General features: G+C 58.8%; 47 protein-coding genes (2 of these 47 running past the window's edge). 13 read left to right on the forward strand and 34 right to left on the reverse strand.

The features are described from left to right. Both KF841_12535 and KF841_12540 read left to right on the forward strand, forming a co-directional pair. Positions 1-706, forward strand: the 3' portion of a protein-coding gene (locus KF841_12535) for a prolyl oligopeptidase family serine peptidase (GenBank protein ID MBX3396182.1). The gene continues 443 nt to the left of window position 1, outside the view; only the last 706 of its 1149 coding nucleotides appear in the window; its start codon lies beyond the left edge, outside the window; its stop codon occupies positions 704-706. Between the two features lie 118 nt (positions 707-824). Continuing rightward, positions 825-1958, forward strand: coding sequence for a PilT/PilU family type 4a pilus ATPase (locus tag KF841_12540; GenBank protein MBX3396183.1), 1134 nt, complete (start codon positions 825-827; stop codon positions 1956-1958). 126 nt (positions 1959-2084) lie between these two features. On the opposite strand, the gene KF841_12545 is transcribed toward KF841_12540, so the two are convergent. The 3 genes from KF841_12545 to KF841_12555 all read right to left on the reverse strand — a co-directional run bounded on the left by KF841_12545 (position 2085) and on the right by KF841_12555 (position 5926). Continuing rightward, positions 2085-2960: a trypsin-like peptidase domain-containing protein gene (locus KF841_12545; GenBank protein ID MBX3396184.1), complete on the reverse strand. Its 876-nt coding sequence runs from the start codon at positions 2958-2960 to the stop codon at positions 2085-2087. 14 nt (positions 2961-2974) lie between these two features. After that, a complete protein-coding gene (locus KF841_12550; GenBank protein ID MBX3396185.1) occupies positions 2975-5182 on the reverse strand; it encodes a PDZ domain-containing protein in 2208 nt (735 codons plus the stop codon). A gap of 123 nt (positions 5183-5305) precedes the next feature. Further along, on the reverse strand, positions 5306-5926 hold the full coding sequence (locus tag KF841_12555) for a protein-L-isoaspartate(D-aspartate) O-methyltransferase (protein MBX3396186.1): 621 nt from the start codon (positions 5924-5926) through the stop codon (positions 5306-5308). Positions 5927-6405: 479 nt separating this feature from the next. Between KF841_12555 and KF841_12560 the strand changes: the two genes are divergently transcribed. Continuing rightward, complete coding sequence (locus tag KF841_12560; protein ID MBX3396187.1) at positions 6406-7101, forward strand: CAP domain-containing protein; 696 nt, start codon at positions 6406-6408, stop codon at positions 7099-7101. A 209-nt stretch (positions 7102-7310) separates the two neighbouring features. Beyond that, positions 7311-8900, forward strand: coding sequence for an L-glutamate gamma-semialdehyde dehydrogenase (gene pruA, locus KF841_12565; protein ID MBX3396188.1), 1590 nt, complete (start codon positions 7311-7313; stop codon positions 8898-8900). Between the two features lie 20 nt (positions 8901-8920). On the opposite strand, the gene yidC is transcribed toward pruA, so the two are convergent. The 4 genes from yidC to KF841_12585 all read right to left on the reverse strand — a co-directional run bounded on the left by yidC (position 8921) and on the right by KF841_12585 (position 13347). Further along, positions 8921-11092 carry a membrane protein insertase YidC gene (yidC, locus tag KF841_12570; GenBank protein MBX3396189.1) on the reverse strand — a complete coding sequence of 724 codons (2172 nt, stop codon included), beginning with the start codon at positions 11090-11092 and terminating at the stop codon, positions 8921-8923. Positions 11093-11198: 106 nt separating this feature from the next. Further along, positions 11199-11957, reverse strand: a complete 759-nt coding sequence (locus KF841_12575) for a metallophosphoesterase family protein (protein MBX3396190.1) — start codon at positions 11955-11957, stop codon at positions 11199-11201. 72 nt (positions 11958-12029) lie between these two features. Further along, the gene (locus KF841_12580) at positions 12030-12215 is read right to left on the reverse strand and encodes a Trm112 family protein (GenBank protein ID MBX3396191.1); all 186 of its coding nucleotides are present in this window, start codon (positions 12213-12215) and stop codon (positions 12030-12032) included. A gap of 157 nt (positions 12216-12372) precedes the next feature. Then, positions 12373-13347, reverse strand: a complete 975-nt coding sequence (locus KF841_12585) for a hypothetical protein (GenBank protein MBX3396192.1) — start codon at positions 13345-13347, stop codon at positions 12373-12375. Positions 13348-13924: 577 nt separating this feature from the next. Here KF841_12585 and KF841_12590 point away from each other — a divergent pair. Both KF841_12590 and KF841_12595 read left to right on the forward strand, forming a co-directional pair. Next, positions 13925-16333, forward strand: coding sequence for a S8 family serine peptidase (locus KF841_12590; GenBank protein MBX3396193.1), 2409 nt, complete (start codon positions 13925-13927; stop codon positions 16331-16333). A gap of 498 nt (positions 16334-16831) precedes the next feature. After that, positions 16832-17293 carry a DUF2203 domain-containing protein gene (locus KF841_12595; protein ID MBX3396194.1) on the forward strand — a complete coding sequence of 154 codons (462 nt, stop codon included), beginning with the start codon at positions 16832-16834 and terminating at the stop codon, positions 17291-17293. A gap of 97 nt (positions 17294-17390) precedes the next feature. On the opposite strand, the gene KF841_12600 is transcribed toward KF841_12595, so the two are convergent. The 3 genes from KF841_12600 to KF841_12610 all read right to left on the reverse strand — a co-directional run bounded on the left by KF841_12600 (position 17391) and on the right by KF841_12610 (position 19185). Beyond that, positions 17391-17780, reverse strand: a complete 390-nt coding sequence (locus KF841_12600) for a thioesterase (protein ID MBX3396195.1) — start codon at positions 17778-17780, stop codon at positions 17391-17393. A 59-nt stretch (positions 17781-17839) separates the two neighbouring features. Further along, positions 17840-18469, reverse strand: a complete 630-nt coding sequence (locus KF841_12605; GenBank protein ID MBX3396196.1) for a hypothetical protein — start codon at positions 18467-18469, stop codon at positions 17840-17842. 86 nt (positions 18470-18555) lie between these two features. Beyond that, positions 18556-19185 (reverse strand): sigma-70 family RNA polymerase sigma factor, encoded by a 630-nt coding sequence (locus KF841_12610; protein MBX3396197.1) that lies wholly within the window; start codon positions 19183-19185, stop codon positions 18556-18558. Positions 19186-19595: 410 nt separating this feature from the next. On the opposite strand from KF841_12610, the gene KF841_12615 reads away from it, so the two are divergent. Beyond that, on the forward strand, positions 19596-21392 hold the full coding sequence (locus KF841_12615; GenBank protein ID MBX3396198.1) for a protein kinase: 1797 nt from the start codon (positions 19596-19598) through the stop codon (positions 21390-21392). A 4-nt stretch (positions 21393-21396) separates the two neighbouring features. Here KF841_12615 and KF841_12620 read toward each other — a convergent pair whose 3' ends face one another. After that, positions 21397-22374 carry a hypothetical protein gene (locus KF841_12620; protein MBX3396199.1) on the reverse strand — a complete coding sequence of 326 codons (978 nt, stop codon included), beginning with the start codon at positions 22372-22374 and terminating at the stop codon, positions 21397-21399. A 263-nt stretch (positions 22375-22637) separates the two neighbouring features. Here KF841_12620 and ndk point away from each other — a divergent pair, with 263 nt between their 5' ends. Further along, positions 22638-23108 carry a nucleoside-diphosphate kinase gene (ndk, locus tag KF841_12625; GenBank protein ID MBX3396200.1) on the forward strand — a complete coding sequence of 157 codons (471 nt, stop codon included), beginning with the start codon at positions 22638-22640 and terminating at the stop codon, positions 23106-23108. Between the two features lie 135 nt (positions 23109-23243). Here ndk and KF841_12630 read toward each other — a convergent pair whose 3' ends face one another. The 13 genes from KF841_12630 to KF841_12690 all read right to left on the reverse strand — a co-directional run bounded on the left by KF841_12630 (position 23244) and on the right by KF841_12690 (position 38564). Next, positions 23244-23681 carry a hypothetical protein gene (locus tag KF841_12630; protein MBX3396201.1) on the reverse strand — a complete coding sequence of 146 codons (438 nt, stop codon included), beginning with the start codon at positions 23679-23681 and terminating at the stop codon, positions 23244-23246. An 8-nt stretch (positions 23682-23689) separates the two neighbouring features. Continuing rightward, a complete protein-coding gene (locus tag KF841_12635) occupies positions 23690-25372 on the reverse strand; it encodes an NADH-quinone oxidoreductase subunit N (GenBank protein MBX3396202.1) in 1683 nt (560 codons plus the stop codon). Positions 25373-25379: 7 nt separating this feature from the next. Next, positions 25380-26963 (reverse strand): NADH-quinone oxidoreductase subunit M, encoded by a 1584-nt coding sequence (locus KF841_12640; GenBank protein MBX3396203.1) that lies wholly within the window; start codon positions 26961-26963, stop codon positions 25380-25382. A 96-nt stretch (positions 26964-27059) separates the two neighbouring features. Continuing rightward, complete coding sequence (locus tag KF841_12645) at positions 27060-29564, reverse strand: NADH-quinone oxidoreductase subunit L (protein MBX3396204.1); 2505 nt, start codon at positions 29562-29564, stop codon at positions 27060-27062. Between the two features lie 55 nt (positions 29565-29619). Further along, positions 29620-29931, reverse strand: a complete 312-nt coding sequence (gene nuoK / locus KF841_12650; protein ID MBX3396205.1) for an NADH-quinone oxidoreductase subunit NuoK — start codon at positions 29929-29931, stop codon at positions 29620-29622. A gap of 7 nt (positions 29932-29938) precedes the next feature. After that, positions 29939-30433: an NADH-quinone oxidoreductase subunit J gene (locus tag KF841_12655; protein MBX3396206.1), complete on the reverse strand. Its 495-nt coding sequence runs from the start codon at positions 30431-30433 to the stop codon at positions 29939-29941. 251 nt (positions 30434-30684) lie between these two features. Continuing rightward, positions 30685-32481 carry an NADH-quinone oxidoreductase subunit NuoH gene (gene nuoH, locus KF841_12660; GenBank protein ID MBX3396207.1) on the reverse strand — a complete coding sequence of 599 codons (1797 nt, stop codon included), beginning with the start codon at positions 32479-32481 and terminating at the stop codon, positions 30685-30687. Between the two features lie 393 nt (positions 32482-32874). Next, positions 32875-33042, reverse strand: coding sequence for a hypothetical protein (locus tag KF841_12665; GenBank protein ID MBX3396208.1), 168 nt, complete (start codon positions 33040-33042; stop codon positions 32875-32877). 96 nt (positions 33043-33138) lie between these two features. Continuing rightward, positions 33139-33600, reverse strand: a complete 462-nt coding sequence (locus KF841_12670) for a hypothetical protein (GenBank protein ID MBX3396209.1) — start codon at positions 33598-33600, stop codon at positions 33139-33141. Beyond that, the gene (locus KF841_12675; GenBank protein ID MBX3396210.1) at positions 33578-34624 is read right to left on the reverse strand and encodes a ThiF family adenylyltransferase; all 1047 of its coding nucleotides are present in this window, start codon (positions 34622-34624) and stop codon (positions 33578-33580) included. Before KF841_12675 ends, KF841_12670 begins: the two co-directional genes overlap by 23 nt. 15 nt (positions 34625-34639) lie before the next feature. Beyond that, complete coding sequence (locus KF841_12680; protein MBX3396211.1) at positions 34640-35224, reverse strand: hypothetical protein; 585 nt, start codon at positions 35222-35224, stop codon at positions 34640-34642. Between the two features lie 60 nt (positions 35225-35284). Then, positions 35285-36499 (reverse strand): rhomboid family intramembrane serine protease, encoded by a 1215-nt coding sequence (locus KF841_12685; protein ID MBX3396212.1) that lies wholly within the window; start codon positions 36497-36499, stop codon positions 35285-35287. Positions 36500-36707: 208 nt separating this feature from the next. Then, positions 36708-38564 (reverse strand): DNA topoisomerase VI subunit B, encoded by a 1857-nt coding sequence (locus tag KF841_12690; GenBank protein MBX3396213.1) that lies wholly within the window; start codon positions 38562-38564, stop codon positions 36708-36710. A gap of 358 nt (positions 38565-38922) precedes the next feature. Between KF841_12690 and KF841_12695 the strand changes: the two genes are divergently transcribed. Further along, the gene (locus tag KF841_12695; GenBank protein ID MBX3396214.1) at positions 38923-40200 is read left to right on the forward strand and encodes a tetratricopeptide repeat protein; all 1278 of its coding nucleotides are present in this window, start codon (positions 38923-38925) and stop codon (positions 40198-40200) included. A gap of 16 nt (positions 40201-40216) precedes the next feature. Next, complete coding sequence (locus KF841_12700; protein MBX3396215.1) at positions 40217-41920, forward strand: tetratricopeptide repeat protein; 1704 nt, start codon at positions 40217-40219, stop codon at positions 41918-41920. A 109-nt stretch (positions 41921-42029) separates the two neighbouring features. Here the strand turns inward: KF841_12700 and KF841_12705 are convergent, their stop codons facing one another. The 8 genes from KF841_12705 to rpmF all read right to left on the reverse strand — a co-directional run bounded on the left by KF841_12705 (position 42030) and on the right by rpmF (position 48531). Continuing rightward, positions 42030-42512, reverse strand: a complete 483-nt coding sequence (locus tag KF841_12705) for a FliM/FliN family flagellar motor switch protein (GenBank protein ID MBX3396216.1) — start codon at positions 42510-42512, stop codon at positions 42030-42032. Positions 42513-42705: 193 nt separating this feature from the next. Beyond that, on the reverse strand, positions 42706-43959 hold the full coding sequence (gene fabF, locus KF841_12710; protein MBX3396217.1) for a beta-ketoacyl-ACP synthase II: 1254 nt from the start codon (positions 43957-43959) through the stop codon (positions 42706-42708). A 61-nt stretch (positions 43960-44020) separates the two neighbouring features. Next, entirely contained in the window at positions 44021-44284 is a 264-nt protein-coding gene (acpP, locus tag KF841_12715; protein MBX3396218.1) for an acyl carrier protein, read from the reverse strand. Between the two features lie 147 nt (positions 44285-44431). Further along, a complete protein-coding gene (fabG, locus tag KF841_12720; protein ID MBX3396219.1) occupies positions 44432-45181 on the reverse strand; it encodes a 3-oxoacyl-[acyl-carrier-protein] reductase in 750 nt (249 codons plus the stop codon). A 124-nt stretch (positions 45182-45305) separates the two neighbouring features. After that, a complete protein-coding gene (fabD, locus tag KF841_12725; GenBank protein ID MBX3396220.1) occupies positions 45306-46184 on the reverse strand; it encodes an ACP S-malonyltransferase in 879 nt (292 codons plus the stop codon). Between the two features lie 156 nt (positions 46185-46340). Then, a complete protein-coding gene (locus KF841_12730; GenBank protein MBX3396221.1) occupies positions 46341-47342 on the reverse strand; it encodes a ketoacyl-ACP synthase III in 1002 nt (333 codons plus the stop codon). Further along, positions 47335-48339, reverse strand: coding sequence for a phosphate acyltransferase PlsX (plsX, locus tag KF841_12735; GenBank protein ID MBX3396222.1), 1005 nt, complete (start codon positions 48337-48339; stop codon positions 47335-47337). Before plsX ends, KF841_12730 begins: the two co-directional genes overlap by 8 nt. 6 nt (positions 48340-48345) lie before the next feature. Then, positions 48346-48531 (reverse strand): 50S ribosomal protein L32, encoded by a 186-nt coding sequence (rpmF, locus tag KF841_12740; GenBank protein MBX3396223.1) that lies wholly within the window; start codon positions 48529-48531, stop codon positions 48346-48348. 434 nt (positions 48532-48965) lie between these two features. On the opposite strand from rpmF, the gene KF841_12745 reads away from it, so the two are divergent. Next, positions 48966-50483, forward strand: coding sequence for an alpha/beta hydrolase (locus tag KF841_12745; protein MBX3396224.1), 1518 nt, complete (start codon positions 48966-48968; stop codon positions 50481-50483). A 234-nt stretch (positions 50484-50717) separates the two neighbouring features. On the opposite strand, the gene KF841_12750 is transcribed toward KF841_12745, so the two are convergent. Beyond that, complete coding sequence (locus KF841_12750; protein MBX3396225.1) at positions 50718-51365, reverse strand: GNAT family N-acetyltransferase; 648 nt, start codon at positions 51363-51365, stop codon at positions 50718-50720. 35 nt (positions 51366-51400) lie between these two features. Further along, positions 51401-53782 carry an oligopeptide transporter, OPT family gene (locus KF841_12755; GenBank protein ID MBX3396226.1) on the reverse strand — a complete coding sequence of 794 codons (2382 nt, stop codon included), beginning with the start codon at positions 53780-53782 and terminating at the stop codon, positions 51401-51403. A 206-nt stretch (positions 53783-53988) separates the two neighbouring features. Between KF841_12755 and KF841_12760 the strand changes: the two genes are divergently transcribed. Together KF841_12760 and KF841_12765 are read left to right on the forward strand one after the other, a co-directional pair. Beyond that, positions 53989-55563 (forward strand): hypothetical protein, encoded by a 1575-nt coding sequence (locus tag KF841_12760; protein ID MBX3396227.1) that lies wholly within the window; start codon positions 53989-53991, stop codon positions 55561-55563. 470 nt (positions 55564-56033) lie between these two features. Next, a protein-coding gene (locus KF841_12765; GenBank protein MBX3396228.1) for a PDZ domain-containing protein crosses the window boundary here: on the forward strand, positions 56034-57671 show its 5' portion. It continues 810 nt past the right edge of the window; 1638 of the gene's 2448 nt are visible here — the first part of the coding sequence; its start codon is at positions 56034-56036; its stop codon lies off the right edge, out of view.

Raw genomic sequence — 57671 nt, forward strand, 5'->3', positions numbered from 1 at the left:
CGATCGCGTGACCCTGACCGGCCTCTCGATGGGTGGATTCGGCACGTGGGAACTCGCCACGCTCCAACCGGATGCGTTCGCCGCGATCATACCGGTTTGCGGCGTCGCGCCGGTGGAATATCTGTCCAACATCCGGGAACTGCCCGTTTGGGCGTTTCACGGTTCACAGGACCAGAATGTGCCGGTTTCCGCCACACGCGAGGCCGTTGCCCGGCTGCGCGAATTGGGCGCGGAACCCAAATACACGGAGTACGCTGGTCAGGGGCATAAGATCTGGGACAACGTCTACTCCAGCAAGGAAGTCTGGAAGTGGGTGCTCAGGCAAAAGCGGAAACCGGCGCCTCGCGCGATCAACTACCGTCTGATCGGCGCGAATGCGCGCGTCTGGTGGCTCATCGCCAATGCCGAGCCGGATCACGTCGGAAAGGCCCGGATACACGCCGAGATCGACGAGGAAAATCGCATCACGATTTCAACCGAGGGCGTTCATTCGTGGGCTATCATCTCACAGGATCAACCGATTAAACCCGGTGACATCGTCTCGCTCACTCATAATAACGAGAAGCTCTTTCGAGGCAGATTCAACGGAATGATCGGATACAACATCTCACCCGCATCTCAGCCATCCGACAGTCCGGCGGATCGGCGAGGCGCCAGACCGCCGCACAGAAATTCCACAACGCCTTCGACGCCGGAAATACCCTGAATCACGACAAGGCCCGCTCCGATTCCGTGCCGTTAGTCACGCGCATATAATAACTGCACGATCGTTGCGGCCATTGCCGTGCCGAGGGGCGGACTCGAATCCGCGATGCGAGTTGTCCATGCATGAACAACATTCACTCGATGAGCCCCTTTACGAACTCGGCGACGGCGCCAGCGTCTCCATGATGGATCTTCTCGACTACTTCGCGCAGGTCGGCTCAATGCGCGTGAGCGACCTGCATATCAAGGTCGGGAGTCCGCCGATCTACCGCGTCGACGGCTCGCTTCAGAAAATGAAAGGCCCCCCGCTCCTGGCCGACACAGTTCGCGCCTTCGCCCTGTCGCTGCTTAGCGAGCCAGAGTGGGATCTACTGCAACGTAATCATTCGGTCGATAGTTCATGCTTCACCGAGCGAATGCAATTCCGGTTAAACTGCTTCAAAGATGACGACGGCCTCGCGCTGGCGATTCGCGCGCTGGAAACCAGCCCGCCCGCGGTCGAGTCCATCGGATTTCCCAACGATGTCTGGAGAGACATCGTCAATAAGCAGCACGGCCTCATTCTTGTTACGGGCGTCACGGGAGCCGGCAAGTCCACCACAATCGCCTCGCTCCTCTCCCGGATCGCGATGTCCCAGGCGTGCAGAATCATTACCCTCGAAGACCCCGTGGAATATCGCCTTCGCGGCAGCATGGCGCTGATTTCTCAACGAGAAGTCGGACGCGATGTGCCAAGCTATGAACGCGGACTTCGAGACTGTTTGCGTGAGGACCCGGACGTCATCTTCGTCGGCGAAATGAGAGACCGCGATTCCGCGGCGTGGACACTTACGGCCGCGGAAACCGGCCACTTGGTCTTCTCAACACTGCATACGCGTGACTGTCGCGGAACCATCACGCGAATTCTTGATATGTTCCCATCGAATCAACAGGAAGAAGTCGCCAGTCAGCTTTCACTGGGCCTCAGCCACATCATCTCGCAAAAACTCCTGCCCCGCGCAGACGGCGCCGGCCGGGTCGTCGCGATGGAAGTGCTGAACAACACTTATTCCGTGGCCAACCTGATCCGCCACGGCAAAATCGAACAACTCTATTCACAATTACAGACTCGGACGAAGGATATCCCCGATGAGCGGATGATCACGCTGGAGCGATCCCTCGCCCGGCTCGCTCGAAGCGGAATTGTCAGTCCGCTGGAAGCCGAACGCTGGGCCAACCATCCCCAGGCATTCCACGAAGAAATGCAGCAGTAGCTGAACGAAATCAAACTCCTGCGAGGCTTCATGCCGTCAAAAAAAGCGGCATCGTCACTACGTCGAGAGATTTGACGTGGTAACGATGCCGCGGTTCATGGCTGGAAAATCGAATTCAGCCGCAGCCTATTCATCGCTCTCTTCATGAGAGCTTTTCGACTTATCGTTCGTATCCGGCTTCGTGGCGGACTTGTCGCTGTCGCCTGACGCCTCGTCCTCCTCTTCCTCCGCGGCCGGCGCGGTCGTCTTCGCCTTCTCCGTCGCCTTCACCACCTCGGCCACCGGCAGGATCAGCACGTCAGCGCTGCCGCGCGAGCTGGCATCCATGTCCTCCGGATCGGGCGATTGCAACACCGACACACCCACGACTGAGCCGTCTTCAGCGAAAACCGGCATCCCGATATTGGTCTGGCCAAACTCCAATGAAGCGGTCGGGATCAGCAATTCACGAGGCTTTTTCGTGATGCCACCGAGGAGCCCTTCGTTCAACACGATGGCCCGATCAAAGAACTTATCCATACGCCGAGCCGACAGCAGCCGGTCGCCCAAGGTCACGACTTTCGACTTGCTCAGATCCAGAAACTTGTAGCCCTGTTCATCCGGTTTCTTGATCTGCACCCACGACAGATCAAGTTCCGGATCGTTCGTCAGCAATCGGGCCGGCACGCCCTCGGTATCGTCGCCGATGAGAACTTTGATGTCTGTCGGCGTGACCTGTCCGCCGCGCGCACGGAAAATCCGCGACGTTCCAAGTTGAACACTGGAACAGAGCACCAACCCATTCTTTTCAATCATCAACGCGGTGAACTCACGCTCGATTTCCTGAGGGCCCGACGGACCCTGAACTTTCAACACGAACTTGACCGTCACCAGCGCATGGGACAATTGGTCCGCCAATTGCTTATAAAGTCCCTTGGTATCGGCGGCTGCCGACGCGCCACCCAGTGCCATTACAGTCAAACCGGCCAGCGCGAAGAAACGAATACGCCTTGATTGAATCATCCGAATTAAACTCCTTACTCCGACTCGTTGTCGTTCGCGCTGGATCCTCCCGCCTCACCGACCGCGCTTCCTGAATCGGCTGCGTCCTTGACATCGATCGCCGGTTTCCACTCCGGCTCGACGAATTGAAATCGGGTCTGCACGCCCCGCAAAACCAGAAACACGACGCGCTCCGGCTGCTCTTTCGCGATGGCCTCCATCGCCCGCCGAAAACTCGTGCGACTCTTCACGGGGTACTCGTTGATCTGCTGAATCAGATCGTTCGGCTGGACACCGCCCATGCTGGCCCAGCCGCCGCTCTCCACCTGCTCCACGATCACACCCTGCACGTCCTTGTCCCATTGATTCTCATCCCGGTCAAAGAATGTGATGTTGCGGATTGTGATTTCGAAGTCCTTGTTCGTCAGCCGCAGCGCTTCACTCGGTCCATACTTGGTCGGCTCCAGCTTCACCTCGACATCCAGCGTCTCGTCGCCCCGAACGACCTTGAGAGTCACTTTGCCGTCAGGATCCAGCCGCTTGATGAGCCGTGCAAGCAATCCCGCGTCCTGCATCCCCTTGATCTTAAGCTTCTCGCCATTCAGTGCCACTATGATATCACCGACGCGCAGGTCGGATTCGGCCGCTTTCGTCAGAGGATAAACCCGGGTCACCCGGAAGCCGGGCTGATCCGGATGCCCCAGCTTTTTCGCCAGTTTCTCGATGATCGGCTGCGTTGCGATGCCGATCCACGCCTTGCGAATGTCTCGCGGAGGATCATCCGGCTCTTCCGGCTTCGGCTTGATTACGGTCAGATGGTTCTTCCCGCCGCGATCAAACTCGATCAGCACATACTCCGGCGTCGATTCCATCTTCATGATTTTCTCGTAGGCCTTGACCATGCCCTCAAGATTGTCGATTTCGTCATTCTCAACGCGAATCACCACGTCGCCGAAGCGCAGCGATGGCTCCGCCAGATCCGCGGGTCCGCCCGAACGCGTCCCATTGACCATGACGCCCTTCGTATTCGGCCGCCGAAGCGAGAGCGCCATACGCGGCGTAATCTCTGAAACCGTGATCCCGAACGAACGCAGCGACGTCTGTTGTCCACGATCCTTCAGCAGCTTCTCGGTCGTCAGGGTCACCTCGTGAACTTCGTCCTTCCGCAAGAACGACACCTTCATCTGCGATCCGATCGGCACATCCGCCAATCGCTTCAAGAGCGGCGGAACTTCTTCCGCGAAACGGATCGTGAGTGCTTCGCCATCGATGCGAAGTATCACGTCACCCGGTTCGATTCCGGCCTTGGCGGCCGGGCCGCTCTCAAACACCGAGTTGACGAGGACGCCGCGGTCATACCCGGTTTTCGCGATCGGCTTGAAACTCACGCCGATCCAGCTTCGTGGCACTTCGCCATACTTAATCAGGGAGTCCGCCACCTGGCGTGCGAGGTTGCTCGGAATCGCGAATCCCATTCCGCTGCCGCCCAGTTCATTCACGCCGATGATCTCGCCCTTGAGATTAACGAGCGGACCGCCGCTGTTGCCGGGATGAATCAACGCATCGTGTTGAATCCAGCGCGTGAACAATCCGGTCCGCTGCCCCGAATCGAGTTCCATTTCCTCGACTTCCTCGCCCGATCCGCGTCCGGTGAACACACGCGTATTGTTCGACACGATGCCAAGTGTCACCGACCGGGACAACGAAAATGGCGATCCCATCGCCATGACATAATCACCGACCGCCAACTCGTCCGAGTTCCCGAACCGCGCAACGGGCAGCGGCGTTGAAGGGCTCTTGAGTTCCGACAAATCCAGCTTGATGACGGCAAGATCGGTCAGTGGATCCTCACCGACCATCGTAGCGGTGACCTCCTGCTTGTCCGCGAGTGTGCATTTGAACTTCTTGCCAGTATCCGTGACATGCTGATTCGTCAGCACATACCCTTCGGTTGAAATGATCGTGCCACTGCCCGTCGCCGCGCCCTTATGTTTCTTACCACCCCAGTAATCAACCGTCGAAACCCGGATGTTCACGAGTGCCGGAAATACCTGATCGCGCGCCAGCTCGATCATTCGACGCAGATCTTCCCGAAGGTCTTCGGCCTTCTTCAAATCATCCGGGCTCATTTCCGGATTGGCCTGAGCGCGAACCTGTCCAGTCGCAAGCAGCGACAACACCGCCAACAGGTACATCGCGCACCGATTTCGCCGTAGGGACCCGGCGGCCAGTCTTTTGCTCATCAATCTTCCTTTCAGGTGGGAATCTATCTGACCCATACGGGCTTCTGAGGGGTGTTCTCATGGCCAATCAGAACGGTCATCGTCCGCGAATCCGCAGGATTCCGCAAGTTAGGAATTGTAGTCTCAGCCCGGTTCAGGGAATCCGAATTCGCCGATCAGTTTGACAAAACGTACCGCCAGCGAAGGGTGTTCAATAATCCGCCCCCCCACCTTGTGAATAACCGTTAGAATCTGTGCGTCCCCCTCACCAACCGGCACCACCAGGCGACCGCATTCCGACAATTCGTCAACCAGAATCGACGGAACACGCGGAGCGGCTGCCGTCACCATGATGCGGTCAAAAGGCGCCGCCTCCGGCCAGCCGGCACTGCCGTCGCCCACGCACAGTTCCACATTTTCGACACCCATTTCTGCGAGGCGGCGTTCCGCCGCATCCGACAATGCCCTCAGACGCTCGATCGAATACACACGACAAGCGATCCGAGCCAGAACTGCGGTCTGGTAGCCCGTTCCGGTGCCGATTTCCAGGACCCGGTGATGAGGCCTGACCGCCAGAAGCTCAGTCATCAATGCGACAATGTATGGCTGAGAGATCGTCTGTCCCAATTCCGTGCCGACTGCCCGATCTTCGTAGGCATGATCCACCTGCGAAATCGGAACAAAACACTCGCGCGGAATCGCCTTCATTGCGGCGATCACATTCGGATCGGAGATGCCTCGCCCGACGATCTGAGTCTCGACCATCCGGAATCGGAGCCCGGCGAAAGTCTGGCCATCGCTGTTGCGGCAGTTCGTCAATCCGCGCCTCGTGAATTCCAATCATTCACTGCCATGTCTGCTCCCCGCAGTTACGGAACGATTGTAACTCCAGTCAATCTCGGGACTAGCGTTCCGCAGCCGCGTGATTTTGCCGACCACGAGTTCGATCAGTGTTACGCGGTGGCCCAGCGGCAGCCTACCGAAAATTCCATGCACGCAGAATGCCAATTCCATTCCCCTGATATTTCAGTGAACTCATTCCGACTTTTCACCGTTTCAAGAGTAAGAGAGCGGCCTGATCGGCTGGCCACGGCAACGGGCCTATAATTCAAGGCTGCTGCCGGATTGCCCGACCTAAATTGGAAGAGTAGACTTAAGATCGTCGTCACTAGATCTTTGACCGAACGAGTTACCCCGCTGGCGGGAGGATCCGAGGCTTGCGCCGAGTCCGATATCAAAATCCAATGCGTTTGGTCGGACTGCCGAGTGTTCTTGCGGCCGCGCTCGCCGCCGGATGCTATGAGCCCAACGACGCTGCGCGCTCCGCCAATACCAATGATCCGGCCTCAGGCTTCACAACGTCACTGATTGCCGGCCAGGCGTGCGCCAATCCATCCGAACCCGAATCCCTCACCCGCGACATGATTGACGCGATCAATTCCGAGCGCGCCAAGCGCGAATTGAAGCCGCTTCGCCAGAATGGCACATTGATGCAAATCGCCGACTTCTACGCCTGTCGCCTCGTCGATGGCCACTTCTTCGACCATTACGATCCATACGACGGCTCTACAGTGGTCGAACGCGCGATTGATTTCGGGTATCCCTTCTTCCAGATTGGCGAAAACCTCGCGGCGCGTCAGGCAACGGTCAAGGAAGCTATGATCGCGCTGATGAACTCGCCCAAACACCGGGCCAACATCCTCGATCCGGTTTTCACGGAAATCGGTGTTGCCGTGAAAATTGGCGGCGATCATGGCGTCTATTGGGTGCAGGAGTTCGGTCGTCCGCTCTCTGAAGAATCGACTTCCAGTCCCGATTCGCAGACCGCCGGATACTCTGAGACATCGACGGCACACGCGACTGACACCCCGGCCACACCGAAAACTCCCGCACTCGGGACTGACCCGACCGCCGCCCCCACCAGCCAGTCGGTAGAATAGTCCTCTACACGCCGCTCACGACGACCGGCCACGCTTCGCAGCCTTTCCGGCTTCGGCTATACTCCCGTCGAAAAGATAAATCGATCGCGGCGTCGAATGGAGCCGACGCTCGAAGGCCGACTCCGGAAAGCAATCGCCATCGATCACTGTGCTTCCGCACCCCGGAAAGGCCCAGCCGCCGCTGCGCGACACCAGTGAGGGATTCGAAGATGCTCACCACCTATCGACCAGAGCCCTACGTCAACTTTGCCGAACCGGAGCCGCGTCAGAAGATGCTCGACGCACTCAAGATGGTCGAATCGCAGCTTGGGCGCTCGTACCCGCTTCGGATCGGATCGCAGCGGATCGATACCCACTCGAAGATCGAATCCTACAACCCCGCCAGAACCGACCAGGTCATCGGATATGTCGCCAAAGCCGATGCGGAGCACGCGCGGCAGGCAGTTGCCGCGGCCGAAAGTGCATTCAAAAGCTGGTCACGTGTCGATCCCGATGTGCGGGCGAGATATCTGCTTCGCGCTGCGGCCATCCTGCGCCGTCGCGTCTATGAATTCTCCGCATGGATGGTGTACGAAGAGTCGAAGAGCTGGATCGAAGCCTACGCCGATGCCTGCGAATGCATCGATTTCCTCGAATTCTACGGCCGCGAGATGATGCGGCTTGGAGGTGCCCAACCAGTCACTCCCTTCGACGGCGAGGAAAACGAATTGCGATACATCCCTCTCGGTGTCGGCGCGATTATCCCTCCGTGGAACTTTCCGCTCGCAATCATGGCTGGCATGACGACGGCCGCCATCGTGACAGGCAACACCGTCGTGCTCAAACCCGCGAGCACCGCGCCGGTGATCGCCGCGAAGTTCCTGGAGATTCTTTGCGACGAATGCATGCTGCCGCCGGGCGTTGTCAATTTCTGCCCGGGATCAGGTTCCGAGATTGGCGACACGATCGTTGATCATCCGCGAACCCGGTTCATCGCATTCACCGGTTCGCGCGAAGTCGGCCTGCGCATTTTCGAACGCGCGGCTAAGGTCCAGCCCGGCCAGGTCTGGCTCAAGCGGACCATTCTTGAAATGGGTGGGAAGGACTGCATCGTCGTGACCGATCGCGCCGACCTTGATGCCGCCGCCGAAGGCGTCGTCGCTGCGGCATTCGGGTTCCAGGGGCAGAAATGCTCCGCGTGTAGCCGGCTCATCGTTGATGAATCCGTTCACGATGCCCTTCTCTCGAAGGTCACGGAACGCACGAAGAAATTGACGGTCGGAAATCCGACGACTGCCGAGAATTTCAGTATGGGCGCCGTTATCGACACGGCCGCCTACGAAAAAATCATCAGCTACATTGAAATCGGCGAAAAAGAAGGCACGCTCGTCGCCGGCCGGCGCGCCGCCGAATACGCAAAGCCCAAAGGCGCCGGCGCCAAGTCCGGCATCAGCGGGCTTTTCATTCAGCCGACAATTGTGACCGGCATCAAACCGGATGCACGTCTGGCCCAGGAGGAGATTTTCGGCCCCGTGCTGGCCGTGATCAAAGGTCGCGGGATCGACGAGTTGCTGGAGATCGCCAACGGAACGGAATATGGACTGACCGGCGCAATCTACTCGAACGACCGAGTGCACCTCGAACGAGCGCGGCATGAATTCCACGTGGGCAATCTATACTTCAATCGCAAATGCACTGGCGCGCTGGTGGACGTGCAGCCGTTCGGCGGGTTCAACATGTCCGGCACGGACAGCAAGGCCGGCGGCCGTGACTACCTGCAACTCTTCATGCAGGGCAAGAGCGTGACCGAGCGTTTGTGATTCGCACCGGCCGCGTCTGCCTAGAATCGGCTCTTCTTGCGCTTGCCGTTCGGGGTCTGCCCTTTCGCCTGAGCCAGGCGCTGTTGCTCGGCAAGCTTCTGCATCTCCGCCAGCTTTCTCGCCAACCAGCCCCCCCCGGGCTTCGGCGCTGCGCCGGCCGGACTCGCCGCCGGTTCGAACTCACCGCGCACTTCCTTTTCCTTGATGTGCTTGCGGATGTACCACTGTTCGATCATGCCGAACAGACTGCTGCAAAGAATGTAAAGACACAGTCCGCTCGGCATATTGTAGAAAATGAACCCCATGAAAATCATCATGAAGTTCATCATCTTCTGCTGCTGCGCCATCGTATCCGGCAGCGGCCGACCGTCCTTGTCGAGCTTGGGCGCAGGCGGCTTGTCCGGCTTCGTCAGCTTCTGAGTCAGCTTCTGCTGGCCGTACATCAGCAGCGTCATGATGATCGGCAGCAGATTGAACGATGAAATCGCACCGCCCATGAGCGTGGATATCAGCGGGATGTGGTACTCGCCGCCAAAGGAAATCAGCGCGTCCGGCGCCGACAAATCGCGTATGTAGCCGAAGAAAGGCGCATGGCGGAGGTCGACCGTCGTATTCAGCGTCGTGTACAGCGCGACCCAGATCGGCATCTGGAGGAACATCGGAAGGCAACCCATCATCGACGCCGCAGGATTGACACCTTCCTCGCGATAGAGCTTCATCGTCTCTTCGCTCAGCTTCTGCTTATCGTTCTTGAACTGTTCCTGAATCACGTCGAGCTTGGGCTTGATGCGCGCCATGTTCTTCTGCATGCGCATCATGTTGATCTGCCCCCGCTTGCTGATCGGATGCAGAATCGCCCGGACAATGATAACCAGAAGGATGATCGCTATACCGTAGTTGCCGATCAGATCGTGAATGTGGGTCAGCAGCCACAACATTGCCACGTTCAGCACATCGAATGTGCACATGGATCGATCCGGCGACATCGTCAGACCAAAGTTCAGCGTCTTGGCCAGCGGCAGTTGACTAAATGCGCGATCACTCTTCGGACCGCAGTACGCATCGGCGACAATGGTCACCTTCCCGCCGGGAGCAATCGCCTCTTGGGGAGCGAAGACCTGCTTGACCGTCAGATCGCGGTCATACTTCGGTTCGCCAACCCGCGTCACGGCATAGAGCTGATCAAGATATCCTGCCCGCCTGGTTTCCGAAGACTCCACCGGGCGCGGTGCGACGATACAAGTGTAATACTTGTTGCTGACCGAAGCCCAGAGAAACTGGCTGCCTTCGGTCGGAACAAAGTCGCGCCGGTGCTCCGCAAGACCATACACTTCGTCACGCGTGACGATCGTACCTTTGCGCGACCGGCCATCGACATCAACGATCGCGAACATCGCGCGGACCATGTCGTAACGCTGATCCTCTCGCATCAACCCCGTCGGCCCGGTTTGCGTCAGCCGAACGCTCGACGCCTTCGGACCAAGGTTCTCGATTTCATGCGTTACGATGACCAGCGGCGATTCCTTCTCGACCCGGAAAGTCTTCGTCAATCGAAGGACCGGCTGGCTGCCTAACTTCACGATGGTCGTCAGGGTCGCGGTCTCGCCCTTCTCGTCGCGGCTCTTTGCAGCCGTCCAGACCGCTGATCCGAGCGAAACATCCTTCTTGTCTTCGACGAGGCGCAAGGATTCCGTCACGAAAGATCGATAGACATCGCCTGTGATCGGATCCTTCACGGGCTGCAGGAGCACATACGGAGCGTGGTCCGGATTTTTCCGGTTCCGCGCGACATGGGAACGATGCTCCGAAAGCCGCACTTCCTCGACCGATGCCCCCACCGGCGATATCACGACGCTGAGGCGATAAGGATTGACAAACTGTGCGCGCTTGTTGTCCTGCCGATCGTCGCCGAGAACGATGGGCTCGGTTGACGTTCCGCCCTCGAGGACATACTCCAAACCGCCGCTCACCGTCGGCGTGGGCGGCGTCGTTCCAATCGAAGGTGCCGTGCTTGCTGCGGCGGAACCGTCTGGATTGAAAGCGCTAGCCGGCGGTTCTTCAGTCGACGCGCTGGTCGGCGCAGGCTTGCTGGGAGCGGGAGGATTGTAAATCTGCTGAATCTTGATCCAGCCGAAGAGGAGCAACAAGCAAAGCGCTGTCGCCGCCATCGTCCTCTTGGTTTGTGCATCCATAATCAGTTGGGTCCGTATGGGAAAATGTCGCGTGTCGTCCGCCGGGCATGAGTGGCAATCGTCCTGCGGTGTCTTTTAAGTGTCGTTCGCCAAACTTCCGATCGGCCTATTTTCCTTCGTACAAGCGCTGGCCGAGAAAGTCGTCCAGAAAGGGGTTATCACGAATTCGTTTCGCCGTCACGTCGATGTTGTAATCGACTCGGACAAACTCCACCTCGTTGCCATCAACGACGACGTAGGCCGCTCGCGGATCACGATCTCGAGGCTGGCCCACCGATCCGACGTTGATAATGACCCGTTCCTCGCCGATCGTATACTTGTGCTCATCACCCATCTCGTCGGGAGTCTCAAAATACGGATCATCCACGAATACTCCCGGCACATGGGTATGTCCACAAAAGCACGTCAGCTTCTCCATCCGGTCGAAATTTGCGAGCAGCTTCTGAGGCGCCGTGTAAACATCATCAGGAAAAAGATACTCGTTGATCGGTTTCCGCGGAGAGCCATGTACAAACAAAAAGCCGTTTAGCTCCTCGCGAGGATTCAAGCCGCCCAGGAATCGCCATCGCCGGTTGCGCCGTTCGGCTTCCGGCTCATCCTCCAGGCTGGCCCGGGTCCAGAACGCCGCTCGCTCTGCACTGACATTGAAATTCGTCGGCTCATAGTAAACCGCGTGATCGTGATTGCCGCACAGGCTTAGCGTGGCGTGCTCCGCCACCAGATCAAGACATGGCCCCGGATCAGGGCCGTAACCCACGATGTCGCCAAGACAGTAAATCGTCTTGATACTGCGGCGCTCAATGTCCGCAAGCACTGTGCGCAGTGCCTCCAGATTCGAGTGGATATCGGAGATGATCGCGAACATTCCCGCTGAAAACACCTTTACGCAGGCCGACAGTGCTCGGGCCGCCACCTGCTATTCGACCGGCCGGAGCAACTATTTCGACGGCGCCGCCTCATCAATCAACATGATCGGAATGTCATCGCGTACGGGAAACCGCAAGCCGCAGCCCGTGCACACCAGCCGTCCCTGAACGTCATCCCCCGGTTCGGGTTCGCGCCACTCCACCGGCTTCTTGCAAGCCGGACATACCAGGATGTCCAACAGGTCTTTGCTAAGCACCGCTCGATTGCCTCCCAATCCGCATGACTGACAGAAAATAGATGCTAGGGGTAACAGAATGAGACGTCAAACCACCATTGATTCTGCGCACCCGAGCAGACAAACGCTCGCCGCAGCAATTCGACCTGCCAGCCGTGCCCGGATTCCTGATTGGGAATCACCCTGCGGCCCCAATCGGGCTTGCCTCGCCACTGCCGTACAACGATGATCCCGCGCCGCGATGCCTCCGGGCATCTTCCATAGCCGCCATCCCCCACAGATACTGTTCAGGGGCCAGCATCATTCCCTTCTCAAGCTCGCCAAGGACCCGCAACATGAACGAGTCGTCGGAATCGCTCGGCGCAATCGTGATTAGCTTGTGCACTCGCAAATGAAACTCGAACGCACCCGGGCCGCGCGGACACGTCACGACGGCTGCCGGCACGTCGAACCACCGGCACAGCCGCTCGATCGTCGGACGCGCCGCGAAGTGTCGGCCCATGAACCGAACTCGATGACCCCGACCGCCCGGCCGCTCGTTCTCCGCGACAATCATGACCGACTTTCGCTGCGCAAGCACATCCGGAAGAACTCGGGCGGCATCGCTCCGATCAATCAAACGTACGTGCGACAGTGACCGAATCTCCCGTTCCCAGATTCGAATTTCGGGACGGCCACTCAAATCGGAAACCACTTCCAATCCGCCGAGCAGGTTCCCCAGCGCGCACGCCGCGGCGGCGATGTTCCCGTGATAGCCCACCACGACGACACAACCGCGAGCGGAAACCGCTCGAAGGCGTTCCTCATCGCTCGACTCAATCCGGACAAACTCGCGCCAGCCTTGAGCGTCCAGCCGCTTCGCGACAAATAGGCACTCGGCCCAGAATCTCGCGAAGTGTTCGTAGCTTTCTCGACTGATCCGAAGCGCTAGCTGGTTTGGATCGATGGCATTCGACCTTTCCTGACATGCAACGGAAAACGCTTCGCCAAACGCCGAAAGGACTCGCTTCATGGCGCGCTCGCGTCCGGGAGGGTTCAGGTCGAATAAGCCTGTCCCAAGTCGTGCTGCGAACTTCGTAGCGACACGCGGACCCGCCAACCGAACCAACGGCGCGACCAGCCATCGAAGATACGCCATTCTGAGATCTCTCAAGCTCAATGTATCGCCCCGCAGAACTGGCGGCCAACTGGTTGCCCGGCTGCGCAAGCCGTGTCCGTGTGTGCACGCGCACCCATTAATTATCGGCATCATCGCGCCAGATTCCCGTGATTCGGATCGGTGGATTTACCCCCGCTCACAGCCGTTTGCCGGGCGTAGCTCGGCCAATCCTTTTCCACGGCCCGCCGCTCCCGATTACGGCCGGCCGAAAGGTGCTCACCCACCCAGCCGACGAATATCGCCTGCCTCGGACGCGAATTATCGGGTCCCGTAACATATACTTACTGGAGCGCGCATTGCTAAAATATCAGGATAAACCGGACTTTCCCCGAAGCCCGCACGCGAGCGACACGGAAATCCCCGTCCCGACCGACCGGGTCCGAACGCACACTCATGGGAAATCCGCTGATTGGCTCGAACACTCCGCCCGATTGAGTGATATCTATCGAGATGAAGACCAGAGCGGCTCAAAATTCGATTGAGATCCTTACCCCAATGTACCGACCCAGATCCCCGCGGCGAACGGCGGCCGAAAAAAACATGCGGATCAGTTGACGGAGGCAACAAAACGATGATCACTGTCGGCATCGCCATCGCGATGCTTCTTTCATTCAGCGCACAGGTGGTGCCGCCGGCCATTTCGTCTGAAACCGTTCGCGATGAAACGCTCGGTTCAAACCCTCACGCGCTCTATCTCGCGGCCGGAAACGTGGATCTCGCCACCGCCCCGTCGCTTCTCGACAATCTCAATACCCGATTCGACCCGAATAAGTACTACGTCTTGCAGCTTGATGGCCCCATGACGCGCGACCGTCGGGCCGCGCTCGCGGAAACCGGCCTTGAACTCCTCGACTACGTTCCGATGAACGCATACATCGTCCGCGGCGTCACCATCAACGCCGCGGCACTCCGTGGGCTTTCGTTCGTTCGATGGCTCGGCGAATACGAGCGGCAGTGGCGAATCTCGCCGGAAATTCCAAAGGCAAAAGCTTATCAGGACGCAGACAGGCGTGCGATGAACGATCGCGGCGAAAAGCGGCTTTCGGTCAGCCTCATGCGCGGCGCCGATCTGACTCAGGCGGCCAGAATCATCGAAACCCAGGCCCTCGCGATCAACGAAGTGCTTCCCACACCGGATCGCTGCAAGCTCGAATTCGACATCGCATCGGACAGAATTGATGGCCTGGCCGATATTCCCGACGTGCTCTTTATCGCCGAGACGCCCGAAGGCGAACCCAGAAACTCGATGACCACATGGGTCATTCAGAGCGATATCCCCGGCTCGACACCCCTCTGGAACGCCGGACTGCATGGAGAAGATCAGATCATCGGCCTCATCGATTGGGGGCTCGACGAATCCCACTGTGCGTTTGACGATCTCGTAGCGCCAGGACCGGCGCATCGCAAGCTGCTGGCCTACGTCGTGGCGAATGGCCAGGTCATTCCCGGTGGATTCGGATACCACGGCACCCATGCCGGCTGCACACTCGCCGGTGACGATCTATCCGGAACCTCCGCCAATTTCAGAGGCATGGCGTACAAATCCAGAATCGTCATGCAGCACTATGCCGGACTCGTCACGTCGACCAATGTCGATGAGCGCCTCCAGTTCGCATACGACCTTGGCGCGCGCATTCATTCCAACAGTTGGGGAAGTTCGACCGACACAACCTACAACGCGTGGTGCGCCGATATTGACCAGTTCGCGCACGATTATGAGGAGAATCTCGTCCTGGTGGCGATCATGAACGGCGGATCAGCAAGCCTGCCCGGCTCCATCCGCTCACCTGAAAACGCCAAAAACTGTCTCGCCGTCGCCGCCGCCAATGAACCGCCGAACCAGAATAACCACGGAAGCGGCGCACGTGGACCCACCACCGACGGCCGACAGAAACCGGAAGTCTGGGTCTCGGGCTGCCCCACCTCCGCAAACGTCAACACCGCATGCTCCGAGATAGACCGGACCTGCGCCACGTCCTGGGCGACACCCGCGATGTCCGGTTTTGCCTCGCTCACTCGACAGTACTTTATCGATGGGTTCTATCCCGGTGGCGCCGCGAATGTCCTCGATGCTTTCGAGCCGTCCGGCGCACTCATCAAGGCGGTCATTCTCAATTCGGCCGTCGACATGTCCGGATTTGCGGGATACCTGGGCACCCACGAAGGCTGGGGTCGCGCAATCATGGACCGAGCCCTCTATTTTGCCGGCGACGATCGGAAACTCATTGTGCACGATGTCCGCCATGCCGAGGGCCTTTCAACCGGCGAAACGCAGAGATTCTATGTCAACGTCATGTCATCATCCGAGCGGCTGAAGGTCACGCTCGTATGGTCCGACGCCCCCGCGTCTGTCGCGGCCGCTTTCACCCCTGTTAACAATCTGAATCTGGTCGTCATCGACCCGTCCGAGGTGTCGTACACGGGAAACAGCTTCGAGGGCATCGAATCCGTGCCCGGGGGACCAGCCGATTCATTGAATAACACGGAACAGGTCCACCTGTCGAATCCCACCACCGGCGTCTGGGCGATCGACGTCGTCGGAGCCGCCGTCAATCTCGGCACACAGGGCTTCGCGCTCGCCGTCACGGGCGATGTCCAGCAAAGCATCTGCACCAGGGGAGACGTCAACGGCGACGGGCTCGTGGACGGCGCTGATATTGCCGCATTCGTCTCGGTGCTGTTGAACGGCGGCTCCTTCGTTGAACGATGCGCCGCAGATATCGACGATTCCGGAGTTGTTGACCAACTTGATGTCGGTCCGTTCGCGGCGTTACTGCTCGGTGTCACCTATTGCCCGCGAATCAAGGGCGATATGAACAACGACGGACTCGTTAACGCAGGCGACGTCCAGGGCTTTACCGATGTGCTTACCAACGGCGGAACTCCCGACGAAATCTGCGCGGCCGATTTCGACTATTCAACCACCGCAGATCTCGACGACCTCAGTGCCTTCGTATCGCTATTGATTGAGATGGAATAAACACGAAACGTCGGCAGCCGTTCGCACGCATCTAGCTGTTTCGCAATCACCGAGGTCCATTCCGATCTCAATGTGAATTTCGCGAAATGCAGTCCGGTAACAATCACGCTGGCGCGGAGCGGCTTAGTGCGCGATTCCATGCACAATTCCTCTCTGATTCGCGCGCGCTTTCACAAAGCCACATCGCATCGAAGCTTGTCAATGCGTGTCCGAACACGTTACACAATCCGCGCGAAGCAGCCACGTCGCAGTCTCTCGTGAATATCGGACACCACCACCAAATCGATCAGTATGCTCGTTGATTTCCATTACTCAGAGTGGTATTTTCGATCCTTGTAATGCAACGAAAGAAGCACTCTTTATGTGTGCGGCTTCCTTCGCGTCCGTTGGGACTGCATTGCGTCGGACCCTATCAGTCGCGAGTTCGGGCGTGCATCGCCGAATCGATCGACACACGTCCGTGCCAGACAATCGTCGAATCTGCCAAAAGAGGTTTACATGGAAGCATTCGGCACCACAGCGATCGCCCGGAAAAGCCGCCACCTACGCGGCCGCAAAATATTCACACTCGCCCAGGCCAATCGAACACTGCCGCTCGTGTCTCGAATCGTCGCCGACATCGTCGCAAGGCATAAGCAGATCTGCCGCATCGAAGAGCGGTGCCACGCCGATGACCACGATCATTCGATGGAACAGCTCGATCGGTTGCGCGATCAATATGCCGACGAGCTCGATGCCCTGCAGGACCTCATCGAGGAACTCGAGCAGATCGGATGCCAGTTAAAGGATTGGGAGCGAGGCGTCGTCGACTATCTCGCCTTCATCAACGGCAGGCCCGTCGAGTTCTGCTGGCGGCTGGGCGAGCCGCGCATCGCTCACTGGCACGAGATGGATTCAGGTTTTCGTGGCCGGCAGAAGCTCGATCAGTGCATGGAAGCCGACGCGCCCGCGGGTTCCTGAAATCGCCGAACTGCGCCATCCACGGATGACGCCGCATTTCTCGCGAGAACCGCGGTTTTCAACCACCTGCCGATTCGCCAACAGGAGTCGCCACGGATCACTGCTCCCCGAGCAGCCGTTGCAGGACGGTTCGCGGCATCGTTTTCTGATCGGTCCGACCGGTCGCAATCAGCCGATCGCCAACAAATGCCCGCGTCTCGCACACCAGTTCGCGAACCGATACCGAGCTGGCCTTCGCCACCACGCGCACCATGGATCCGACTGGCGCGGGCGCGTGATGATCGCAGCTCACATGCGTGCCGACCCCTTCTTCATGGGCCTCGAGAAAACCCGCCAGCACGAGGCGACCGGCGATTTCCATATACTGCACGACCGTCCATGTCGCACAGACGCGGTGCACGACCACGCCGTCGAACGCAGGACACATGTCCTCTGTCACGATGAATTGCGTCTCTCGTTCCAGTCCGACAACCAAGCCCGGTTTCATTGGTCAATCCGCCTGATCCTGTCACCGCAGCCGATGAGGCATGAAACGCCATGCCGTCTTCACGGTTGCACCCAGTGTCCGCTCGTGTCGCTCGCCGTATAAGTCAATCGCGCCCGCCGGTGTCCCGTCAGCCCCAGTTGCAGCCAATCCATCTCGTCAATCGTCGTGCGGATGACCGCAAAATTCCGTCGAGCCGATTCGCGATCAACGGCCAGATGCGCCGCCGTTCTCGCCAACCCGCTGACGCCGCCCGGCGATGCTATCAACTCGCCGGGCGCGGAGGCCGACGCGTAATTCATCACACTCAGGCCGTCCACGGCCTCCCATGCCGCATCCACTATTTCGCCGCCCGTCTCGATTACCGCCCCGCCGAATGCTCGAATCTGAACGAGCCGCGTCGGATCATAGAACAACCACGCCGCCCGTTCGAAGTGCCTAAGTTGCGTCACCTTGGCCGCCCGAACGTCGGAATAGCAGCTCAATTCGCGCCGCCCGATGTCAACCGCCCGCAACACAACCATCCGCACGTCCGGCGAGGACGGTTCATCGGCGCCGGACCGGCCGGATGAAATCGTCGAAAAAGCCGCAAATCGAAAAGGATGCCCATCGGCCGTGACGGCTTCGGCGAGTTCTCGCCAGATGGAATGATGAAGCTGGGTCAGCGAATCGGGCATCATGAATGCCAGCATATCGCGCCGAGGCAATCCTTGCCGCGTCGAGATGGACGATTCCCGGCGGTATCCCGACCGATTGTGAATCTGACAAAAGGCCCGGTTCATTCCTCGTGGGTGAGGCCCTTCTTCTCCGCCTCTTCACGAAGTTGCTTCAATGCCCGATGGCAGATCATGTGTATCGATCCGATGGACCGGTCCAGTTGTTTGGCGACTGCCGCGACCGGAAGCCCCTCGATGAATCGCATCTGAATCACCTCGCGATAGTGCTCCGGCAGATTCGCCAGGCAATCCTCTATCGCGTTGACCGCCTCCGTCTTGCGAACGACCCGACTCGGGGTCGTACCGCTAGACATGATCCGGGCCATCAGATCAACATAAGTGGTCTGATTCCCCGAAGCCGCCGTCTGCTTCACTTCCCGACGCACGTCGCGCCGTTCCGCGCGAAGCGCTCGATGTTCGTCAATTAACTTGCGATCGAGGATCGCATTCAGCCAGCGCAGAAACGAGTCCGGGCCTTGATAGGTAAACTGGTTTAGCGCTCGAAACGCCTCCAGATAAACCTGCTGGAGAATGTCCTCCGCCTCAATCTTCGAGCGCATGACATGATCCATCTGCCGCTGAAGCCGCGCCCGCAGCCGGGGATGATACAAAACCAGAAGGCGCTGGGCGGCCGATTCATCGCCTTTTCGGGCCTCATCGATCAGAATCTGCGTTTCCTTCGCATCAGACACGATTTACGTCGCCTCCGCGCCGCCGGTCGGTCCCTGCAAACGCCATCAGAATCACCGATTCCGGTATCAATGTCACAATAACCGTTCTTGAGTGTAGAATACACGGAGAGAATGACCGCGCATCGGTCGAATCCTCGTCTTGTTTTGTAATCGGACGATGCCAATTTTGTGCTAACCTAATATTGAGGCATTGAATTGGGACCAACGAGAGGGTTGCGACGTACTAAATCCCGGCCACTGGCCGACAGTCTCCGCCACGAGGAGCGAGAACCGATGAACCCTCGCGAATCCGGTCAGCCGATTTCGCCGGAGGCGCACATGGTACGAATTTCCGGAACTCCTTTTCCAGCAACGACGTACGGATTCTTGACAACAGGGAGCAGCCAGAACCGCGCAAACTCGCGATACGAATGACGTCCGAAAACAACAATTTGCAGCATTCCGGTCAGGATGATGGTGCGGAAGTCATTGGCGCCCTCATCAACGAGTTCTTCGACCGGCGCGAAGGCGGGGAACCGCTCACCGAGGAGCGTTTCCTTGCGGAACATGCCGAACATGCGGCGGTGCTTCGGGAGCATTTCGAGAGCATCAGACTCCTGCCGGCTTCCGGGTCTTCCGAAGCTCCCAAAAAACTTCCCGGAGACGAGACCGTCGACCTGCGCGGAAGTTCCGCGACCGCCGAACCGCCGGACTCACAGCATTTTCCACGAATCGACGGCTACCAGATCAGTCGCCTCATCGGCCGCGGCGGAATGGGCATCGTGTACAAGGCGGTGCAGATCAGCACCAAGCGTCAGGTCGCGCTAAAGGTTTTACTCGAAGGTCCGCTTGCATCCGACCAGTCTCGTAAACGATTTGAACGCGAGATCGAAGTCGCCGCGCAGCTGCGCCACAGCAACATCATTCCGATCTATGACAGCGGGAAGTGTGAAGGCCGGATGTACTACGCCATGGCGTACATCAAGGGCGTCTCACTGACCGACTTTCTCACCGCCAATCGCCTGTCATTCAATGAGCGCCTGACACTTTTCGCCAAAATCTGCGGCGCGGTTCGTCATGCCCATCAGCGCGGTGTCATGCACCGCGACTTGAAGCCGACCAATATCCTCGTCGACGCCGAGGGCGAGCCGCATGTGCTGGATTTCGGTCTCGCGAAGATCAGTGCACTCTCCGATCTTTCGATGTCCGTCTCCGCTCAGATTGTCGGAACGCCCGCATACATGTCGCCCGAACAGGCCGCCGGCGATCCGGCCGGCGTCGATACCCGAACGGATATCTATTCACTGGGCGTCGTGCTCTACGAAATGATGGTCGGAAAAATGCCGTACGACACGGCGGTTTCCATGGGCCGCGTGCTTGACAACATCGCGCACGCCGAGCCGACGCCGCCCCACCTCGTGGACCGAAAGGTCACTGTGGAATTGTCGGCCATCATGATGAAGGCGCTGGAGAAGAGCAAGGACCGGCGCTACCAGTCGATCGATATCCTGCTCTCGGACATCGACAACTATCTCAAAGGCAATCCGATCTCGGTTCGTCCGCCGACCATCATTTACTTCATGCGAAAGACCATCTGGCGACATCGTGCGGCGCTGGGGTCGATCGCGGCCGTTCTGATGGTCGCAGCGTCGGTTGTGATCTTCATTCGAGGTTATTCGAAAGACCTCCGCGCTCAAAATCAGAATCTCGAACAGCAGAAGCGCGAGATCGCCCAGGAGCGCGAGCGTGTCGTGCGGGAAAAGCAGGAACTGGAGCTGCAGCGCGACAGCAAACAGGAGGAACTGAACCGCGTCTATGCCTGGCTCAATAGTCAGGATCCGGTGATTGCGGAGAACTTGAAGTCGTTCGCGACGGGCGTCACAAATCCTTACCGGCTGCCCGAACTGATCGCGCAGGGCGCGGCTCGCGGCCTGACCCCCACACCGTCCAAGCCAATCAGCAAACTTGACGAGATCGATGCTCAGGCGACGATCGTTTTCGAAGCGCCGTCGTTTTCAACCAAGCCGGCGCCAACGGAAGAGACGACCGACTTTCTCAGCCGAATCGGGAAAGTCGCTGAAGACGCGCTGACGAAGGGAGTGCCCTCCGTCATCAATCGATCAACCTCGCAGCCGGCGCCAACGTCACAGCCGTCAAAGAAAGTGGAACCGCTGTCCGCCCTCTCTCAAATCGCTGAGGAGAAGCCGCTGCCGTCCGGTTCGCTTTAGCCCCTCAATTCGAATCTGCAGGCTCGGTCGCGTCCGCATCGCCGCCATCATCATCGCTCGGCATTGTCGTCGTTTCGATGAGCCTAACGCCATAATCCTCGGACGGATGCTTCAGCGATGCGATCCATGCCAGAATCCGCGTATAGAGCTTGTGTTTGCGCGACGGGAAGAGCGGCTTGATGTCTGCCGTGCCGGGATGCCGATACTCAGGCAGCACGGCATTACGCGGAAGAAGATAAGTCAGAATGAGCGAATTCTCGGGCTGGCTTCGATCGATCATCCGTCTCTTATCGACGCGGAGATCGTTGAGAATGAGGAAGTTCGAATACACGGACAGCGTCGTGCGCTTCGGATCATTAAGAAATGCGAATCCAGGCGCGCTGCGATTCGTGCTCGTATGACAGCCTGTCGTTGCGCAGCCCCGCAGCACATGCGGAAGCACATTCTTTCGGAATTCAACGAACACCTCCGGATCGCTGGTAATGCGAACCTTGTCGGCGTAGGCGGCTCCTTTGTATTTGGCGATCGTGTGCAGCTTCTGAGGCGGCGTCATCTTCAGGAAATTCCGTCGGTCGCGGTCCTCGCGAAAATTCGGGTCTCCCTCCATTGAAAGCAGAAACTCATCAATGACGTCACGCGAGATCCGCACTGTGACACGGTCCGGTTCCGTCATCGAGGGTTTTCGCATCCCGCGAAGTTCCATGTATCGAATGCGGCTGACCTGCGCGTAGGTCAGCGCCTTGTCCGGCCCGGTTGCGGAATCATCCCCTGCACCAGTCGCTTCGCCGCCCCCATCCGCCGGTTCGGATGTCGGCGGAGCCGGCAACGTCCCTTCGACATGTCCCGGTGTCGCGATGGTCGTCCCATGGGAATGGGTCCGATCGCTGAAAGAGTGGATGTGATCAGATGCAAGCCCGAAGGCCGCTGCCAAAAGGCCCGTACCCGCGAGCAGTCGAATGGCAATGCCCGAACCGTCAATCATATCACGCCTCGCACTTTCAAAACGTGGGCCCGTTTCAGCCTCGGCGCCACTTTCAATCGTATACCGTCATTATAAGCCGCTGGCGCTCGAATCTCCTAACCAGAGGCATGCTGAAAATGCCACGGCGCCGCCGGCCCCGTGGGGCCCATCGGTCGCTGAGCCGGGTGCGTTTGACGACAATTTCGCGGCCGCTACACTGTTCGCACGATTATCAGGACGTCACCACACGATCCATCCATTCCAAACAAGAAGGACAAAGTACCGTGGAAAACACCCTTATCATTCTCAAACCCGACGCCCTCCAGCGCGGCGTGGCCGGACGAATCATCACCCGCTTCGAGGAGAAGGGCTTTCAGATTCTTGCATTGAAGGCCATGCAGATCTCCAGGGAACTCGCGGAGAGACACTACGGCGTCCACAAGTCCAAACCATTTTACCCGCGACTTCTGCAGTACATCACGAGCAGCCCGGTCGTCGTCCTCGTCTTGCGCGCGAACAATGCCATTGCAGTTGCACGAAAAATGATGGGCGCCACATTCGGCAGCAATGCCGAGCCAGGCACCATCCGCGGCGACTTCGGCCTGTCAAACAGCTTCAATCTCATCCACGGATCCGACTCGCCCGAGGCCGCCGCATTCGAGATTGGACTGTACTTCAAGCCTGACGAATTGCTCGAATATCCCCGCGCGGTTGAGAAGTGGGTTTACGACTACAGCGGCGACAAGCCGGAATAGTCCACGTCCGCGACAATCAATTCACGAAAATCGCAAGTCAGCGCCGCGACCTGGTATTCGGCGCTTCCACGGCAGGTGCGCGCGCCGGGACGGGCCGCTGTTGGGGCGGAGCCGGCGTCCGCATTCGGTGAAATTTCAGGAGGCTTTCGCGGGCTGAAGGCCCTGAAGTTTTTCCAGCGCGGAAAGATTCCGACGATAGTTCTGCTGGATTGTGGAAATCAGCGCGTCCGCATCGCGATTGCCGCTGGTGCCCGCAGCCGATTCGTACACCGAAATCAGGCGGCGCAGATCGGCGAGCACCTCAGGCATCAGGTGGGACAATCTGACGTAGTGCATTCCACCCGTCACCGTCGAGTAACGAGGGGGAATCGGCGCTCCGCGCAGATTCAGGATCATCTCAGATAGTTCGCGCCGATGCTGCTGAGCGTCTCGAAGCAAACGCGAAATCTGACTCCGGTCGTCGGCCGTCAACATGCTCACATACGGATCGACCTGCTCCAGTCGCGAAATGACACTCTCATACTCCGCAAGGAGCAGCCTGTTGAGCACGTTCACGGATTGATCGTTTGCCATACCAAAAATTACCGCAATTGAGCCGCGGCGGATCGAGCTGACGACTGTCCCGCCGTTTCCTCCTGCACGCCCGCGGACTCCGGTCCAGCGACCGCGACGCCGCCCGTCCGCGCGTCCCGCGTCTCCACCACCGAGTACAAATCCCGCGAGCGATTATCCGAGAATGACTTGAGCCAGCCGGCGCCCATCGTTCCCGTGTAAAGCACCAGAATTGCACAGAGGGTGACCATGGCCTGACCCGCCAGGGGTGCACGAAAGACCGGCTGTCCATCGTCCTCGAACACCATCGCCCGTGCCACCCGGGCATAGTAGTAGAGCGAGATCAGCGTGTTGAACACAGCCACGATGACAAGACTCGTCCATCCCGCGCCCCACAATGCGTAGAGCAAGTAGAGCTTCGCGATAAACCCACCCATCGGAGGCAGGCCCACAAGGCTGAACAGAAACACAACCATCATCACGGCCAAAACCGGACTGCGCCGCATGAGCCCTTTCATCGCATCGATCGACTCACTGCCGGTGGCCCAATACACCATCGCGACGACGCCGAACGCGCCGAGATTCATGATCAAATAGATGGTGATGTACCCCACCATCGCGCTGAAGCCGGGATGTGCCGCCCCCTCGGTGCGATGACCCTCATTCATCCAGACGATCGCGACGGCCATCAACATGTAGCCGGCATGTGCGATCGAACTGAATGCAAGCAGGCGCTTCATGTTTGTCTGGCGAAACGCGGACAAATTGCCGACCGTGCATGTAAGTGCCGCCATCAACGCCACCGCCATCGCCACTGCATCAAGCGTTTGCGGCGAAGCGATCTGGAATGTCAGCACGCAGATTATTCGGAGCATGAGTCCCAGCCCGGCCGCCTTGCTGGCCACACTCAGCCAGGTCGTGACTTCGATCGACGCACCCTCGAAAACGTCCGGACACCAGAAATGGAACGGAACGGCCGACACCTTGAACGCGACGCCGATCATGAATGCAAAGAGCGAAACACTCATCAGCAACGTCGGGGCGCCATCGCTCTTGATCTGTCGGCCGATGTCAGAGAGATCGAGCGTGTGATAGTTTCCGTACAGCAGCGACGCGCCGTAGATCATCATGGCGCTGGTCACCGCGCCGAACAGAACATACTTCAGCCCGGCCTCGGCCGCCGGTCGATGGTGTTTGCGGAAGGCGGCAATTGCGTACGAGGGAAGTGACGCCATTTCCACCGCCAGCACGATCATGAGCAGGTTGGTCGTGCTGACCATCATCGACATGCCGAAGGCACTGCCAATTAACAGGATGAAAAACTCGACAGCGTCATTCTTGCGGGTCACCCGATCCGACAGGCCGGAGGTCTGCCCCATCCACCACAGACCGGTCACGAGCAGCATGAAAACGCAGACGAGCAGCATGAAAAATGCGCTGAACTGGTCGGCGATGAACATCGGCATGGTACCGGGAGCAAAGCCCGCCCAGTTCGATGACGGCGACATGACATTGCGCATCGCCAACCAGGCCGTGACCGCAGCGCCAAGCCCGGCCAGCATGCCGGTCACGCGCCAGTTTCGCCCGATGCAAAGCGCGGCGATCAAAATGGCCACGATCGTCACGACAAAGCCCCAGAGCGGCCCGATGGCTCCGAGGTCGCCGGCAGAAGGCATCCAGATTTCAGCTAGAATCAGGTTCACGAACGACATGCCTCCGTCAGCCTCCGATCGCCGCGCTGGCCACCGCCTTCACCGCCGGCGATACCACGGTGATCAGATGATCGATCGTTCCGTTCATCAATTCGAAGGTGTATTTCGGCATGATCCCGAGAAAAATCGCCAGGACGGCCATCGGAAACAGGATGGCGGTTTCGCGAGCGGTCGCGTCGGGATAATGAGCGTATTCCTCACGCAGCTTGCCGAGATAAACGCGCTGGATCATCCAAAGGATGTATGCCGCCGTCAGTACGACACCGAAGGCAGCGACAACCGCCATCGGCTTGGCCCAGCCAAACGGCGCGTCAAACGTGCCCAGCAGCACCCAGATTTCCCCGATGAATCCGCAAAGCGACGGCAACCCGAGCGATGCGAAGAAGCCGAGCGTCGCCATTGATCCGTACTTCGGCATGGCGAGCCACAGTCCGCCGAAGCGATTAAGGTCGCGATGGTGGGCGCGGTCGTAGATCACGCCGACCAGGAAGAAGCACATCGGGCTGCTGATTCCGTGCGCCAACATCTGGAACATCGCCCCCTGGAAACCGACATCGGTCATGATCGCACAACCGAGAACCACGTAGCCCATGTGGCTGATCGAACTGTATGCCACGAGCCGCTTGAAGTCCGTCTGGGCCAAGCAACAGAACGCACCGTAAATGATGTTGATCACGCCAAGCATCGCGACCCAATATGCGAGATCCGCGCCCGCCTGCGGAAAAATCGGATAGCAGACACGTAGGAACCCGTACGAACCGAGCTTCAGAAGAATGCCGGCCAGGATCATGGAAATCGGGGTCGGCGCTTCAACGTGCGCGTCGGGCAACCATGTATGGAAAGGGAAGAGCGGGACCTTGATCATGAAGCCGATGAACAGCATCACAAACATGCAGATTCCGAAGTTCCATCCAAGGAATGTCGTCGCCGGGGAATTGAAGACCTGCTTGATGGCTTCGTTGTTTGCGTACTCAATCAGGTTGAAAGTGCCGATTCCGCCGAGCAGATCCGCACTCATGTAGTACATGGCAAGCAGCGCAATCAGCATCAGGACCGAGCCTGCGAGGGTGTAAATGAAGAACTTGATCGCGGCATACTCCTTCCGAGGACCGCCCCACACGCCGATCAGGAAATACATCGGCAGCAGCATGACTTCCCAGAAGATGTAGAAAAGGAAGAAATCCAGAGCACAAAACGTACCCAATACGCCGGTTTCCAGAATAAGAAACAGGGAGAAAAAGCCCTTCGGCCCCTTGTTGACATTCCAATGCTCGAAATTCCAACTGGCCCACGCCGAGAGAAACGTGATCAACGTGGTCAGAATCACGAGCGGGAACGACAAGCCGTCCATGCCGACGTGCCAGAAGATGTTGAAGCCTCCGACCTGAATCCAGGGCATTTTGCTTTCAAACTGCATCTGGCCGTAGCCGCCGCTGCCGTATTCGCCCGTCAGGAACGGACCGAACGTCATACAAGACAGAACCATGACAACAAAAGTCGTCAGCAGCGCGATCGACCGAGCCTGCTTCCCCGGCGCCAACAGCACGAGGACCGCGCCGATCAATGGGGTGAAGATAATCCAGTTGAGAATGCTCTCCATATCGAACCTCTGACTACTAGTCTTGCTCAGCTGACCGGTCGCAATGCTGTCCGGCCGATGAATCGTTTATTTTTCAAGCCGGCGATCCTATGAATTCAAGGATTCCGCCATAAAAAACGTGTGCCGGATCCTCGCCAGGCCTTCGCCAATTTCCTCCTTGAAAATCACGGCAACCAGAACCGCCGCGGCGATTCCCGCGGCGACCGTGACGTAGGTGCGAATGCGGCCGTCCTGGGGCCTGCGAATGATCGAGCCGACGTCGTAAACCGCACCGGCGATGCCATTGGCCAGCGCGTCGACTGCGCCGATGTCGGTCTTTCTCACGGCCATGTCCAGCTGCCGGCCGACGAAGATTCCAACTCCCTTTGTGAAGTAGCCGGCCATGTTCACCATGCCATCCACGATGATCTTATCGAATGCCGAACAGGCGACACCGACGACGCGGCAGCCCATGATGAGACAGGTATTGTACGCCTCGTCGATGTAGTATTTTCGCTCGACGAATGTTGCGACGATGCCGAGTGATTTCTTGACACGGGCCGCCGCCGCAAGCCCCTTCCAATAAAGCATTGCCGCGAGCCCCATGCCGATGACCCACGAAAAACCGACATACCGGGCCAGCCATGCGTGGGCGTCGTGCTCACCGCCATGGGTCAGCGTGAGCATGGTCGGCGACCTTTCGGTCGTGCCGTTTTGTGACGTCAACACGGCACTCGGCACTTCCTCGAGCGAATGGGCGTGGCCGTCGATCGCGACGACGGCGGCTGCATCGGCGCCCTTCGCCCCGGCATCCGCAATCAGCGGCCGGAACATGAAATAGCTGCAGAAAATGGTCCCGACGCCAAGCACGACGAGCGGGATGTACATCATCGGGCTTTCGTGGGCGTGGTCGTACACATGATGGTCGCGCGGCCTACCCATGAATGTCAGCCACCAGCACCGCATCATGTAGAACGGCGTCACATAGGCGATGATGATCGGACACCAGAACATCCAGGCCGGTATGTTGCGAAGCGTCGATGCGATCTCGAGCTTCTGCGGTGTTCCCGTTGCGTGATGATCGTGGTGAGCGGCGTGGGCATCCTTACCGTGCGCGGGCGCCGGCTCGGAAACCAACCGGATCGAATGTTGAACGGACGACGCGGCCGATGGGCCTGATGACGCGGCCAATCTGCTGATCTGCGGAACTTCGCGATCTGCCAGACCGGACTCGGCTGCGCCTCGATCCACCATTTCGCCGGACTCATCATTTCGAATGTTGTGATGCCGTTCGAATGACACCGCAAGGATCTCGTCCTTGCTGAAGAATCCGCCAAGGCCGATCTGCGTCCCCGGGATCCCGAAGCCGGAAATGGCAAGAACACCCAGAAAGAAAGTCCAGCAGGTGACCGGCATCTTCTTGCGCAGGCCGCCCATCCTGGTGATTTCCTGCTCATGGTGGCAGCCTTCGATCACCTGACCGGAGCCGAGGAAGAGCATGGCTTTGAAGAAGGCATGCGCCATGAGGTGAAACAGCGCGGCGATCCAGGCGCCGACACCGAGGCCGAAGATCATGTATCCGAGCTGAGACAAAGTGGAATAGGCCAGTACTTTCTTGATGTCGGTCTGGGTCAGCGCGATGAGCGCGGTCAGCACCAGCGTGATGCACCCGATGGACGCGATGAAGAACTGGGCGTCGGGCGTCAAAAGCCGGAACACACGAGCGACGAGATAAACGCCAGCGGCGACCATGGTTGCCGCATGGATGAGGGCGGACACGGGAGTGGGACCGGCCATCGCATCCGGAAGCCACACATGCAGGGGAAACTGTGCGCTTTTGCCCATTGCGCCGCAGAACAGTCCGATGCCCATCAACGTGGCCAGCAGCATCCCCGAAACCTGCCAGCCGAAGAGGTTGATGGACGCGGCGAAGATGCCGGTTCCATGAACGAACTGATCGCTGAAAGCGGCGGCCGCAGCATCAAGATCGAAGGTCTTCATGTACAGAACGACCATCGCCAGGCCGATGATGAAGCCGAAATCGCCGACGCGATTGGTAATGAACGCCTTCATCGCGGCGTCGCTCGCGTACTTTCGTTCGAAGTAGAATCCGATCAGGAGGTATGAACAGAGGCCGACGAGTTCCCAGAATATGAACAGGAAGAGCAGGCTGCTGGAAATCACGAGACCCAGCATACTAAAGCAAAACAGCGATAGATATGCGAAGAAGCGGTGGTACTTGCTCTTGCCATCGACCTCGTCGCTATGACCCGCCATGTACCCGATGGAGAAGAAATGTATCCAGAAAGCGATGAACGTCACCATGAAGTACATGATGACAGTCAGCGCATCGAGCTTGACACCTACGGTGATCGGGATTGATCCGATCCGACCCCAGTCGTATCGAAACGCGCCGTGCTCAGCCGCGAAACGAGCCGCCTCGTCCATTCCCAGCCATTGAAGCAAGACATAGGTCGACAAGCCGCAACTGAGGCCGATGGCGGCCAGCGCGACCCAGGAAGACTTGGGCTTCCCAAGCGCCGGTCCCCAGAATGCAAGAAAGGCAAAGCTGATCAGCGGGATCAGCACGCCGAGTGCCAGACACAGTTCCATCGTTTGGCTTGGTGACATATCTCGAAAATCTCAATGCACGGCGGCCGTGCTCGAGCTAATTTTTCAACTCATCGCCCCGATCCACGTCGATCGTCCGAAGGGCACTATAGAAATTCATGAATATGGCAATGGCGATGGCCGCCTCGGCCGCCGCCAACAAAATGATGAATATCGCGAATATGTGTCCGTCGGCCGCCCCGGCGGTGTACTTGCTGAAAGCAACGAGGTTGATGTTCGCCGAATTCAGCACAAGCTCGACGCCGATGAGGATTCCGATGGCATTGCGCTTGGTGGCCATGCACAAAATGCCAAGCGAAAAAACCAGCGCGGAAAGAACAAGATAGTGATTGAGTCCGATTTGGGTCATTGCCGGATTACTTCTCCGATCTCGCCAGGTAGGCCGCGCCGATCATCACGACGAGCAGCAGCACACTCGCCACCTCAAAGGGCGCGAGATAGGTTGTCAGAAGCGAATGACCGACCTCGGCGACGGTCGGCGAGGCGGCGAGGGGCGCGGTTGACGACACATTCCAGTCGGCCGTGGTGGTCAAGGTGATAAGACCGAGAGCCAGCAGCAATGCGACGATGACCGCACCGACCGTCTGAGATCGCGTGGGTTTGAAGCCGACCCAGGGCGACTGACTGGTGAGCATGACGCCGAAGACAATCAGGATGAGCGTGCCTCCCGCGTAAACAATCAACTGGATGGCCGCCAGCAGATTCGCATCGAGAAGGAAATAGAGACACCCTACGCCTCCGAGCGCTCCGAGCAGACAGACGGCCGTTCGCACGATGTTCTTCGAGACGACAATGCCGAGCGCACTACCAAGCACGAGCGCCGCGAAGATATAAAAGGCAAGAACATCCATGGCTACACGATCACTGATTCGTAACTGGTCCGGCGAATTCCATCAGGAAGCCGCACTTCACACAACGCATTGCCCGCACGCGAACGACTTCGTCGGGCTTCTTCAGTCCAGCCCAAAATGAACGCTCCGGGGGGCCGGCCCACCATTCCTGTTGCTGCCGGCTGTTTCCATGCCCTCGATCCACAATGAAGCCTTCTTCAGTTTGCGATCGGCAGATCAAGCATCGCACCGTCGATTCCACGGCCGGGACCTCACGCACCTGGAAGCTGCTGCGCCGCCATGCTGCCGACGAGCCGCCGATTGTTCTTGTAGCCGAATGCCGCGATACCAAGCATCGCGAGGGTGACCACGACACCGATCGCCACGAGTATCCAATGCAGCGCCGCATCAACCGCGACGAGCCAACCCAGTTTCAGATGCTCCACTCCCAGTATCCAGAGTGTATTCGCCAACAGCACAACCATCGTGAGCGGGAGCAGCACCTGCACGCACGCGTACAAGACCTGATCGATTCGAATTCGAGGCAGTGTCCAGCGAATCCAGAGCTGCACATAGTACAAAAATGCCGCCTTGAGCAGGAACAGAATCGGCCCTTCCTTGAGGACGCCGCGAATGACCGTGCCGATCATGTTTTCAGCAACGCCCATCTGCAGGACAAGACTCTCAACCCATGCTTCCGGCACCGGAGATTTCCAGCCGCCGAGGAAGAGAATGACGGCCAGCCCCGAGACCACGAACATCGCGACATACTCGCCGAAGAAGAACAGCGACCATCGCATTCCGCTGTACTCCGTGAGAAAGCCGGCGACCAGTTCCGACTCCGACTCCGGAAGATCGAAGGGGGCGCGTTTGCAACTCGCCAGCGCGGCGGTGTAGTAAACGAAAAACGCGATGAAGCACCAGGGGTTCGCAAAGACAAACCAGTTCCAGAACCCACCGGCCTGCATGTCAGTGATCGTCGTCAGCTGGAGCGAGCCGGCCATCATGACCGGAATGAGCAATGACATCCCCATCGGGATTTCGTAGGAGACCATCTGGCAGGCCTCGCGCATCGCGCCATAGACCGACCACTTGTTGTTGCTGGCCCAGCCGGCAAGAATCACGCCGAGCACTTCGATGCCGAGCATCGCAAGGATGAAAAGCAATGCAACATCGAGATCACGGAACACCCACGCTCCGGCAAACGGCAGCGCGATGAACGCCAGCAAAGGCGGGATAAAGACGATATAGACGGCGAGCTTGAACAGCAGCCGGTCGCCGCCGGAGGGGATGAAATCCTCCTTGAAAACAAGCTTGATACCGTCCGCCGCGGACTGCGCCCATCCGTGCCAGCCGCCAGTGCGCATCGGCCCCATTCGCGACTGAATTCGACCAGCCACTTTGCGCTCCCACCAGATACCGAACGCGGGGATGATGCTGATAAAGCCAATGATTCCCGCCAAGGCCACCACATCGCGAACCAGGACAAACTGCAACGGCCAAAGCAGGTAGGCAACAGGCGGGATGCTCAGCCGGGCAGATTCCATGAACGGAATTCCGAGCGGTGTATTCCGCATGGCCTCGTATATCTGTGAGGAACTGAGGGGATATTCGATGCCAAGAACCGGGATGGTGTGTGCCGGAGCTCCCGCGTTCGACGCAGCGGCTACCTCAACCAGCGAAAAAACGAAGGCATGCAACCAGACGATGAGGCAAACCCCAACGAGGGCGGAGAGAAAAATCACGAAGGCGACATAAGGCGCCTTGAGAATCCGCCCAATGCCTTCGTAGGAGGCGACCGCCAGGCCCGCGGCCAGAAACGTCAACCCGCCAAGGCCGGCGCCAAGACACAGAATAAAGAAGGGGATGATCTTCGCATCGGAGAGTGCATCGGGATTGAAAGGATCGATCGCAAACGAGACGTCGGCCAGACGATGCAGAAAGGTCGCGACGAGGGCAACCGCAAGACTTACGAACCCCAACCCCAGAAGGCGCGTCACGGCCTTTCTACGGTAACTTGCCAGTTTCTCGGGGCTTCGCTCGATCCAAGGCAGTGTGATCTGGCTCACTCACCAATCTCCGTGGGCTCCCGTCACCGCGAGACGAGAGGCGGCACACCGATCCTGCATATACCGAATCTGCTCAGAGACTCATTGCAGCCCGCACGTCGAAGTCGCGTCCTGTCCGCCGGCGCGGGACACCGTCGGGCATGTACTCCGCAGCGGCCTGGCATTTTGAACGCACTGAACGAGCCAATGCCGCTGAGCGGGCTACTTTTATAGCGAGTCCGTGTTGACTTGGCTAGGCCGTGAAATCGGCGATGAAATGTCGACTTTTTTTGATGAGAATGACGCGATTTGCTCTTGCGAACGGGGCGCAACGAGCCTCCGCGTATGCCGGACAGACAGTGAGGACACGGCGGCGATTCAGACGCCAGGCCCCCCTCCTCACAATACGCTCACTTACTCGACCACCGGGACGACATCGGCGACGTCGCTCGACGCGCCGCCCACGATCTCAACATCGCCGGATCGAGATTTTGCCTGGCTGGCCTCTCGCTGTCTTTCCTGAAGCTGCCGGGCCACCCAGCAGGAGGCTTCGCGTTCGGCAGCGAAGATGCGGAGGCTCACGAGACTGAACAATCCCAATACCGCCCAAGTCGTGATACCGTCCGCCGTGTCCACTGGACAACCCCCGTGAATTGCAATTGTGAATTTGCAACTGCCCTATCGGCCGAGATCCCATGAGCTTCCGGTGCGGCCGCTCTGATATGAATCATCGCTGGCCTCCAGGAGAATATTGTTTTGCTGCAGGAATTCGCTCTCTGACATGTTCAGGGTGTAGTAACCGGGCTTCTCAAGTTTGATTCGCCCGCCACCCTTGATGTTCGCCTTGAGGATATTCCACTTGCCCTTGCCGTCGGAATTGCCGATCCGCTTCCACGATCCGTCGGACTGCTGTTGAGAGATGACGACATCGTTGACCGGCCAGGTGCCCTGACGGTCGCTGATCTGCCCGAAATGATTGAATTCGACGCAGCCGGTGGATAGCAGGCCCATCGCCAGAACAACGAGGGTCCAACTCGCATACGCACGAGAGCATCGGGCACGAGGCTGGAAGAGTGTCACGCTCGCGGAGCGCGCGGAACTCCGGCTTGTGAAGGCGTCATGCCCCGATGTATCTCGCATAGATAGTTCGGCCTGCTTCGACATCGTTCACACCTTTGATGATTGCTCGCCCATCACGAAATAATGTGATTTCATATTGATCCACCTCGAAACGTAACAAGTATCGGTTCAATCGCGGTGGATTTTTGGCCGCGGATTTCAAACGTTCCGCGACTTCCTCCAGCCGGATCGAGATATCGGACGCGGGACGCACCTGGACAGCGTTTCTACCGCATAGTGTGACGGTTCTGCCGGTCTGCGTGCCGTCGAGGTACGCGAATTGGCGTTGTCGGCAGCAGGCACAGTCGCCCGCATCCAGTGCTGCCTGCATTTCAAACGCCGTGAATTCTCCAGTCCAAACGTTGAACTGGACGAGCCGGCGCACCAGCGCATCGGTCCTTCCGATCATGATTTTCATGGCTTCCATCGACTGGATGCTGGCGATGATATTGACGATCGGCGAGAGCACGCCGGCCGTATCACAGGTCGGACTGACGCCGGGAGGCGGCGGCGCATCGAAAATGCACCGCAAACAGGGCGTGGCGCCGGGTATGATCGGCATGACCATGCCCTCGGCGCTGACACATGCGCCGTATACCCACGGCAGATTTTGCTTTACGGCTGCATCGTTAATGAGGTATCGCGTCTCGAAATTGTCGGTGCCATCCAGCACGACCGTCGCGCCATTTATGAGCGACTCGATGTTGCCGGCATGTGCATCGGCGACGATCGGCTCGATCGTGATTTCAGAATTCGCGATCGCCAGTTTGCTCGCGGCCGCGACGGATTTTGGCACGCCGTTCAGGGCGTCCGATTCGTCAAAAAGCACCTGGCGTTGAAGATTGTTCAACTCCACAAAATCCCGATCGACCAAGCGCAGATAACCCACACCGGCGCGAGCGAGCGTGTTGGCAATGACGGTGCCCAGTGCTCCGCAGCCGATGAGCGTCACCCTGGCCTGGGCAAGCCGGTCCTGAGCCGCCGGCCCGAATTGTTCCTGAATAATCTGCCTTGAGTATCGTGACATTGACCTGACTCTATCCATGTATCCGACGCGTGGTCACTCCGCCTTGCGTTGATCGAGATTCGCCTTGCGCTGATCGCGATTCGCCATGCGTTGATCGCGATGCTCTTTCGCGAGCGCCGCGAGATAGCCTTCGGGTGGAGGCGGCTCGTCGGCGGATGGCAGCACACTGGATGAGATTTTGACCACCGATATTTCGTCAATCTGCACCCTTTGCGCGCGGTCCGCCACGTCGGCGGCCGCCGCACGCCAGAGCATCCAGCCGGCGCAACCGCTTCGAATCAGGCTGCCGGCGATAAGCAGGGAGAGGATGTTAATCAAGTCGAAGCCTCGTTCAAAAGCGAACCAGGTCACCACGCATGCGAAAAGAATAACCCCCGCCGTCAATGAAAAGACGGAATGAAGCAGCGGTCCCAGTCGCCGGCCAGCGGCGCACAGTCCGGCAGCAGCCAACAGCAGCAGACCACCGACTCGCAGCGTCCAGTTGTATGCGTGAATGGAAAACACATAAAACGGCCCATGATTCGTAAAGACATTGATGGCGAAGAAGAAGCCGAATACCAGCAGGACGAGGCCGTTGACTGCCGGAACATATGCGCGATCTGATGGAATTCGATTCATGTTCGGCTCCCGCAACCTCCCCGACTATGCAAGCAGGAACATCGACCCCGCCGATCGGCGCTAGGCGGTCGTGTGGCCGCGACCGAGCGCGGTGAGCACGACATCGAGCCATTGCGAGGCCTGTGCCCGCTGTTCAGGGTCGGTCAGTTTGTCCGCGGATTCCCGCAGCAGCGGCTCAGCCGTGGCATGTTGCTGCAGGTACTTCGCGTAGATGATACCGAGCATCAACTGAACGCGCGGACTCTCGGTGTCGCGCGGGTAGGTCTTCAGGTATTTCTCGTAGGCGGCGGCCGCCTGCGGGTAGCGGCTCATTGCGACAAATTGATTCGCTACGGCCAGCATCGCCTGACGTGACAGCACCTGTCCCGGATCGCGGGCAAGAAGCGCCTCATAGGCATCGGCCGCGCCAGTGTAGTCCCCGTTTGCGAGCAGTTCGATGACCCTCGAACGCATTTGAACGAGGGCCTCCTCCTCCGGTGACAGCCGCTCCGCGATCTGCTGCTCGCCTGGAACTTCCGCGACTCGCCCGTAGATCGCACGGGCTTGCGCGGCCGGATCGGCCATCATTGAGCGCATGATATGGCGTTGTCTGCCGCGTCGCACGATCGCCACGATATCGTATTGATCACGGGGCAACGCCCTGATCATCAGGAGAACGAAGCAGACCACGAAGCCAAACAGATATCCGGCGATGTGCGCCTCGTAGGCAACCTGCGAATAGGCGAATCCTCCTGACAGGCCTGGCGAGATGATGTTGTCCCAGAGGATGATTTTCACAATGATGAGAATAATGGCACGAATATGCCACGTGCCGATGTAGAACCAGAACCAATAGAACAAAGTGATCTGACTGTGCGGGAAAAGCACGAGGAAGGCCGTCGTCACGCCTGCAATGGCACCGCTGGCCCCGATACACGGATTTTGTGAAGTCAGAACGAAACCGACCCCTGCAAATACGCCCGCCGAAAGATAGAAGAGCAGGTACGGAATCTGCCCCATCTTCGAATTCACGCTGTTTCCGAAAATCCAGAGGAAAAGCATGTTGCCCAGCAGGTGCATGATGTCGCCGTGAAGAAACTGATAGGTGAAGAACTGTGACAGCTCCGGACCCACCGGATTCAAGTGATACTGGTCCTTGATCTGATCGCCGAGTCCGCTGACACCGATTACGTTTGTGATTACGAAAATGAGGACATTCAGCCCGATCAGGCCGTAATTGACATAGGGCGCACGGCGAACGGGAGAATCGGTCTTGATTGGAATTGCCAGCAGCACGCTTGCTTCCGATTGGGAGAGTGTAATGACCGGCCCATCCCATTGTGGAACGGACGGCGCGGCATGTCCTGATGATAAGGCGCAATTGGCCGGGAGGCGAATTCGTCAGCCTGAAGTCCCGGCGTCTTCGACACCGAACGGTCGGTGGCCGGCATGTCCTCGTGCTGGATGACCACCGGGCCGAAGGGCCTGATTGAGGCGTAACTGGTTAATTCGCTTCATCAAAGAGAGGGCCGTTTGCGGTCCCGCCTCTTGAATCGACAACGATCGTGTGTTCTCCGTACTCGCTGCCCGGCGCGGCGTCATCCTTCTTAATCTTTCCATCCATCTCGAATTCGACGTCGGCCCGCGCAGTGACGCGCCTTGAGATTGTCAGGAGATCCTCACCAAGTCTTGCGGCATCGATTTTTGTGATCGCTGAGCAGGACGATACCAGCTCGCCGATGTAGCGTTCGAAAATGCTCCGCCGGTCGGCTTCGTATTTCTTCTTCTGGCGGCGATTCAGGTAGGTTTGGAGGCGGCGACCACACTCCTGCACGGCCAGTTTGATTTCCTTTCGGATTTCATCGTAGTCCGCGATCGCCTCTTTGCCCTCGCTGGTGAACGGAACCCACACGCTCGCAAGGTGCACGAAGATGGCCAGCGGCCCCTGCGGCAACGCTCCATTCGGCTGGGACAGTCCGTATCGGCGCCAATCAAGCTCGGCGACGCTGCGGGTGATGCAGCAGCCCGACGATTGATAGAGCAATGGTACCCGGTTCGCGAAGCGCATGAGCTTCGCCTGGGTCGGCTGACGCGTTTCATTGACGACTTTTCCACGGCGAACCTTGGCCTCGTTCTGAGGCTCCTCCGGCTGTTCCGATGGATCCGGACCCAATTCGCCGCCAAACGCCAATCCCACTTCAATCTGGAACGGGTTTCCGCGGTACACGGCGGGCGCGCGGGTGTTGGCCGTGAAGAATTCCGCTTTCACGCCCTTGAGCAAGCCAGCAAGGATCTGTTCCGGGCCGATCGGTGAAAGGCAGTCAGTCTGCGGCGGGCGAATCTGCGTCTCCTGCATCGCCTTGTAGAGCGTCTCGGCCTCGTGCGTACCGATCGTCACCGGGCGGGCGCGGGTGCTCAAGCCGGCCTTCTCGCAGATGGCAGCGGCGACCCCAGGTCCGACGCGACTGAATTCATGCTGAAGAAACTGCGACAGGGTTCCCGCTTTCGTGTCGTGGAGCATCTTGATCAGCACGCCGAGTTCGATTCCATAGGGGTGTGGCCTGATTTCGACCGGCGGCTCCGGCGCCGTCGAGGTGCCACGCGAAAACTCCATCACGGCTCCGGCGGGATCGACGAAAGAAAAGCTCGCATGAGGATTGGCGATGGCCGTCAACTCCAGATATTCATCGACGGAGCCTCGGCCCTTCTTATACTCGGCGACCAGTTCGATCGCGACTTCGGTGCCGTGTCCCCATTCGACACGAACGGTCTTGTCTTCGACGATCTTGGCCTCGTTTTTCTTGGTGTCGATCTGCAACTCGTAGTAATGAGCGTCCTTTTTGTCGCCCGTTCGCGACGTGATCCTGACACTCTTGCCCGTTGTCAGCAGGCCGTACATTCCCGCCGCCGAAATGCCAATGCCCTGCTGCCCGCGACTCATCTTCAGCCGATGGAATTTTGATCCGTAGAGCAGTTTCCCGAAAACGTTGGGAATCTGTGACTTGACGATACCGGGGCCGTTGTCACGCACCGTGACACGAAATCGATCTGGATCGGTCTGTTCGATCCGCACGGCGACATCCGGAAGAATTCCGGCTTCCTCGCAGGCATCCAGACTGTTGTCGACGGCCTCCTTGACGGTCGTGAGCAGGGCCTTGCGTTTGTTGTCAAAGCCAAGAAGGTGGCGATTCTTGGCGAAGAACTCTGAAACGGAAATCTCGCGCTGAGACTTCGACATCGATTCGGCCGTCGCGAATTTCCTGGACGGCGGCTTCTTCGAATCGTCGCGATCCGATTCCGGCGTCTTGCGCGAAGAACTCCTGGATTTGGCGGCGACGGGGATTCTGGGCTTGTTGGGCATTTCGGGTTCCGGTGGAATCTGCCGGGACGGAACAACCGCCGGCGTCGTCTCAAACGAAAACTGCATCTGATCAGCGCTGTCCGATTGGTTGGGCGTGCGTTCCTTCGCGGTGGCGGCCATCCTTGCACCTCATTTACCGAGGGCGTTCATTCCGTGAACACCCTCTGACTGAGCAGTTCGTTCATCCTATCTCCCGATAACGGCGCGACAAGGGGTCTTACCTGATTCGCGATTCACACGCGGAATTTGCCGATTCCGGGACGTAATCTCCCATTCCGATGCGGCCGATAGTTTCACCGGAAAGTCGTTCTTGCGTGCCGCGCCTTCTCGGACGCAGCCGCCCATGCGGGAATAAATAATGCTCGATCGAAGTCAAAGTTCTTCGAATTCCGACGCCGAAGCGCTCGCCTATCAACAAGGCATCGCCGCGCTCGAAGCGGGACACTACCTGCATGCCGTCGAATCGCTGCGGCGTGCTGCGGGCTCAACGCATCTGTGCGCAACCCTTGCTCGCTTCTATCTCGGTCAGGCCCACATGATGCTCGGAATCGAGCAACTGCGATCGGGCCGTCACGCTGAAGCGATCGAACAACTTACGGCCGCGCGCCAACTGAATCCCGGTTCGGAAACGCTATCGAAATACCTCGCGGCTTCTTACGCCGCCCAGCGCAAATTCGACCTGGCGGCCGCCGAGATCGAGCGTGACAACGTGGTGGGTTGTCCCGATCCCGAACGGCCGATTCGCCTCGCCCACGCATTCGCCCGCGACGGTCGATTTGAGCAGGCCGTTGAAACACTCGTCAAGGCGATTGACGACGCCCCCCATCGACTCGACGTCCGCATTCAACTCGGTCTGCTGTACGGCGCGGCTGAGCGATATGAGGACGCCGTCTGTGTGCTGATGGAAGCCGTCGAATTGGCACCGCTCGACGCCGACGCTCGCACACGCCTGGGACTGAGCCTTGCGGCGGCGGGCGATCTCTCTGAATCAGTCGAGCAACTGGCCATTGCTCAAAAGCTGCGACCGCAGGATGCGTCGATCGCACTCATGCTGGTCATGGCAGTCGAGGCAGCGCAGACGACCTGCATCAAACTGGCGATGGATCCGATTCAGGGCCGGCTCGGCGTCGTGGACGACCGCTCTCTTGATACGCTGGGAGAACTGGTTGCAAAAGACCCGGAACTCGTGGAATCGTTCTTCGGCCTGCCGTTCAGTGAAGCCGATCGAGAATTGTTCCCCATGCTGGCGGCCGTTCTGGAACGGGCAATCGAGCGCCAGCCCGGCTATGCGGATCTCTACCTTCATTGCTCGCGGGTGTATGAACGGCTCGGAATGACGCGGGAAGCGCTGGCCCGGGCCGACCAGGCCGTGGAGATCAATCCGAAGTATGTGCAGGCGCTGATCCACCTGGCTCGGCTTCGTGCGACGGCCGACCAGACGGATGAGGCGATGAATCGGCTCGACGAAGCGGTCCAATTCGGCGGGGACTACCCCGATGTGCATCTGCTGATGGGTCAGCTTTACCAGAAAAAGGGTGCCACGTCGGAGGCACGTCGCCAGTTTAGTCGGGCCTTGGAACTGAATTCCGGATACGACGCCGCTCGTCACGCGCTTGCAGCCTTGAAGAGCGCCTGAGGGGGAAACGCGGAAGATGTCATATATTCTCGAACTGCTCGGGCGAGGCCTCATCTCGCATATGTCCGGCGCATTTGCCGAATCGCTGGGGCTTCGTGAGCCTGTCGATCTCGACGAGCTCCAGGACGCCATCGCCGACCAACCCGAGGATTTGGGTTTGCAGGTCCGGCTTGGCGGCCATTATCTGAAATCCGATCAACCGATTGAGGCGCGCGAGGTCTTCCTCCGGGTATTGAACCGAAACAGGAACCTCCTCGCGGCGCGCCTGGGGCTTGCCTGCGCGTTCGACGAGATGGGGCAACTCGATGTCGCGCTCGAGCAGCTGCGCATTGCGCAGAAAATCGAGCCGGCCAGCCCGGGCATTCTGTTCTGTCTCGGCTATTGTCACGAACGACTTGGAAGCTCGGATCAGGCGATTGATTACTACCGCGATGCCGTGCAGATCTGTCCGACGCTCCGAAACGGACACGAGCGATTGGCCGCGATCTATCTGAAGCAAGGTGACGTTGAACTCGCGATTCACCACTACACGCGGTTGTGTGAGCTGGATCCCCATCATGCCGATCTGCACCTGACGCTTGCCAACCTGCTGCTGCGATCCGGTGACCACGATGCCGCCATACGGCGATATGAACAGGCACTGACGCTCGAACCCGACAACTGGTCCGCGCATCACGACACCGTAAGCGCCTACGAGGAAGCGGGCCTGATCCGCGAGGCGATCGAACACCTGCATAAGATGATCGATAATGAGGCGGATTTCGCCGATACCCGCCTGAGGCTCGGTGATCTCTACGCTCGAATCGGCGATGATGTCTCCGCCGTGGCACAATACAAACGAGCGATCGAGATGGCGCCCGACTATCTTGAGGGCCACGTCAAACTCGCCACACAGCACCTGCGGGCCGGCCGATTTCATGACGCGGCTCACGGATTTTCCAGCGCGCTGGAGATCAATGACCGCGTGCTCAGCGCGTATATCGGGATCGGCGTCGCACAGTTCGTCGGCGGCAAATGCGATGAGGCAGCCGCTTCGTTCGAAATGGCTCGAAACATCGAACCGAACAGCACGCTCCTGTTCACCGAGGTGGCCCGGATGCAGCTTAAGGCCGACGCCGCTCGCGAGGCCGACCGACACCTGTCCACGTTTCGAGCGGACGCCAACAAGCCGCAGAAGAGCACGTCACCGGCGATTCTGGATCTGGTGGCGCGGCAGATTGACCGACTCCGCGAGACCATTCGGCGAAATCCCAATCATGCCGACCTGCATTATCGTCTCGGCCTCCTGCTGAAGAATCGCGGACAGGTCGAGGAATCGATGGAGTCCTTTCGGCGTGCCGTCGAGATCAATCCATGTTACATGAAGGCCATCATCAAGCTGGGCCTCGCCTTAAAGGATGTCGGGCGCTATGCGGAGGCGATCGAGGTGTTCCGTGGCGCGCTGGCGACCGAACCGAATTACATCGATCTTCACTACCAGTTGGGTCTGCTGTTCTCGCAACGACAACAATTCCAGTTAGCCATCGAGCACTTTGAGGCAGCCGCGGAAGGCAATCCGAACAACGCGGAGTTTCAGGCGAATCTTGCACTGGCCCTTCAAAACATGGGTCTGCTGGATCGGGCCAATGCATCCTGGCAGTTGGTGTGCAACCTCGCGCCCGAATCAGTCCAGGCGGCGCAGGCCCGGGTCGCGGTCTCGAAGAAGGAGGAGAAGGAATGACGCGGCGAATCGCGACATCGTCGCCGGCCCATTACTCCAATGCGCCGGATTGACGACACGCCCGAAACTCGGCGGATTCGAGATTCCCAACCGGCCGCGCGATGCGGCGTCAATCTGATCCGAGCGAGCGGATCCGCGATGCCACATCGCCGATTGAAGTGATTCGTAAGCCGAAATGTTCATTCACTTTGACGGCCACACCACGACCGATTTCTCGGTTATTAACCATCAAAGCCAGCTCATCCTCAACGCTTTGTTCGAATTCAAGAATGCTTCCCGGCATGATCTTCAGAATCTCGTTGACCGGCATCGGCCGCTGCGCCAGGTGCACCCGAACCGGCACAACCAAGCGCATGATCCGCTGAATGTGCCTCGGACGGCTTGATCGTACGGGACTGAGTCCTTCGCGAGACGGCGGGCGCGCCGGCCCGGCCGCGGGTGTCGATTGATGAGTCGATCTCGCGGTCGCCGGCGCGGCGACAGTTGAAGTTGCTCCGGAACCCTGCGACGCGTGGGACACATCGTGCGCAAGATCGTCCACGGCCGCCTGGGCGTCGCGAAGGACAGCATCAATTTCCTCTTGCGAAAACATCCGGGCAACCCAGCGGAACGCGGCGGCCATCAACCTGCGACGCGACGGAATCGCGATTGCAATTGGATGACGCGGTGTCGGCCTTCGACGCGACGAGCGCGGATTCAGCGCTATGCGGAGAATATCGGTCTATCGGAGGCTGAACTTGAGGCAGAGCCGGCTAGCGGTCTGCCCGGCCGGGTGAATCTCGCATTCAAGACTTGTACTTCGCGACGACCACACAGGCGTTGTGGCCGCCGAAGCCGAATGAGTTGCTGACGGCGATTTCAACTTTTGCGTCCTGGGCGGCCAACGGCGTGTAATTGAGGTCGCAGCCTTCACCGGGATTCTCAAGGTTGATCGTGGGATGAATCACGCTGTTGCGAATGGAGCAGACCGTGGCGATCAGTTCCACGCCACCACTGGCGCCGAGCAAGTGGCCGATCGCGCTCTTGGTGCTGCTGATACGAAGCTTGTAGGCATGGGCGCCGAAGACGGACTTGATCGCCAGCGTCTCGGCCACGTCGCCCAGCGGCGTGCTGGTGCCGTGCGCATTCACGTAGTCCACCTGCTCAGGCCTTACGCGAGAATCAACGAGTGCGGAGCGAAGCGCCTGTGCGGCACCGAGTCCCCGCTCTTCCGGCTGTGTGATGTGGTACGCATCCGCGCTGGTGCCGAAGCCGAGCACTTCCGCGTGGATCTGCGCGCCTCGGCGCTTGGCATGTTCCAGTTCCTCGAAGACAAACATGCCGGCGCCTTCGCCCATGACGAAACCATCTCGATCGCGATCGAACGGACGAGATGCGCGCGCGGGTTCATCATTGCGCTCAGACAGCGCCTTCATCGCGGAGAACGCCGACATGCCCAGCGGTGTCAGGGCTGCTTCAGCTCCACCAGTGAGCATGATGTCGACGTCGCCACGGCGAATGGCATAGATGGCATCGCCCATCGCATTCGTTGCGGAGGCACAGGCCGTCGCAACGGCGGTGCTTGGGCCCCGCGCACCAAGCATGATGGAGATGTTGCCGCTGGCGGCATTGGTCATCAGCTTGGGAATGGTGAAGGCGGAAACCTTGGAGGGCCCCTTGTTAATCAGGCGAAGGTGCTGTTCTTCAAGCTCTTTCAGGCCGCCGATGCCGCTGCCGGTAATCACGCCGAAGCGCGTGGGATCAATTCGATCATCGCCAATTCGGTAACCGGACGATTCGAAAGCATCCTTCGCAGCGCAGACGGCGAGTTGGGCAAACCGGTCGAGGCGCTTTTCTTCGCGCTTGTCGAAGAACTTCGACGGATCGTATTCACGAGCCTCACCGCCAAAGCGCGTGCCGTAGAGGGATGCGTCAAAACTGGCAATTGGCGCGATCCCACTCTGCCCGGCAATCAGCCGCTCCCAGAACACGTCAACCGTGTTTCCGAGCGGACTGATCAAACCCATTCCCGTTATGACGACTCGACGCCGATCAGACATCCAACAAGCCTCGCCTCGGAACCAAACGAACCGGAAGCACTCGGCCGAAAGCGACCGAAATTCAGCCTTCCTTACCGCCCTTCTCCGACTGAGCCTTGTGAATGTACTTCACAGCCAGACCGACGGTGCTGATCTTCTCGGCTTCCTCATCGGGGATGCTCAATTCGAACTGGTCTTCGAACTCCATGACCAGTTCGACCGTGTCCAAGGAATCCGCGTTCAGATCGTTGACGAAGGATGTGTCCTGGGTGATTTCCTTCGCCTCGACACCCATCTGCTCGCTTACGATCTTGACGACCTTGTCAAATATTTCCTGTTCCGTCATCACAGCCACTACGTTTTTCTCCACTTGACTGACTCACTTTGATTGGGGATGCCGCCCGTCGGCCCGCGCCGCCCTGTCGGAAACATCCTTACCATCTTCCCTCGCGAGACGCCCACGCGACGCGCGAACCGCCTAAGAGTCCCACAATCACATATGAAGACCGCCATCGACAACAAGAATCTGCCCGTTGACGTAACTTGCCGCCGGTGACGCCAGAAACGCCACGGCCGCCGCAACTTCTTCAGGCTCGCCAAAGCGCTGGAGCGGTATGAGCGGTTTGACTGCTTCCTTGACCTTTTCCGAGAGGATATTCGTCATGTCGGTTTTGATGAAGCCTGGCGCAACCGCATTGCATGTGACGCCGCGGCGAGCCAGCTCTTTTGCGACCGACTTCGTCAGGCCAATGACGCCGGCCTTGCTGGCGGCGTAGTTCGATTGGCCCGCGTTGCCCATGATTCCGGAGACGCTCGTGATGTTGACCACGCGACCCCATCGAGCGCGGACCATGAACTTGCTGACTTCGCGCGTCATGACAAACACAGCACGAAGGTTCGTATCAATCACGCGATCGAACTGATCGACCGTCATGTTCATGATCAGCCCGTCGTCGGTGATTCCCGCATTGTTCACGAGGACATCGATGCTGCCGAAATCGGTGGCGACCTGGTCCACCCACTTTTCAATATCCGGAGAGTTGGTGATGTCCAGCGCGCGCGGAACAATCCGTCCCGGTAGTTTCTGATCCGCCGCGAGCGAAGGCAGCGCCGAAAGCCGGCTTGTATCACGAGCGCATGCAATCACCGTCGCGCCTTCGCGCGCGAGCGCCAGGCAGATCGCCCGCCCAATTCCGCGCGACCCGCCGGTCACGATTGCCACCCGATCAACCAGTCCTGCCATGCGGGCTCTCTTTCTTCCTCTGAATCCTAATTAGTACGCTCCCGACAATGCCCTGGGCCTGCGCACATCCATGATGACAAAATCGCAAGAGTCGCTGGGGCGACAATCCCCCATCCCAACCACATCAACCGCGCTTCTCAAACGCCGAGGCCGATGAAAAATTCACGCCCGTCGCCGCCCGGCTAATCTTGCGTAACAGGCCGGTTAACACACGTCCCGGCCCCACTTCCACAAACCGATCATAACCCTCGGCGATCAAACGCTCGATCGACGCCTGCCAGCGAATCGGCTTCGCAATCTGCTCCCTCAGGAGCGTGCGAACCTCGTCAGGACCGGCATGATAGTCAGCGGAGACATTTGATACCACACCTATTTGGGTCGGATTGATCGAAACCGCAGCCAATGCCGACTTTAGCCCATCGACGGCGGGCTCCATCAGTGATGAATGGAACGCCCCCGCCACCACCAGGGGAATTGCTCGGGCGGAATGTTTTTCCGCGATCGCGACCGATCGCTCGCAAGCCCCTTTGGATCCAGAGATTACGATCTGACCGGGGCAGTTGAAATTCGCAGGGCCGAGGACTTCGCCATCGGCGGCTTCGTCGCAGATCTTCTGGACGACATCCTCGCCGACACCCATGATCGACACCATGCTGCCGCCGGATGACTCCGCCGCGGCCTGCATCAATCGGCCACGCTCTGCCACCAGTCGAAGCCCGTCCTCGAATCCAATCCATCCGGCAAGATGAAGCGCGGTGTATTCGCCAAGGCTCAGACCCGCCATCGCCGTTGCAGCAAACTCCGAGTCGAGACCGCGCTCCTGCATCGCCGCCCAAACGGCAGCAGACATCACGAAGATGGCCGGCTGGGACGTATCCGTCGCGTTTAGAACATCGGCCGGTCCTTCGAAGCAGATTTCGCTCAACTTTCGGCCGAGAATCTCATCGGCGCGCGTGAAGACGCGGCGAGCCGCATCAGACATCTCGGCGATGTCCTTGCCCATGCCGACGACCTGAGCGCCCTGCCCCGGAAATACAATTGCTGTCTTACCCAATGCGCTTCCTCGAAAAGTAGCACGCGGCCCTGGCGCCGGAATTCAAGAACGATTTTTCAGCCCGACTACCCCGCTATTGATCGCCCATGCCGCGTCGCTGATGGCTTACAATCGCACCAGCGCCGAACCCCATGTGAATCCCGCGCCGAACGCGATTAGCAACACGATATCACCGGAATTCAGCCGCCCACTGCGGCGGCACTCATCCAGACAAATCGGAATTGAGGCGCCGGATGTATTGCCTATGCGATCGATATTGGTGTACACCCTTTCCGGCGGCAAGCCCAGCCGTTCCCGCGCGGATTCAATGATACGAAGATTGGACTGATGCGGAATCACCAATGAGATGTCCTCGGGCTTGACCCCGGACTCGGCCAGTGTCGAATCAACCAGATCCAGATTCCGCTTCACCGCCCGCTTGTACACCTCGCGGCCGTTCATCTTCACATAGTGCAGACGCTCGTTGACCGTCATGTTCGACACGCCCACGCGGGAACCGCCCGCGGGCACATGCAGGAGCGAATCGCCGCTGCCCTCGGCACTCATGGAATAATGGAGAATCGCCGGGCCATCGGTGTTCTCGGTGGCGGTCAGAACAACGGCGCCGGCGCCGTCCCCGAAGAGGATGCAGGTCGCCCGGTCTTCCATGTCGGAGATCAGTGACATGACTTCGGCACCGATGACGAGAACCTTCCTGAATGAGCTGTTCTGGAGCATGAAAGTCGATGTCAACAGCGAATAGACAAAGCCGCTGCAGGCCGCGACCAGATCGAAAGCCGCAACGGGCCGGGTGCAGAGAGCCTGCTGGACAAAGCACGCGGTGGAAGGCAGGGTCGCCTCGGGCGTAATTGTCGCGACGATGATGAGGTCCAGTTCGTCCGCGGTCATGCCGGCATCGGCGAGAGCGAGCTTCGCGGCTTCGCAGGCAAGCGATGCAGTGGTTTCGCCCTGTTCGCGGGTGGCAAACCGCCTCTCGCGAATACCCGTTCGCTCGCGGATCCAAGCGTCCGAGGTTTCGAGCCTTGTCGCGATCTCATGATTGGTCACCACACGCTTCGGAAGCGCATGGCCCGACCCGGCGATTCGCACGCCCAACGGTTTAATCATCGTCCTCGATCTCCGTCAGGCGGGATGCGATGACCTTGTTTAACTCGGTGCGGATGAACTCGGCGGCAATGCGCACCGCATTTCGGATGGCGCGGTGGTCGCTACTCCCGTGGCAGATGATGCACGTGCCGTCCACGCCCAGCAGCGGCGCGCCGCCATATTCACTGTAATCGTGTTTGCGCCAGATCTCCTGAAAAACCGGCTCCAGCCGCTGTGCCATCTCCGGACTCATCTGATGCACTTCGCGAGAAATGATCCGCAGCAGGCCGGTCGCCAATCCCTCTGTCAGCTTCAGTACGACATTGCCGACGAAGCCGTCCGAGACGGCAACCTCGCAAGCACCGGAAAACACTTCGCGCCCTTCGACGTTACCGATGAAGCGGATCGACGTGTTTGTGCGCATCATTTCATTGGCGCGCTTGACGAGCGGATTGCCTTTGACATCCTCACCACCGATCGAGATCAGACCCACACGTGGATTCTTGATCTTCAAGACGCACTCCGCATAGGCTGATGCCATTTGTGCGTATTGCAGCAGGTGCGCCGGCTTCGGCGCGACATTGGCCCCGACGTCGCAGACTGTCAGCGGGCCCGCAAAAGAAGGCAGCACCACGGCGATGCCCGGACGCTGCACATTGCCGATCGTCTTCATCTTGAGCTGGCACGCGGCAGCGAAGGCCCCGGTGTTGCCAGCACTGATGACGGCGTCCACCTGCCGATCGGCGGCCATTTTCGCCATGATCGCCATCGAGGATTGACGCTTCAGTTTCAGCGCTTCCACCGGAGAATCATCCATCCCGATGACTTCCGGCGCATGAACGATGCAGACTTTTGGAGGGAGCCCATCGGATGGTAGAAAAGGCTTGATCGCATCCTCGCGGCCGACAAGTACCAATTGGTCGTCGTCGTTCTCGAGGAACGAGAGACCTTCGATCGCGCCGCGGACGATCTCCTCGGGAGCGTGGTCGCCCCCCATGGCGTCGACTGCGATTCGCATGGATGATCAGCTCTCTTTGGTTTCGACCTTCAGCGAAACTTTGCCATTGACGTAGCCGCAATTCTGACACGCGCGGTGCGGAAGTCTGGCGGTACCGCAGCGAGGACACGCTGACAGATTCAGCGGTCGAAGCGCGTGGTGAGACGCGCGAGCGCGTTTCGCGGATTTGGATGCTTTTCTTGCTGGAACCATGAGGTCACCTATTCATTCTCGTTCTATCAAACGGGATCACGATGCGGGCTTCTCGGCCAAATCCCGAGAGCGGGTGGACATTCCCGCCACCCTCGAACCAGATTCGAGGACGCGTCAACGCCGGTTGCGGACGGCCGCATGGCATCGCCGCTGATCGAATCGGGCACTTTAGCCGACAGAATCGAGGCTGTCAAGAAATTGCTAAATCCCCAACCTTATGCAAGTCAAGCAGTTATCACGGAGAACGCAAAACCACGTTCATCTCGGCAAATTGAACACAATCCAGAGGCTATCAGGTGGTGTTCCCTTCACCCCTACAAACATTAGGCTACGGCAGAAATGATTGCGAGTTCGCCACAAACTACAGGATCCATACCGGTTGTGCGATCGAGACCGATGGCAAGTCTTCCGAAATCAATGGAGGTACGACAGCAATGATTCGCACTCGCCTGCTCGAGGTCGTTCGGACGGCTTTTGCGCTCTTCCCGATTCTGATCCCGTTTACCGCAGCAGCGGGCGTCCATGGAGACTCGCCATCCTCCATGCCAACCCCGTCATCCTGCGTATGGCAGGGCAAAATCATGGTTTCGGGAACGGTGCTTGATTTTGTTGTGCGGTTCGGTGGAGACGAAGAATCGCCCACCGGCACCATTGATATTCCCGCTCAAGGCGCGAAGGGGCTCCCACTTCGGGAAATCACACTTGGACCCGAGCGGATGAAATTCACGCTTGCCGTCGGAAGCACCACGGCCGAATTCGATCTTGACGTCGATCCCGACGGGAAATCAGCCGAGGGAACGATGACACAGTTCGGTCAAAAATTCATCGTCACCGCCGAACGGATCACCGAATCCGAAGCCCGCGAGGTCGGACCGCGACGACCGCAGACCCCGAAACCGCCTTTCCCTTACGAAGCCGAAGAAGTCACCTTCAAGAACAGCAAAGACGGCATCACGTTGGCCGGCACGCTCACTCGGCCCACCGGCCAAGGTCCATTCCCGGCGGTTGTCCTCATTTCCGGGTCCGGGGCGCAGGATCGGGATGAAACGCTCCTCGGGCACAAACCGTTCCTTGTTCTGGCGGACCATCTCACCCGTGAGGGAATCGCCGTGTTAAGGTTCGATGACCGCGGCGTCGGCGGCTCTACCGCGCCCCTCGACGTATTGCGACGTTCCACTACCGCCGATCTGGCGAATGACGCGCGTGCGGCACTCAATTTCCTGAGAACGCGCAAGGACATCAATCCGAAACACATCGGCCTCATCGGCCACAGCGAAGGCGGCGTCATCGCGCCGATGATCGCGGCGGAAGACCGCGACGTCGCGGCGGTAATAATGCTGGCGGGAAGCGGCGTACCGGGCCGCAAGGTGCTGTCGGGCCAATTGGAGCGAATTGCCCGCGTGTCCGGGGTGTATCGGCACAATGTGGATCGCCAGCTTGAGGCGCAGTCTCGCTTCTTTGACGCACTCCTGAATGATTCGAGCGAGGAGAAACTTCGCGAGACGCTTCGCGAACTAGTGAAAATTCAATATGAGCCAGCCGGCAAGCCAATGGATGGGAAGGAACTGGATGCGGCGGTCGAACTCGCAATGAAGTCGAGCGCATCGCCCTGGATGCGGTATTTCATCGCACACGATCCACGTGAAGCGCTGCGCCGGGTGAAGTGTCCAGTGCTTGCAATAAACGGTACGCTCGATCTGCAGGTCCTCTGCGACGACAACCTGCCTGGGATTGAGAAGGCACTTCATGATGCGGGCAACAAGGACGTTACCATCTTAAGGCTCGAAGGCCTCAATCACCTGTTTCAGCATTCCGGCACTGGACTGCCGACGGAGTACTCCTTCATTGAGGAGACCTTCGCGCCCGAGGCGCTGAGTGCCGTTTCCCAGTGGCTGAACAAACGCTTCGCCCCCGCGGACGGACCGGGAAAGACGCCGGAAGCGAGGAAGTGATTGTCGCGGATTCGCTTGAAACAAAATGCCGTTCTCGCGCACTGACGCGGGCTTTTTCCGACGATCGTCGGAATCGTGGATCGGAGCCTGCATTACATCGTCACATTGGCGCAGATTCTGCTTCGGGCTGACCTCCGCAATTTCGGCGCCGGGCACCGTCGCTTTCGCCTCTGACCGAAATTCTTCAAGGCAATTCCTCGCCTCTCCCGCATCCGAACCAACAAACGCGCTCATCTACATGGTTGCGCCGCACAAGGACGCCAGCTTTGTTCGAATGCCCGGCCATTCGTCGCGGGTGATTGCGTAGTAAACAGAATCTCTCAGAGTGCCATCCCAGCAGATCATGTGGCTTCGGAGGACACCCTCGCGAACTGCGCCGATGCGCTCGATCGCTGTCTGCGAGCGCGTGTTGCGCGAATCCGTTTTCAATTGCACGCGAATGGCGCCCAACCGGTCAAAGGCATGACATAACATGAGATACTTGCAGATCGTGTTCACAGCCGTCCGCCGCACGTCCGGCGAAAGCCAGGTATAGCCGATCTCGAGGCCGCGATGCTCCCGGCGAATATCCAGATAGCGCGTCGAGCCGACGGCACGGCCTGAGACGCCATCCACAATCGCGAAAGCAATTTCTCCTCCGGCGGCTGACCTCGCGTTGGCCTCGCTGATCCAACGCTCGGCGGTTGCCGCGTCAGCCAAGCCAGGCACAGGCATATACCGCCAGCTCTCGATTTCCTGCGACGCCGCGGCGCAGAGATCATTTGCATGTCCAAGCGCCAGCGGCTCGAGGCGAACCAAGTCATGGGAAAGCACGACCGGCCGCGGATCGAAAAGCGGCAGGCCGATCGGGGCTGTCGAGGTCAATTGTGCATCAGAGGGCATTGAACCCGGCTCGCTCCGTCTGCGTGGTTGCGACATCAGGCCGCGGTGTTCTTCCCGTTTCGAGAACCGACGAACAGGAGCATTAATGCGAGAACGCCAAACGGCACGAGCGTTACCCACGGCAGCGACGAGAAGTCGGGCGGCAGGCCGATGCGCACGAACCAATCGGTGACGCGCTCGGCTCCCGCAGCCAACCATGCCTTCGGTGTGTCATAGATCCCGAGAAATGCCACAATGATCGCACAGATGGTCCCACCGGCGATATAGCCTGATGACAGCAGGACGCCGGGACTCAGGTCGGACTCGCCGGACGTTCGCTTTGCCAGCTTGTCGGAGAGCAATCGAATCATTCCACCGGCGAAAATCGGCGTCGAGGCCGACAACGGCAAATATACGCCCACGGCAAACGGCAGCGACGGCACGCCCGCCAACTCCAGGACAATCGCCAGCGCGACGCCCAGCAATACGAGCGACCAGGGCAGCTTCTGTCGCAGGATGCCATCGACAATGAATGACATGAGCGTGGCTTTGGGCGCGCTGAATTTTTTCACGGTCGAGCCATCGTCCGTCTGGGTGACACGGCCGTTGATGCCCGGATCGACCAGATATTGAATGTGGCCGGCATCGTCGACAAGATACTTTCCTTGCGGGACACCCTCGATGTCATCCAGCCGGGCCTGAAGCACGCGGTACTCGGCCGTGTCCTTCGCCGCATAGGAGCCGCCCGGCTTTTCCCGACCCGAGAGCTTTGAGGCGTCGATGAGCACATCCGGTAAGTTCTTTTTTGTATAGACCGTGCCTGCGTTGTTGAGCATGAGGAGTGTTCCGCCGATGACCAGCGCGGAAGTCAGCGCTCCAATCAGAATGGACACCTGCTGATGGCGGGGAGTTGCTCCAACCAGATAGCCTGTTTTCAAACATTGTGCCACGGTGCCGCCATTCGAACAGGCAATGCACACAATTCCCGCGATGGACATGGCGGCAAGCCGATAAACTTCACCCGTGCGACCAACCAGAACGAACACGAGACAGGTCAGAAGCAGCGTGGCGACCGTCATGCCCGAAATGGGATTGGACGAAGAGCCGATTTCGCCGGTCAATCGCGCAGAGACGGTGACGAAGAGGAAGCCGAACATCACGATCAGAACAGCGCTGAGCAGTTCGATTTCAAGAATCGGCGCGGCCCAAATCGCCAGCACGAGCGCGAGACTCCCGAAAATCACGACGCGCATTGACATGTCTCGATCCAGGCGATTGCCGCCAGACTTTTCAACAGTTCCCACAGTTCTTCGCGCCTTCGCACCCGCCAGATCCGAGAAACCCGCGCGCACGGACTTGATGATCGTTGGAAGCGACTGGAACATGCTGATGATGCCACCGGTAGCGACCGCGCCGGCCCCGATGTAAAGAACATACTCATGCCAGAGATCACCCAGCGACATGTCGCGAATCAACTCCTTTGCCGGATAGAGAGGTGTCTCAAGGCCGTCGCCGAAGAGCTTGATCATCGGCATCAGCACCCACGAAGCCAGAATGCCTCCGCCAACCATGATGCACGAAATCTTCGGTCCGATGACGTATCCGACCCCGAGCAGCGCCGGCGAAGCCTCGATCGCAATGGAAGCCCCCTTGAACTCAAATGCTGTCTCACCGCTCTTTCGGAGGAATTTCAGCAAGCGCGACGGCTCCTTGAGCCAGAGGCCGAAACCGTCCATGAGAAACTGATATAAGAACGCCAGTCCGAAACCCGAGAAGACCTTGGCAGCTGACGAACCGCCCTTTTCACCCACAATAAGGACATCCGCGCAGGCGACGCCTTCCGGGTAGGTGAGTTGTCCGTGCTGCTTGACAATGAACACGCGCCGCAGCGGAATCATCATCAATACGCCGAGCAGCCCGCCCAGCACCGCGACGAGCATCACGCGAAGCAATTCGAGGTCGTATCCAAGGATCAACAGGGCCGGCATGGTCACGCCAACGCCGAATGCAATTGACTCTCCCGCCGAACCGGTGGTCTGGACAATGTTGTTCTCGAGGATGGTCGCAGGACGGCCAAATATCGGCGTGAAGAGCCGAAACAGTGTGATGGACAGTACGGCAATCGGAATCGAAGCCGACACCGTCATGCCGACTTGCAGAACAAGATAAAGCGAGGAAGCGCCAAAGACGATTCCGAGCAAGGCGCCGACAACGACCGGGGCGATCGTCAATTCCGGCATGATGGTTTCGGCGGGAACATAGGGCGAGTGGGCCTGGGTCGATTGAACCGTACCTGGTTCCGACCCGGAGCTTGAATGCTGTGACACAATGCGCCTCCCAAGCGACAGCCGCGATTCGCGCGACGCGATGATGGATTCCGGCGAGAATGGAGCGGATTCTACCAAGTGTTGGGATGAGTACGCCAGCGGCGAACTCATTGCATGGTACGATGCCGGGGTGTCTTCCCGTCAATTCGAGGAACGTGCTATCATGCCGTCGTCGCATCGAGGCGAGGTTCAATGACCGTCTGTGGGTCGTGCCGGTTACTTGCGCGGCTGGCTATCCAACGTGACCAAGTTGCTCGTGCGGGACGCACCTCGCTGCGCTGCACTTCAGAGCCGCCTTATCCGTGAGAACCACCGGCGTGAACCAGTGCTCCCAACCGAAGGCCGCGGCGGTTCAATCGACCGATCGCTGGCTGATACCGATTGCAATCGTCGCCGCGATCAGCCACGGAACATGGGCATTCATTTCACCTGACCCGACGTACCTGGCGCGTCTGGCCACCGCATCGGCGCCCGCATCAGGAATCGGCTCCAACCAGTCATCGCTCCCCGTCGATGGTTATTCGACGCGGCCTGCCCCAACCGAACTCTATTACGAAACACGCTCTCCGGATGAACGGGAGTATATCGACCTCGCCATCTCGCTGGCCGAAAAGGGGGAACTCCGCCTGCCGTCGGGCGACATCGCCAAGCGCCCGCCGCTGTATCCTGCATTTCTTTCACTCATCTATCAGACTCAGCCTCGGGAATACTGGTATAGTGCCGCCATACTCGTCCAGTCCGCCCTTGCGTGGCTCAACACGATGCTGATCGCGCTGCTGGCCGCCCGGGTGCTGGATGTGCGGGCCGGAATGATCGCCGGTGTGATTTCAGCGCTCTACGCGCCATTTCTCTATCTGGAAACCCTTTTTCTGACCGAGACGCTTGTCAATTTCTGCGTCCTGTCGGCAACCTACGCCTATCTGGCCAGTCTTCGGAATGACATAAACCACGGCGGAACGCCGGCCGAATCCCCGCATCCTGTTACTCGGGCGCTTGCCATTGGCGCCGCTTCCGCCTTCATCGGGCTGGCGGCGCTTGGGCGGCCGAATGCGATCGTGTTACTGCTCGCGTTTGTTATTCACGCCGTGTGGTCGCGCCGACGAGGCACGGTGTCCGTTGTGCGCGATGCCATATTATTGACAGTTCCGGCACTTCTGATCCTCGCACCCTGGGTCTACCGCAATCACACGCGGCTGGGTCGGTTGACACTGTCGACGACCGGGGGGATCAATCTCTACCTTGGCCATAATTCGGATTATGCCGCGAACCCTGGACTCGCCCACGCTGACTACGGTCGATTCGATCGGCTCCGCGCCGAACGCGGCTTCTCCGAAATCGCCGCTGACGACGAACTTCGCCGACAGGCTTGGTCGTTCATTCGGGATAACCCGGGAGAAGTTGTGACAAATCTGTTTCGAAAGGTGCGTGTGTGGTTCACGCCGACCATTCCCGGATTCGGACCGCTACTGCCCTTGGCTATGGCCGCTCTCTTCGCGGTATGCGCACGACGCGGCCGACCCGAAGTTGCGGTACATCCGCCCGGAAATTTTGGCCGACTGCGATGGATCTCGCTGGTCGCGCTAATCGTCGCAGCCATCGCCTATGGCGGCCACATCCTCACTTCCTCCCGCTGTCTTCCGTTTTTTTCCCCCTCGCATGTTCTTTTGATCGGGATTCCGGCTCTCGCTCTACTCCGGTCGGGCCTGACTGCCCGAAGCCTGTTTTTGCTGATCGTCGCAAGCCAGCTTTTTGTCGCCGTTTTTTTCATACCGTTATCCAGGATTCGATGGACCGTTGACGCGTTTTTCATCATTGCAATCGCTGTCGCGGCCTCCCGAATCTGCGGAATATTCTCGGCGGCACGAACGGCGGAATCCCGGGCGACCCCATAACGACCGGCAGGCAGGAGTCGCCTGTCGGGAGTACGTCAAGTGTGCGACAAGCTCGATCCGATGAGACTGATAGGCGCGGGCGGGCAATTTCAGCCGGCTCGACCTCCCAGCGCGGCATCACGGGGCCTATGATCGCGGATATAATCGATTTGGCGGATCGCGATGGGCGACCGAGAATATTGAACCTGATTTCGTATGAATCATATAATCACTGAGCGATGGCCGTTTGACGCTCCGGCGTGGCGATCGCCCGACCGGTACTGCCGACCGATATCGATTGATTCGGCCGTGGACCGGCCTGCTCCCGCAAGCAATGGCTATTGCCATGCTCGTTGCGGACTCTTGGAGGAGGCCCGACCATTTTTCATCCCGTCAAAGGCGCACGTTCAAGCCTCACAAATTGCCATAGAATCCCATCGATTGAGTTAGATCGCTTCCGAGCATCCGATTCAATCTTAGAAGGAGGACCTATGTCCAGTCATTCCGCTCGCCGTCGTTCATGGAGGATCTCTCTAACATCTCTTGCTCTGCTTTTCAGCCTGTCGCTGATGGCAGTTCCGGTTTTCGCGGATGATTCGCCGCGCCTCGCGTCAGCTGAGTCCCGTGAGCTTTGGATCAAGGGTTCGGATCAAATCCTGGCAGGCGACTTCCGGGCAGGCTTCGAAACGATCCGCCGTCTGCAAACGGCGGAGCCCGGCAACAAGTCGATTCAGTCAGCACTTTCCTGGATTGTCCAGTTGGATAATCTGGAGAACAGCCGCGAGTCGTTCCGCCAGGCGATGTACAATTTCTACGTCGATCGAGCGATCGAGGCTGCGAAGGAAGCCCGTGAAGGCAAGCCTGCCGACTCGGCGGACAATCCCGAATCAAAGGATTCAAGCGGACAAGTCCGGGACCGCGATGAAGGGGCAAAAACTTCCGAGGAAGCGCCCAATTCGGATGAGGATGAGGATGAAGCAAGCGGTCTGGATGGCGCGGAACTCGGATCGCATGACGACGCCGACCTGCGTTACAAGTGGAGCCGAGCGCTCTTCGCTGCTCAAAACGCCCTGCTGAACACCCGGGACGAGGAGAAATTCCGACAAGAGCCGTGGCTACAGGAGATTGTCGTCAACGTCCTGGATGAGATCGAGCGACACAAGACGGCCGGCGAATGGCGGGACGCGCTGTCTCTTTACGATGTTCTCGTTCGGATCTTCCCCGATCACAAGGAATACAAGAGCGGCTTCGATTTTTGCGCCAAGCGGGCGCATCTCGAGTTTGTGTACGGCAATGAGAAGAAATCGACATGGCGGGCCGACCTCGAGGGCGTGACCCCGGACGCCCTTCGAGAAATCGTCGATCGGATCGAGGCCGACTATGTCGAGACCCCTGATTTTCGAAAGATAGGTCGCGACGGTATTGAGCATCTCCTCATCCTCGCAGAGTCGGAATCGCTTTCGAAAACATTCCCCACGCTTGGTGAAAAGGACCTGGTGGCACGATTTGTCAATCGACTCAAGGGACAACTTAAGCGTGAGGTCGAAGGCTCAACGCGATTCACGGCTCGTTCTCTGCGCTCGGTCTTCAACACGATCCTTGAGGCCAACGCCGACACGATTCGCCTTCCTGAATCGGTGATCGTCGATGAGATCGTCGCGGGCATTTCCGAGCCGCTCGATGAATTCACCTCCGTCATCTGGCCGACCGAGGTGGCTGAATTCAATAAGAGCACACGCGGCGAGTTCGTCGGCGTCGGAATTCAGATCACCCAGGAGATCGGCAAACCGGTCCGCGTCGAATCGCCTCTGGAGGATTCCCCGGCTTACAACGCCGGTGTAAAGCCAGGTGACTTCATCCTCAAAGTCGAAGGCAAGCCAACCAAAGAAATGACGATCACCGAAGCCGTGAAAAATATCACGGGGGAGGCCGGTTCGTCAGTTCTGCTGACAATTGAAGACGGCGTCTCCCATGAAGTGCGCGATATCGAGCTGGTCCGGAAGCGAATCAGCATTCGCACGGTCCGCGGCCACATGCGAGACGAGCTTAAGCCCACCGGCTGGGATTACATGATCGACGACAATTTGAAGGTGGGTTACATCCGGGTCAGCGGCTTCATGGACAAGACC

It is taken from the genome of Phycisphaerae bacterium (assembly GCA_019636475.1).
Taxonomy (GTDB): Bacteria; Planctomycetota; Phycisphaerae; order UBA1845; family UTPLA1; genus JADJRI01.

Bases quoted from the DNA above. Each gene is read 5' to 3' on its own strand.
- KF841_12540 (MBX3396183.1), top strand. From the start codon at position 825: ATGCATGAACAACATTCACTCGATGAGCCCCTTTACGAACTCGGCGAC.
- KF841_12545 (MBX3396184.1), bottom strand. From the start codon at position 2,960: ATGATTCAATCAAGGCGTATTCGTTTCTTCGCGCTGGCCGGTTTGACT.
- KF841_12550 (MBX3396185.1), bottom strand. From the start codon at position 5,182: ATGAGCAAAAGACTGGCCGCCGGGTCCCTACGGCGAAATCGGTGCGCG.
- KF841_12555 (MBX3396186.1), bottom strand. From the start codon at position 5,926: ATGGTCGAGACTCAGATCGTCGGGCGAGGCATCTCCGATCCGAATGTG.
- KF841_12560 (MBX3396187.1), top strand. From the start codon at position 6,406: ATGCGTTTGGTCGGACTGCCGAGTGTTCTTGCGGCCGCGCTCGCCGCC.
- pruA (MBX3396188.1), top strand. From the start codon at position 7,311: ATGCTCACCACCTATCGACCAGAGCCCTACGTCAACTTTGCCGAACCG.
- yidC (MBX3396189.1), bottom strand. From the start codon at position 11,092: ATGGATGCACAAACCAAGAGGACGATGGCGGCGACAGCGCTTTGCTTG.
- KF841_12575 (MBX3396190.1), bottom strand. From the start codon at position 11,957: ATGTTCGCGATCATCTCCGATATCCACTCGAATCTGGAGGCACTGCGC.
- KF841_12590 (MBX3396193.1), top strand. From the start codon at position 13,925: ATGATCACTGTCGGCATCGCCATCGCGATGCTTCTTTCATTCAGCGCA.
- KF841_12595 (MBX3396194.1), top strand. From the start codon at position 16,832: ATGGAAGCATTCGGCACCACAGCGATCGCCCGGAAAAGCCGCCACCTA.
- KF841_12600 (MBX3396195.1), bottom strand. From the start codon at position 17,780: ATGAAACCGGGCTTGGTTGTCGGACTGGAACGAGAGACGCAATTCATC.
- KF841_12605 (MBX3396196.1), bottom strand. From the start codon at position 18,469: ATGCTGGCATTCATGATGCCCGATTCGCTGACCCAGCTTCATCATTCC.
- KF841_12615 (MBX3396198.1), top strand. From the start codon at position 19,596: ATGACGTCCGAAAACAACAATTTGCAGCATTCCGGTCAGGATGATGGT.
- KF841_12620 (MBX3396199.1), bottom strand. From the start codon at position 22,374: ATGATTGACGGTTCGGGCATTGCCATTCGACTGCTCGCGGGTACGGGC.
- KF841_12630 (MBX3396201.1), bottom strand. From the start codon at position 23,681: ATGGCAAACGATCAATCCGTGAACGTGCTCAACAGGCTGCTCCTTGCG.
- KF841_12635 (MBX3396202.1), bottom strand. From the start codon at position 25,372: ATGTCGTTCGTGAACCTGATTCTAGCTGAAATCTGGATGCCTTCTGCC.
- KF841_12645 (MBX3396204.1), bottom strand. From the start codon at position 29,564: ATGGAACTGTGTCTGGCACTCGGCGTGCTGATCCCGCTGATCAGCTTT.
- nuoK (MBX3396205.1), bottom strand. From the start codon at position 29,931: ATGACCCAAATCGGACTCAATCACTATCTTGTTCTTTCCGCGCTGGTT.
- KF841_12655 (MBX3396206.1), bottom strand. From the start codon at position 30,433: ATGGATGTTCTTGCCTTTTATATCTTCGCGGCGCTCGTGCTTGGTAGT.
- KF841_12670 (MBX3396209.1), bottom strand. From the start codon at position 33,600: ATGCGAGATACATCGGGGCATGACGCCTTCACAAGCCGGAGTTCCGCG.
- KF841_12675 (MBX3396210.1), bottom strand. From the start codon at position 34,624: ATGGATAGAGTCAGGTCAATGTCACGATACTCAAGGCAGATTATTCAG.
- KF841_12680 (MBX3396211.1), bottom strand. From the start codon at position 35,224: ATGAATCGAATTCCATCAGATCGCGCATATGTTCCGGCAGTCAACGGC.
- KF841_12690 (MBX3396213.1), bottom strand. From the start codon at position 38,564: ATGCCCAACAAGCCCAGAATCCCCGTCGCCGCCAAATCCAGGAGTTCT.
- KF841_12695 (MBX3396214.1), top strand. From the start codon at position 38,923: ATGCTCGATCGAAGTCAAAGTTCTTCGAATTCCGACGCCGAAGCGCTC.
- KF841_12700 (MBX3396215.1), top strand. From the start codon at position 40,217: ATGTCATATATTCTCGAACTGCTCGGGCGAGGCCTCATCTCGCATATG.
- KF841_12705 (MBX3396216.1), bottom strand. From the start codon at position 42,512: ATGTTTTCGCAAGAGGAAATTGATGCTGTCCTTCGCGACGCCCAGGCG.
- fabF (MBX3396217.1), bottom strand. From the start codon at position 43,959: ATGTCTGATCGGCGTCGAGTCGTCATAACGGGAATGGGTTTGATCAGT.
- acpP (MBX3396218.1), bottom strand. From the start codon at position 44,284: ATGACGGAACAGGAAATATTTGACAAGGTCGTCAAGATCGTAAGCGAG.
- fabG (MBX3396219.1), bottom strand. From the start codon at position 45,181: ATGGCAGGACTGGTTGATCGGGTGGCAATCGTGACCGGCGGGTCGCGC.
- fabD (MBX3396220.1), bottom strand. From the start codon at position 46,184: ATGGGCAAGGACATCGCCGAGATGTCTGATGCGGCTCGCCGCGTCTTC.
- KF841_12730 (MBX3396221.1), bottom strand. From the start codon at position 47,342: ATGATTAAACCGTTGGGCGTGCGAATCGCCGGGTCGGGCCATGCGCTT.
- plsX (MBX3396222.1), bottom strand. From the start codon at position 48,339: ATGCGAATCGCAGTCGACGCCATGGGGGGCGACCACGCTCCCGAGGAG.
- rpmF (MBX3396223.1), bottom strand. From the start codon at position 48,531: ATGGTTCCAGCAAGAAAAGCATCCAAATCCGCGAAACGCGCTCGCGCG.
- KF841_12745 (MBX3396224.1), top strand. From the start codon at position 48,966: ATGATTCGCACTCGCCTGCTCGAGGTCGTTCGGACGGCTTTTGCGCTC.
- KF841_12750 (MBX3396225.1), bottom strand. From the start codon at position 51,365: ATGCCCTCTGATGCACAATTGACCTCGACAGCCCCGATCGGCCTGCCG.
- KF841_12755 (MBX3396226.1), bottom strand. From the start codon at position 53,782: ATGAGTTCGCCGCTGGCGTACTCATCCCAACACTTGGTAGAATCCGCT.